The following is a 41,405-nucleotide window of genomic DNA, read 5'->3' on the forward strand; positions in this document are numbered from 1 at the left end:
AAGCAGGGCGAAAAACAGCGACGCCCCGGTGTTCCTTCCGTCCTATGGCTAGATCTTAGCTATTTCGGACCAATGACTCAGACGCTACTTGAGCAGACTATTCCTCTGGTTTCCGGCCACATCGGACTTACGTCCGGCGCGATTTGGCATGCCTTTTATGGTTGGAAGGGTGCGCCAGTTCTGGAGGAAGGCAATCCGAAAATCACAAACATGGGACACGACGGTAGGTTTCGTCTGAGTGGAAATTCCAAAAGCTACTACGCTGCTGCAATCGTATGTTTCGAGCAGGGGCTAGTTCTATTCGAGAACCCATGGGCCACTTTCCCGTTGCCAACGAAGTTCAGGAGGCGTTGCGAAAGGTTACCTTGGTTCAAGATTGGACATAGCATAGCTGATTGGACGCCAACTGAAGCACTTACCTCGGTCACATTTTCTGAAAGGCGCATCTGCGCCCTTTCGACCGACCATAACATGTGATTTCGCGAGCAACATTGCCGTCAGCCAATGCAAAACTGGCTGGTGCCTATCTCGACCTGAGTTCCCGTGACCACCCCGCTCTTTAAGGCCAATCCGTTGGCCGACCCCAAGCCTCCTTCAATCAACCCGTAAAGGGTTCGCTACGCTCTGCGTGCGGCCACTGCGGCTGCACCTTCGTGGTGATTGCGGCTTTGCGCCGTCTGTCCGGGGCCTGTCGAGCGGGGATGGTCCCTGCTCCGAGACAGGAGCTCGTACATGTCACTCACCATCGCACAGCGTCACGCCTGGAGCCTCTCCCGTACCCTGATGGTCTGCGTCACCCTGTTCCACGCCGGTAACGGCTACGCCGCCGTTCCAACGGCTGAATTCGACAGCGATGCCGACAGCGTGATTCACGAATATGACCCGTTCAATCCCTGACCGCGTCACATCGATTTGCGCCACTTGGCTGGATGCCCATCGGGTATTCCAGCCGATGCGCATATTTGCTATGGATTTCCTGCACATTGCGCTGCGGTGGAGGTGGAGAGCGCGTCCCTTGCCCTTGGTTCCAAGGAGGACGCCATGCTGATCGGCTTTGCCCTAATAATCGTTGCGGTATTCCTGTGCTGCGCGCTTCTGTTCCGCCTTTCGATCTACGCCCTTCCGCTACTTGTCGCGTTTGTTGCGGGTTCGGCGACTTATCGCACCGACAGCGGCATTCTTGCTGCGCTCGCCTCCGCAGCCATATCTGCGATCATCCTGCTTGCTGCTGCCCGGTTAGCACTGGCGTTCGCTAAGTCCGACCTGACACGTGCTGCGGTCGGCGTCGCTTTTGCCGCGCCCGCAGCTGTTGCGGGCTATCACGCAGTCCATGGCATTGCGGCGGCGACGATGCCGCCAAGCGCATGGCAAATCGCCTTATCACTGCTTGGCGCTGCGATAATCGCGGCTGCATCCTGGACGCAATGCAACCGCGCCCGCCCTTAGCTTTGACATTTTCCAAGCCCGCACGACAGGTGCCAGGCGGAGCTCTCACCGTCAATTCAGCCGATAGGAGGCAGGCGGTGTGATCAAGTGGCAGTTTCTGCCTGCCTTGTCTTGGGTCAGGTTGGTCTGGGCGTTTGCAGGGGCGGAGCGAGGCCGGGAATTCGCAGCCGGTTTTGAGCTGGCCAGTGGCGGGCCGATTGCGCTGATCTCAATCAGGCCCGGATTGGCGCATGGCCGTTGCCGATATCTGCGATTGCGGTGACGACTAGGCAGCACACCGGTGACGACACCTTTCTCATCGCATTTCGGTCTTGGAAGTCCGGGAAGTGCCATTTCCCCCGGTCAAGTATGACCCGAGCCCACTGCTGCCTCGTCAATGGCCGTGGTTGGCAGGGGATGGCTTCGCCGCTTGATCCCTTGCTGCAACGCCGTCTGCGCCAACTTTCTTCCCCTGGGCGTGCCGCCCATTCCTCGCGAGGCAAGAAAGCCGTCTGGCCGTCGTCCTCCACTGCGTTTCGGCCGTTCCGGTGCAGCGGGCTCAAGCCCCTGCCTTCAACCAGCCATCGAGACCGCGATGGGCGCGGGTTCGACCAACTTGAAGGAATGCATCATGGCCAACATCGGAACTTTCACCAAGACCGGCAACGAATACAAGGGCGAGATCGTCACCATGTCGGTGCAGCAGAAGAACGTCCGCATCGTCCCCGAAACCAGCGACAACGAAAATGCGCCGTCGCACCGGGTTTTTGTCGGCCGCGCGGAAATCGGCGCCGCCTGGACCAAGACCTCCAACGAAGGCCGCGAGTATCTCTCGGTCAAGCTCGACGATCCCAGCTTCACCGCTCCCATCTTTGCCAACCTCTTCGATGACGAAGACGGCAAGAGCTTCAATCTGATCTGGTCGCGCGCCCGCCGCACCAACGGCGACTGACCGCACAGCCAGCCCCGCCCGGCACCTGCCGGGCGGGGCATCGGCTTCCTTATTGGTCAAATCCAGCGGGGGGATCGGCGAGAAGGTCAGCTGGCTTTACATCAAGGGCCTGCGCAGTCTCATGGATCGAGAGGAGCGTGGCATTCTGACTGCCGCGTTCAATCATGCTGACATAGGCGCGATCAACACCCATCCGTTCGGCCACCGCTTCCTGGCTCAAGCCAGCGGCGATGCGATAGTAGCGCACATTGGCACCGAACAGTTTGCGGATGTCCATCCGCAGCTTAGAAACCGGTCGCGTATTCTCGTGCTACGTATTATAATACTCGGAGGGGTGCGGTGCTCGGGCCGAATTCGATTTCGACCCCTGTGAGAGCTTATCCTCACGAGCGCAGAACTCTCTCCGCATGAGGGGATAAGATTAGTTTTCGCCATTTTGGAGGGTCTTCATGCTAGGAGAGAGGGCATGCCGAAACGAGTCGAAACTGAAGGCTCGGACCATGACGATCGTTCCTTTTGAAGACCACCCGCCCCTCTCGGATACGGTAACGCCGTATGACGAACGCCATTTTGTCACGTATTTACGGCTACTTGACGCCGCAGACGAAGGTGCGGAATGGACCGAAGTTATGCAGATCGTCTTTGGGATCGATCCTGCCCTGGAGCCGGTCAGGGCGCGTCAGGTCCATGAGACCCACCTCGACCGAGCACGCTGGATGACGTCCCACGGCTACCGACATCTGCTTGAGAAACAACAAAAAGGCTGATTTCTCGGGCACAGATCGGACGCCTTGCCCTAAGCGCTCAGTCAAAATTTCTGCGCCTCCGGGCATAAGCATCCCCAGATTTTGTTACTTGCGGCTTACCGTTGGTTAACAAAGACTTGAAGCTTGGCCTTTTTGCCTGTGCTTTGCAGGGGTCTTTATGCCCGGTGGTTCGTCATGGCGGTCACCATCGACCGCGGATCAATATCGTGATTACGACTATGCGGACTTCGCGCAGGAATTCCTGCACCGTAATGCTGATTACCGCCGTGATTATGCCGAAACTGAAGAGCGCATTGCTCGCTTCCCATCGGTCGAAAACCATGAAAAGGAGGGCCTGTCCCGGCGATGGGGCCTGAGCTTTCCCCACCGATCCGCAAGCAAACCCGCGCCAGCGCCCGGCCCATTGGTCGCCCAGCGCATCGCCCGACGTGATCATCGTCGAAACTGCTAACCCGGCCCCCCCGCTGATGTGGCTGTCCAGCTGCAAGCCGCTGGCAGAGGTGTCGACATCCGACGGCAAGCATCTTGTTTACGCTAGGGACAGCTACAGACTGCGACTTTGCGTTCGTTACAGGTCCGCCCTGCCCGTTCCCGCCGTCTCGATACCCTGCGATGAGACATATGAATTGCGCATCGCGGCTGTCACCCGCATGCACCTGATAGCCCGCACTAATAGCGCCTTACCCCAGAGCGCTCACGTCATGACACGCAATCAACGGCTACGGTTGACCCGCTTCCTCGCCATCCACGATGCGCTCGAAGGAGGCGCCTCTTCGCGGGACCTCGCCTACGGCCTGATCTTTCCCAACCACCACCGACTTGTCGGTGCAACCTGGAAAGCCTCCAGTGAGCGGCGGCAGGTTCTTCGGCTGATCGCCCAAGCGCGCAGCCTCGTCTCCGGCGGATTTCGCGATATCCTCTTACACCGCTGACCGAGACATTCGGGGTGACAAATTACGGCACCCGCATTCGGTCACTCCCTGCCCATGCCAATCCTCCGCCAATGGTCGCGAACCCCAGCGACAGCCCGCTGCTGCTGCCAACCTTCGCCGGAGCCTTGCCATGGATGCCAGACCCACCCCCGTGACTGCACGATTTTTGCGGACGCCTGATGCTGCAGTACACCTCGGGCTTTCGGCTCGCACACTCGAAAAGCACCGCTGTTTCGGAACGGGGCCGGTCTATCGCAAGCTCGGTGGCAGGATCGTCTATGCCGTGAGCGATCTGGACGCGTGGGCGGAGCAAGGGCTGCGGCGGTCCACCAGCGATCCCGGCAAGGGCATCGTCCATCCAGCCAAGCGTCTTGATGGCTATACTCCGCCGGTCCGGCGCTGAGCCACGCAATGCGACGCCTGTCCGCCTTCCCATCCAAGCCTGCGCAGCTTGACCTGTTCGTGTCCCAGGGCCGAGATATTGCCGCGCGCGACGCGCAGGACCTGATGGCCTGGCCGTTCTTCAGCCTCGCCAAATCGAAGCGGGTCCGTCCGATCGATTTCCGAATGGGCGAGGTTTCGATCCTCGTCGAGGCGACTGCCGAGCATGGCATGGCGACCATCTGGGACGCTGATGTCCTCATTTGGGTAGCGAGCCAGATCGTCGAAGCGCGCGATGCCGGTCGGACTACGTCGCGATTGATCGCCGCGACCCCGCACGAGATCCTTGCCTTCACCCGGCGTGGCACTGGCAAGGCCAGCTACGAGCGATTGAAGGCCGGGCTGGATCGACTGCAATCGACCACCATCGCGACCTCTATCCGCCAGCATGATGCGCGGCGGCGGCACCGCTTTTCGTGGATCAATGAGTGGAAAGAGCGTCTCGACCATTCGGGACGCGCGCTCGGGATCGAGATGATCATTCCTGACTGGTTCTACGAAGGCGTGATCAATCAGTCGCTCGTGCNGTTAGCCGGCGCACCAAATTGCGTTGCCAAAAACCGGCTTAGCAATCACCTAGCTATCACGAGCCTTTCGAAAGCGCGGCTTTTACCCGCTTGCAGGCGGTGTTACGCTGACCGCATGACGGTTGATCCAACGGCTATTGTGAAGCCACTCGAAACATTGGCCTCGTCCCCAACACTTCGCGGTTCAGACTCTGAGGAACCCCGCTGGGAATATGCGGACCGGGAACGCCAATATCGCAAAAAGCACCCGGCTTGGTTCGCAGACGATAGTTATTCCGAACCGGATGAGCGACCAATCAGCGAGTTCTCGATCTCAGGCGTAGTCGCAAGCATCGCAAACGAGCCCGCCGTGCGCGAATTGAAAGAGCATATCATTCGGCTAGAGAAGACACAGCAGATCACTCTTTGGCTTGCCGGGATAACGCTTGTCGCGCTGCTATCGCTTGCATGGAGGTGACAGGATGATTCTCACTGCATTAGCCTTTACAGCCGTCTCCATGTTCGTGATCGGATGGTTGGTCATAATCGCCGACGCCGTTTCAGGGGGGCGTATCATTAGTCGTATCCCCAAGCGGGTGAGTGACGCGTTTGGTGCAGCCCACAATTGGGCTTGGATCGGACTTCTGATCGTCGGCGCATCGGGCTTTATCTGGCAACTAGCAACCAAATAGACATCAAAGACGCCCTCACGCATCGCTTCGCAATTCCTTGAGTAAGTGCCTTGCCATAGCCCGGAGTGCGACCGCTTCCAGTGTCTCGCCACCATGCTTGTAATTGCCGTTTCGTTCACCCCTTGGTCCGCCGCCTCTTGCCCCGTGGAAGCGGCACCGAGTCTTGCCCTTCTCGGCTGGGCCTTGGCAGGGATTGCCTGCACGGTTCTTCGCTCCACACCGCTTCGCCTTCCTCAATTGTTCGACCGGATCGCGTCGGATCATGGGGACGTCCGCCATTTTCTCCCCCTCCCCCATGGTGATGCACATGTTGATGCGTTTCCTTATGAACGTGGATTGATTGGCTGGCCGTGCGCGATTTGCCCTTGAGCGCCTGCATCGCCTCGCATTGCATGGTGAAGGTGCGGGCCAGCTTCGAGGCTAGCGCCGCATCCGCCTGATAGATCGAATGGCCCCGGTTCAGGGCCTGTGCGCTTAGCCGCATCATCATCATGTGCGTTGCGGCCATCTGCGCAGCGAGCGCCGCCTGTGCAGAGTTTTCTGGCCTGTGATCGGCGACTAGGGCAAGCAGCGCGTTCCATTCGGTTTCGTCAACTTTCCATGTGCGGGCGGTTTCGTCCCATGCCTGCGGGCAAAGCTTCGATAGCTGGACAAGGAAGGTATCGAGCAGGGCCCGCGACCGGGTGCCGAACGCCTGCACCAATTGCAGCGTCCACAATTCATCATCGTTGTGCGGAGCCACGACCAGAAAGCTACCGGGCCGTTCCTCAGCCATCACCCCCGGCATAAGTGGGAGCGTAAGCGGGTGTGAGACGCTGACAGAGGTTTCGACATCAACCGGAAAGCATTTCGTTTCCAGTCGGGGCAGTGTCAGGCTGCGACTTTGCGTTCGATACCGAGCCGCCCTGCCCGTTCCCGCCGTCTCGATACCGTGCGATGAGACCTATGAACTGCGCATCGCAGCTGTCACGCGTATGCATCTGATAACGCGTGCCTCCAGCTCCACATCCCAAGGCGCTAACGTCATCACGCACAATCAACGGCTGCGGTTGAGCCGCTTCCTTGCTATTCACGATGCGCTTGTGGCGGGTGCGTCTTCTCGTGACCTCGCCTACGGCCTGATCTTCCCCAACCACCGTCCTCTTATCGGAGCGACCTGGAAAGCCTCGAGTGAGCGGCGGCAGGTTCTTCGGCTGATCGCCCAAGCGCGCAGCCTCGTCTCCCGCGGATATCGCGATATTCTTTTACACCGCTGACCGAGACATTCGGGGGTGACATATTGCGTCACCTGCATTCGGTCACTCCCTGCCCATGCCAATCCTCCGCCAAAGCTTGCGAACCCCAGCGACAGCCCGCTGCTGCTGCCAAACTTCGCCGGAGCCTTGCCATGGATACCAGACCCACCCCCGTGACTGCACGATTTTTGCGGACGCCCGATGCTGCAGTGCACCTCGGGCTTTCGGCTCGCACACTCGAGAAGCACCGCTGTTTCGGAACGGGGCCAGTCTATCGCAAGCTCGGTGGCCGGATCGTCTATGCGGTGACAGATCTCGACGCATGATCGCCGCGACCCCGCACGAGATCCTTGCCTTCACCCGCCGGGGCACTGGCAAGGCCAGCTACGAGCGGCTGAAGGCCGGGCTGGATCGACTGCAATCGACCACCATCGCGACCTCTATCCGCCAGCATGACGCGCGGCGGCGGCACCGCTTTTCGTGGATCAATGAGTGGAAAGAGCGTCTCGATCATTCGGGTCGCGCGCTCGGGATCGAGATGATCATTCCTGACTGGTTCTACGAAGGCGTGATCAATCAGTCGCTCGTGCTCACCATTGATCCCGATTACTTCGCGCTGACCGGTGGTCTGGAGCGTTGGCTTTACCGTCTCGTGCGTAAGCATGGCGGCAAACAGCGCGGAGGCTGGAGCTTCGACTTCCAGCATCTGCACATGAAGTCAGGTGCGATCTCGCCGCCCAATCGTTTCGCATTCGAGCTGCGCGACATTGTCCGCCGCCAAGCGCTGCCGGGATACACGCTCACCATCGAACATGCACTCGGCCGCGAACGATTGAACTTTGTCGCTGTCCGGCCCGATCCGTTCGACGCCGCAATGCGCCGTCTCGGACTGCGCTCTAGCAACCATCACCCTGTGGAAATGTTATGATGCAGCACGGACTATCAGGAACCGCCCCGCTCGGACCATCAGGAACCGAAAGTTCGGACTATCAGGAACCGAAACGCCGTCCAACTCCCCGGAAAACTTCAGCAAATTGCGCCCTTAACTATCCTAACAAAGAATCCTTCGGATTCTTGCTAACGGCTACGCGCCTGTGGACAAATAGCGGCGCGCCGCCCGAGACGCCTGCCGATACGAGGATCGGTGATGACCCGCAGCTGACCCATGTGACGCTGGTCTGGCGCGAAGGCCAGCATGAGGACTGGATCAAATTCGGTAAGCCCGTTGCCGAACGGATCCTCAGCCGTAACGAGCGGATCGAAAGTTATATGGCGGGCCAGGTGTTCGCCTTGGTCCGCTGGGCGTCCAACGATTATGGCACCGTCCGTTCAACCTTGGACATCGTACAAGCTGTCAGCTTAGGCGAGCATTGCGCAACCGTGCCGCAGGTCGACCCCGGTGGCGCGCTGCTGCTTTCGATCCATGGCTGGCCCAAGGTCGCGCAAGTTTTCCGGCTGATCGATGCCATCGAAGCGTCTGGCATAGACCCCTGCGATGTTGCTCCGGAACATTGGCGACACATCCACAACAGGATGGCGGGCCGGCTCACCCCGCGTGACTACGCCCCCGCGCGGCACCAAGCCTGGCTCCAGCGCAAGGCACTTCTGCCATGAAACGCCGCAGCATGATATTTGCGGCCATCGTAGGTTGCACAACGCTCACGACATTGGCCGTGCCAGTCGCGCGCTTCGCCGTGTGGAATGCGACAGCCTCGGTCCCCACCGGGCTCTACGCCATCCGTGGCAAGGCTAGTCTGCATGTTGGCGAGCGGGTCGCCATTGAGCCGCCGCCCGAACTGCGCCGATTGCTCGCCGAGCGGCGTTACCTCCCGACAGGCGTCCCCCTGCTGAAGCGCATCGCCGCTGTACGCGGCCAGCGCGTTTGCCGAGATGCATTGAGCATCACGATCGACGGCCAATATGTCGGCGCAGCGCGTCCGCGGGACCGTCTGGGGCGCGCACTGCCGACCTGGGCCGGCTGCCATGTGCTTCTCACTGGCGAGCTATTCGTGATGAACCCGGCAGCGCCCGACAGTTTCGATGGGCGCTATTTCGGCGTGCTGCGTCTGACCCATGTCATTGGTCGCGCAACCCCAGTCTGGACCGATGAAGCGGGCAATGGCGACCATGTCTGGTTCGCCGACCCGCGCGCCTCCGACACTTCCTCACCCTCAACCCAAGGAGATTGAACCCATGCGTATCGGAACTTTTCGTGCGGCCGACGGCGGCTACAACGGGCAATTGCGGACGCTGTCGCTTAGCATTGAGATCTCACTCGTCCCGGCAGACCCATCGGACAGTGACAACGCTCCGGACTTCCGTGTGGTTGCTGGCGAAGATGCAGACGCGCGCGAAATCGGCGCAGGCTGGAAGCATGTCGGGGAGAAGGCGGGCGACTATGTCAGTTTGCAGATCGATGACCCCTCGTTCGTGCAACCGCTACGCGCCAACCTGTTCAAGGGCGATGACAATGGCCATGTTCTGGTTTGGTCGCGTCCCGCGCGGCGCGAAAAGGCCAACTGAGCCATGGAGCTCCGCTGCCTCAGCTTCGCCGCTTTGGCTGCGCTCGCTATGTTCGGAGCCGCGCCTGCCCTTGGGCAGGACACTGCCGAACCAGCAGCGCCGCGCACCGTCGATATTGCAGCGCACGTTGCTGAGGCTTCGCTGCGTTTCGGCATCCCGGAGCAATGGATCTATGCCGTCATGCGGGCCGAGAGCGCTGGCCGGATCACCGCAGTATCGTCGGCCGGAGCGATGGGTCTGATGCAGCTCATGCCCGGAACCTGGGCCCGCCAGCGCGCCCGTTTCCGTCTCGGCAGCGACCCGTTCGATCCGCGCGACAACATTTTGGCTGGGACCAGCTATCTTCGCGAAATGTATGACAGTTACGGCGCCTATGGCATGCTCGCCGCCTATAATGCAGGCCCAGGGCGCTATCAGGAGTGGCGCGATCGCGGCCGCCCGCTTCCTGCCGAAACCCGGGCCTATGTCGCAAAGATCGCACCGAAGCTGCAATCGGACAGCACGGCCACTGTCGTGGCCAGCACGTCGCCTGTGCAGCAAGTGCGCATTGCGTGGACTCAAAGCGGGCTGTTCGCGGCGCGAACTGCCGCGACCGAGGCAGCGCCCAGCGCAGGCATAAGCGAAGCAACGGCGGCTGCGCCGACTGCTTCGCTGCGTCCGCACGGCGGCTTGTTCATCCCCGTCTCGGGGAACCGCGACCAGTGACTGCCCCCCTCCCTATCTGGCGCGTCATGGCGTGGACTAGCGCAAAATTGTGCGGAAGCAGGGTTGCAGGAACGGATGGGTCAGGAGGATGGCAAGATGAAAGCGGAGCCCGCCGCCGGGGTGTGGGGCCGCAGAATCGCGGGATTTTGACAGCCAGCCGCCCTGCCCCATGGCTGGCTCCAGTCTCGATAACTNCCTCCCTATCTGGCGCGTCATGGCGTGGACTAGCGCAAAATTGTGCGGAAGCAGGGTTGCAGGAACGGATGGGTCAGGAGGATGGCAAGATGAAAGCGGAGCCCGCCGCCGGGGTGTGGGGCCGCAGAATCGCGGGATTTTGACAGCCAGCCGCCCTGCCCCATGGCTGGCTCCAGTCTCGATAACTGCCGCAATTCCGCCGTTCGATGAGCCAGCCGCTGTATCGCATCGCTTGACCTCATGAGTGATGACGATCTGGAAATCAGGCCCGGGCGCATTCGAGATCGCAGTTCCGGCCAAAGCAAAGCGCGCACACTCAAAGCCCAACTGCGGGCACTTGCCAACCGGTCAGGCCGCGGCGGCCGGGCGGGTGGTTCCGCATCGCGGCGTAGCACAGGTCGCCTTGCCCGAGGCCGCATCGCAAGCCTGCAGGCAAGCTCCCGCGCAAGTCAGCGACGTGTGATCGTCAAGGCGAGGATCGTGCGGCATCGCGGGGCTCGCTTCACTGCCGCGCCGCTGGCACAGCACCTGACCTATCTCAAACGCGATGGCGTGACCCGCGACGGGAAGGATGCGGCGCTGTTCGGTAGCGGCGACGAGACCGTCGACGGCGGAGCCTTCGCCGAGCGCTGCGCCGATGACCGCCACCATTTCCGCTTCATTGTTTCGCCCGAAGACACGGCTGAACTGGCCGATGTGCGGAGCTTTACCCGAAACCTGCTGACCCAGATGGAAAAGGATCTTGGCACAGGTCTCGACTGGGTCGCCGTTGACCATTGGAACACCGACAATCCCCACATCCACATTCTGGTACGCGGCAAGGCCGACGATGGCCGCGACCTAGTTATCGACCGCAGCTACATCAGCGAGGGCATGCGGGCTCGCGCCGCGCAGCTGGTGACCATGGAACTGGGCGCACGGACCCAGCAGGACATTGATCGAAGCTTGGCCCGCGAGGTGCAGGTCGATCGCTGGACCGGTCTTGATCGCCAGCTGCAAACGCTTGGTGACGGCCTCGGCGGCGTAGTCGACCTGCGCCCCGATCCGCAGCGGATCGCCAACCCGGCCAACCAGCATCTCATCGGCCGCGCCACAAAACTCGAACGCATGGGACTGGCAGAGAAGATTGCTCCTGGCTGCTGGCGGATAAAGCCAGCACTCGAGCCGACCTTGCGGGAGCTTGGCACCAGAGGTGATATCATCAAGACGATGCACCGCGCCATGACCGGGCACGGCCTTGCCGCGGAAGCGGGTCGATTTGCCCTTCATAATGAAAGGGCAAGCGAGCCTGTCATCGGGCGACTGGTCGAGCGTGGCCTGCACAATGAATTGACAGGTCAGGCCTATGCCGTCGTCGATGGCGTGGATGGCCGGGTCCATCATTGCAAATTCTCCGACATCGACATGACGGGTGATGCCGCACCGGGGGCAATCGTCGAGCTCCGCGTCTGGACTGACCGGCGCGGTCACGAGCAATCCTCGCTGCTGACCCATTCTGATCTCGATCTTGCCACTCAGGAGCGCAGCCGCGGAGCCACTTGGCTCGACAAGCAATTGATCGCTTCAGACCCGTTGGCGCTCAGTTCGGGGTTCGGCAGCGAAGTCGAGGCAGCGAAAACGCGCCGACTCGAATATCTGGAAGGCGAGGGCTTGGCTCAGCGCCGCAGTGACCGCTTCGCCCTGTCCCGCAATCTGCTTGGCACTTTGCGCGAGCGCGACCTTGCCGACGCCGGTGCCGCACTTTCGCGTGAGCACGACCTGCCCCACCGCCAAAGCCGATCATCCGGTGAGGTGTCTGGCGTTTATCGCCAGCGCATCCAACTCGCGTCGGGCCGGTTTGCGATGATCGATGATGGCCTTGGGTTTTCGCTTGTCCCCTGGTCAAAGCAACTCGATCGGCATCTTGGGCAATATGTGAGCGGCCAGCCTCGGCCTGGTGGTGGCATCGAATGGACACTGGGCCGAAGCCGTTCGATCGAGATATGACGGGGGCGACCGTCATTATCCCCAATCTTGACAATCGCACCATGTGATGCGTATATTCGCGTCAGGAGAAACGGCCATGGCAAGCACAGCACTCACCCATCAAGCGGCCCCGGCAGCAGCAGGCCTGCAGACCTTCTCGGGCGACGGCGACCGCAAGCGACTGACCGGCGCGGCCGTCAAGGCCGTGTTGCGGCTCGTCGATGCCTGGGGTGGCAGCAATGCCGAAGGCGCCGCGCTGCTTGGCGTGTCCGAGAGCACGTGGGACCGGATCAAGGCTGGCAAATGGGACGGCACCCTGAGCCAGGACCAGCTGACCCGCGCCTCGGCGCTAATCGGCGTGTTCAAGGGACTGCATCTGCTGTTCGCAGACGGAATGGCCGACCGCTGGCCGCGTCTGCCCAACCGGGCGCCAGTGTTCGGCGCAAAGTCGCCGGTCGAGGCGATGATCGAAGGAGGCATCCCTCGTATGCTTGAGACCCGGCAGTATATCGACGCGCTGCGTGGCGGGCTCTGAACCGCAGTTTGCGCTACCGCTGGTGCGTGAGGCCTTCCCGCGCACCATCAGGCTGGTCGCGAGCGCGCGGCTGCGCGAAGCCGTGCTCGCACCGTTGGCCGACGATCCCGACGAGTTGGCGCTGCTCGCCGAGATCGAAGGCGCGACCAGCGGGCGTTTGGTTGCCGAGGAGCGCGGGCTCGGTGCGCTCAGCCCCGAAGAACTGGTTCACGGCGTCCCCCATGCCCGTTTCATCAACGCCAGCTTCGCCTATGCCAAACCGCGTGAGCCGATGCGCTTTAGCCCTGCAGACCGAGGTGCCTGGTATGCGGCGCTGGCGGTTGAAACCTGTATTGCCGAAGTCGGGCACCACCTGACCAAGGCACTCGCTGACGCAGGTGACTTCAACGCGGTCGTTGAATATGGCGAAATGCTCGCGAGCATGGCAGGCGTGTTCGTCGACCTGCGCGACGCCGCGGATCATCCCGCGCTCGATTCCGACCCCGCGACCGGTTATGCCGCTGGCAATATCCTTGCCGCACAGGCACGCGTCGAGGGCCACAACGGCATCATCTACCCCTCGGTCCGCCACGCAGGCGGAACCTGCATCGCTGCGCTCTGGCCGAATGTCGTGCAATCGGTGGTGCAAGGCGCGATGGTTCGGCTGACCTGGTCGGGTACGCCCGATTATACTTGGGAGGCGATCTAACGATCTGCGCCAACGTTCCCGTTTTTACGCCAAGGCCTGCACACCCCAACTCCCCGCTTGCCAACTTCTCCAAAGCTCACCGACCTACGCGTGAACGAAGCGGAGTTGCGCCATGTCGGCTGCCAAAATCCTGTGGGGTCAAATCCTCGCGGTGTTGATCATCATTGTTGCGAGCGTCTGGTCCGCAACCCAATGGACAGCCTCGGTGCTTGGCTTCCAGCCAGAGCTCGGCGTGCCTTGGTTCCACTTGTTCGGCCACCCAGTCTACCGCCCCTATGACCTGTTCTGGTGGTGGTTCTCGTTCGACGCCTACGCTCCAAAGATTTTCGATACCGGGGGGATGATCGCCACCTCGGGCGGGTTCGTCGCAATCGTCGTTGCCATCGCTATGTCCGTCTGGCGCGGCCGCGAGAACCGCAACGCCAACACCTATGGCACTGCCCGGTGGGCGACCCGCGATGACATCCGCAAAGCCGGATTATTGGCCGACACCGGGGTTGTGCTCGGACAGTTCCAGAACAACTATCTTCGACACGACGGGGCTGAACATGTCCTGTGTTTTGCTCCGACACGCTCTGGCAAAGGCGTCGGCCTGGTGATCCCGACCCTGCTGACCTGGCCGGGCTCGGCGATTGTCCACGACATCAAGGGCGAGAACTGGGATGTCACTGCCGGTTTTCGCAGCACGTTCAGCCGCACCCTGCGTTTCGATCCCACCAGTCTTGAATCGTCCGCTTACAACCCGCTGCTCGAAGTGCGCCGCGGCCTCAACGAGGTGCGCGATGTGCAGAACATCGCCGATATTCTGGTCGACCCCGAAGGCAGTCTCGAGAAGCGCAATCACTGGGAAAAGACCAGCCACGCGCTGCTGGTCGGCGCAATCCTTCACGTGCTTTACGCCGGCGCCGACAAATCTCTCGCTGGGGTTGCGGCTTTCCTCTCCAATCCCGACGAGACCATTGAGAACACGCTCTATGCGATGATGGACACCCCGCATCTGGGCGAAGCGGGCCCACACCCGGTCGTTGCCAGCGCTGCGCGCGAACTGCTCAACAAGTCTGACAACGAGAGATCGGGCGTGCTGTCGACCGCAATGTCCTTTCTGGGCCTCTATCGCGATCCGGTTATCGCCAAGGTCACAAGTCGCTCGGATTGGCGCATTGCCGATATCGTCAGCGGCCGACCGACCTCGCTCTATCTGGTCGTGCCGCCGTCCGACATCAGCCGCACCAAGCCGCTGATCCGCCTGATCCTCAATCAGATCGGCCGCCGCCTCACCGAAGAATTCGATCCTGCTACCAAGCGTCAGCGCGTGCTGCTCATGCTTGATGAGTTCCCTGCCCTGGGCCGGCTCGATTTCTTCGAGAGCGCCCTCGCCTTCATGGCGGGCTACGGCCTCAAAGCCTTCCTGATCGCCCAGTCCCTGAACCAGATCGAGCGCGCCTACGGGCAGAACAACGCCATCCTCGACAATTGCCATGTTCGCGTTGCCTTTGCGACCAACGATGAACGGACAGCCAAGCGGGTCTCCGAAGCGCTGGGCACAACCACTGAGCAGCGCTCGATGAAGAATTATGCCGGGCACCGGCTGTCACCCTGGCTTGGCCACCTGATGATCTCGCGCTCTGAAACCGCCCGCGCACTCCTCACGCCCGGTGAGATTCTGCAACTGCCGCAGACCGACGAGGTTGTGCTCCTGTCAGGGGCGCCGCCGATCAAGGCCAAGAAGGCACGCTACTATGCCGACCGGAGGCTGCAATCTCGAGTGTTACCCGTGCCCGAGAGGTGCAGCCAACATGCAGAGGCGCGCGCCACTGATGACTGGAGCGCCCAGCCCCCGATCGAACCAGACCCCAAATCATCCGAAGACGGCGGTCGCAGGATCGATCCTGCCAATGGCGGCTTGCGGCGCGAGCCTGACCTGCCTCAGCATGTCGAAGTGGTTGCGCGGCCCAAGTCTGCTGCTGCGGAATTCAATTTTGCAGAAGCTGACAGCGCAGACGCTGACCAATCCGCCGCTACCAGCGAGCGCCTCCGGCGCACGATGGAGCGCAGCGCGCGTCAGGCCTCGCTCGACCTCGGCGACGGGATCGAACTATGAAGCTGAAGCGCACGTTTCGGCTGCCACCCGATGTGATCGACCAGCTTGCTGTATTCGCAATGCGCAGGCGCGTCGGTCAGCCCGATGTGGTGGAGGCAGCTCTCAGGTCATTCATGTCACCAGACAATCCTGAGCAGCTCGAAGCAGCGCTCAGCCGCCGCCTCGACCGCATCGACCGGCGGCTTGGACAGCTCGATCAGCAAACCGAGATCACCACCGAGGCGTTGGCATTGTTCGTGCGGTTCTGGCTAACTGCCAATCCGCCCCTGCCAGACAGTGGCCTTGCCGCAGCGCAAGCGCAGGGCAAAGAGCGGTATCAGGGGTTTGTCGAGGCACTCGCGCGAAGGTTGGAGGGCCGTGCCCGATTGGGCGATTTTCGACCGTAGAGTGCAGGATCAATTGCCAATATGGTTGCTTTTCAGTCTCCCGCTAAACTGTCCCAAAAGGCTGCCCTACATTCTAGCACCGGCTAGCGTCGGCTTGCTGCTGCTTGTCCGAAAGGGATCGCTCACCGGACACTTTTGAGGGAGCAGAGGTCAGACCCCCCTGCCCTCCGCAATTACGGCTTGCCTGCTTTCTCATTAAGGTGGTACGTGTTATTTTCTCATAGAGGGGCCTCATCCGTTACAAATGACCAACACTCTCATCGGATATGCCCGCTGCTCGACCGACAAGCAGGACCTCACCGCCCAGCGGCGCGCGCTGATCGAGCTCGGCGTGCCCGAAGACCGCATCTACACCGACCACGGCCTGACCGGTCGCAACCGCGATCGACCCGGCCTCGCCCAGGCACTCGCCGCGGTCCGCGCCGGCGAGACGCTGGTGGTGCCGAAGCTTGATCGCCTCGCCCGTTCGGTGCCCGACGCCCGCGCGATCGCCGATAAACTGGAGAAGCGCGGTGTGAGCCTCGCGCTGGGAAAGCAGGTCTACGACCCCAACGACCCGATGGGCCGGATGTTCTTCAACATCCTCGCCACCTTCGCCGAATTCGAGAGCGACCTCATCCGCCTGCGCACCCGCGAGGGCATGAAGATCGCCCGCGACAAGGGCAAGCTTCGCGGCAAGCCGCCGAAGCTGTCCGACCACCAGCAGCGCGAACTCCTCAAGATGCACGCCACCGGAGAATACTCGATCGGCGACCTCGGCAAGCTGTTTAAGGTCTCGCGGCCGACCGTGTATCGGACGATCCGGCGGGGCGAAGCGGCTTCATAGCAGTTGAATGATCGTGTTCAGACGGTCGGGCTAACCGACGAGATCGATCATCGCCATAATGGCTTCTCTTGCCAATCTTCCGGGAAACCCATCGCAGCGAGGTCGCCGGTCGGATGGGTCAGGATGTGCGCCATTCCAATTGAACGACTCCATCGATCCACGCCACCTCGAGCGAGCGCTGATTTCGTCGCTACGCGCCCGAGCCGAAGAGGGCGGATACCTGTTTACCGATCAGGATTTGAGGCGAACCATTCAGCGAGCGGTGATGCGCGAACCGGACGCTCTCATGTCTGCAATCAAGATGGAGCAAGGCAAGCGGGCAAAACTGGATGCCTCCATCCCAATCCCTGAGACGATCTTCGATTACCCGGACTTACCCGAAGCGCGGAAGGGTTCGCATGGAGTGTTCCCGAGCAAGATGAACAGGCCTGAGCGCGCCTTTGCTGAGATGCTCGACGCCGACACATCAGGCACGGTGCTGTGGTGGCTTCGAAATCCTGAGAACGAAATCTAGGCTACGCGGATGATACTACAGACCGGAACCCGGTTTTTCCGGGACTTCGTCGTTGGCATCAAGGGTCGGACGACCCGTGACGGTATCGCTTTGGTGGAGATTAAGGATGATGGCGAGGATGGCCGCCTGCACAGCGACAGAAACCGCCTAAAGGTTCAGGTGCAGCATCGCGAATACCGCAATGTTTTTTTGGCGTGCGAGACCGAGCGGGGACTAGTTCAATTGGGCTTCAATGAAGCCCTCAATCTCATTCAGCCTTTGCGGCCCTTTGAGATTGGCCGAATGGTATTTTTGCACAACTGACCTCAAGATCACCGTCCTTTTGGCCACGTCTCCGACGTAGGGCCCCGCTACACTGCCTTTCTAGCGGAATGGTTGAGGGCGTTACGAATCAAGTGGATTTTAGCTCAAATACCGTTGCACGTTCACCGCATGTTCCATACGCTTATGGCATGTCTGACCCCGATCTCATCACCATCCTCCACCTCAGCGATTTTCACTACGCCAATCGCAAGGCGAGGGAGCAGGGAATTGTCGTAGACGCGCTGATAGAAGACTTGAAAAAGCTCTGCATCGGGCATCGCAAGCCAGACCTAATCCTTTTCACCGGGGATCTCGTCCAGGCTGCGGGCGAGGACCCCCATGATGAGGCCTACGACTTTTTTATCTCACGAGTGTCCAAAGCCACGGGCACGAGCGACGACCGCATTTTCCTTACCCCTGGAAACCACGATCTTTCTCGGAAGGTCACAGAAGCCGCAGTCGAAACGCACCAGGCTTGGCGGAGTGACTTGGGTCAAAGCGATGAAATGGCCCGCCTCAATCGTCGTTTCGATGTTGACGAGTATGATGACCTCACCAAGGAGAAATTTGCAGCTTTCAATGACCTTGAGGCCTATCTGCGAGGCGATGACGTCAAGCACTGCCGCAAGGTCGATAACGCGTTCGTACGCGTTGATCGGGTTGACTCGCTCAACATCGATATCGTCACCTTCAACACAGCCGTCTTGTCCACTGGCGGCAGCAACAAGTTCGAGCGTGATGAACGCAATCTGGCGGTGCCGGAGTATGCGATAATCGAAGCGGTGAAGGCATTGACGCCGCATTCGCTTCGCATTTTCACAACGCACCATCCCTTGTCTTCGCTCAGCGAAGCCACGTCACGCTATCTCGAGAATCAGATAGCGCAGCATGCACACTATCACCTCTTCGGTCACATGCATGACCCCAAGCCAAGGAACGTGTCGGGCCTGCGTGGGGAGGTTTTTACCGATCAGGCAGGGGCAATCTTCACCACCCGGACTGAATACTACAACGGCTACTCTCTTATCACCATTGATAGGGCGACCGGTCACACTGAGCTGCTCTTCCGTTCCTACTACAAGGATCGTAACGAGTTCGACGAGGGCACGGACATCCAGGAGGGCGGCAAGTGGTATAAGGACAACGAGGCCCGTCAGCATTTCCGCAAGATCGCCGCGCCGGTTGATCTCGAAAAATTCCGGGCACACCTATGCGGCGATTTCAAAGCACGGCTGGACGAGGACGATGCAGCTCCTGGCGGTGATGCGGAACTGCATCAGCGGTTCATCGAGCCGCCGATGATGAAGACCTCGATCATCGAAGCCAAAACCACCGATGCTCCGGCGGAAGTCGAGATGCCGGTCTCGTTTCAGGATCTCGTGACCAGCGTCCGGAATGCTATCGTCTATGCTCGGCCCGAATATGGTCGCACCAGTCTTTTGCGCGAGTTGCGCCACCACATGGTTCGCAGTGTCGACAACATCGATTTTCCGCGCCTGCCCGTCATCATCGATTTTACGCAGATCGCTCAAAACGTGAATAAGGTGCTTGGTCTGGTTCGGGGTGCGGCCGCCCCCCTTCCCGACGGCCATGATGCTGAGAGCCTTCTCAAGCTGGGCCACATCTGCGTAATGATTGATGACGTCCATTTCGACGACAAGAAGCGCATGGGGCTTCTTCGGGAATTCGTAAGGACCTACCCCAAAGCCCGGTATGTATTCACGAGCAACTGGGACGCGGTCTACAGAATGGGCGCCAAGATCAACCCGGAGATGCCTGTGCGCTTCGATTTCATCGAGCTGCAGGAACTCAAGCGCCGGAACATGCGCCAGTTGATCAAGAAATTTGAACACTGCGACGATGTGGAAGGCTGGCTCGACCGCTTGCAGGATCAATTCCGTGAAATCAACCTGCCTTTCACGGCGGCAAACGGGACGATCCTCCTGGAGATTTTCGGGTCAAACGGGAAGTTTGCCCCGGTCAACCGGGCGGTTCTGATGGAGCAGTTCGTCGAAACGACACTCGAGAAAGCCGCCGAAAATCAGAGCTACCGCGCTACCTTCGACTTCAACAACAAGGCTAATCTGCTGTCCTATGTCGCGGCCTGGATGGCGCGCGAGAACCAGTATGTGCCGACCCGCGACGATGCGCGAGGCGCAATGAAGAAATGCCTCGACGAGATGGGTCTGGATGCCCCTCCGCTTGATGAGCTCATGGACGAATTCCTGTGCGCGAAGATCTTCGAGCGGCGTTCCGATAACCGCGTGGCATTTCGTTACCGCGGCGTGATGGAGTATTTCATCGCCTACCGGATGACCGTTGATCCAGACTTCAAGGACTGGGTCATGCACGAGGATCGTTACCTCACCTTCGTCAACGAGCTGCTCTACTATGCGGGCAAGACGAGGAACGACCCCGCCCTGATCGATCTGGTCCGAGACCGTCACCTTGAGATCTTCGAAAAGGCGACAAAGCATCTTCAGCCGATTGATCTGGGCTTTTTCGATAATTTTGCTCTCCCCAAGGACGATAAGGGTGAGAGTATGGAGGATGCTGCGGCCCGGATCGTGCAGCCACCCCTCACTCAGGAAGAAAAAGATGAAGAGTTTGATCTGGACATCATAGCCGATGAGGAGAACCGGCAGGAGGTTTACCGTCCCAAGATCACCGAGATCCATGAGGCGCTGACGTTCTCGCTCATGCTTTACTCGGGCCTTGTCCGAAATTTCGAGCACATGGCAGATGCGAAGAAGCGGGAGCACCTTGGGCACATCTGGCGCAGCTGGGCGACGATCATGCTCGACAACATCCGGTTCGCTCCTCGTTTGGCCGCCGAACGCAAGATACGTGTGAACGGCATCCTCTATGAGCTTCAGGCTCCCAAAGGGATGAGCGATGCAGCACTGCTCAAGCAAATGCTGCTTTCCCTACCACACGCGACAATCCGTCTGATTGCCACCACTATGGGCACGGAAAAGCTGCGTAAGCAATTGATCGAGCCCGATCTCGAAGAGGGTTTGGAGCCGAAGATCATCAAGATGTTTCGGGTCGGGCTGATTACGGAGTTGCGACTCGAGGAAACCCCCAGCGCGGTGAACGATTTGGTCGGCTCGCTGCGGGACAACATGTATCTGTTGTGGTCTTTGGTAGTTCACCTGGGGAATCTGCGACGCCATGACCGCATTCGCGAAGATCACCACAAGGCTCTGATCGCCCCTACAGCATCGGCAATCGCTGAGCTTGGCGGCGGATCAAGGCAGGATCGCGACAATCAACGAACCAAGCAGATCGCGCGCTTGGAACGTGAGCAGTTGTTGCTGAAGATGAAGCGCGACAAACCATAGGCCTTCTGCCCCAAGCAATTCGTAGACGCTCGCTCGCCGAAATCCTCCAACCCGAAGCACCAAGAAGTGATCAAGGGAAAGCGCCAAAGCTCCGGCGGCTTTGGTGCACCATATCGCGCAGTCGCTCGGGTTGGAGAACCTCGACTGCGGCGCCCCAGGCATAGAGATGCCAGCACATCTCGAGCAGTCCGGACGCCTTGAACCGTACCAGCAGAGAACCGTCCGGCTCATCCTCGACAGTTTGGGTCGGGTGAAAAACAAAGCGGCGGGCATGTGCCACCGCCTCCGGCGAAAAGCGCCAGACGACATCGCCATACTCAGCCGCATTCTCGAAAGAGCCGAAGCCCTTTTCGGCATGACAGCGGATATCGAAACCGTGATCGAACTCGAAGGATTCCTCCAGCACCTCGGCCGCCTCGATTTCCTCAACGCGGAAGTGTTGCAGCGGTGCGGATGGCGGCTTTGCGACGTCTCTCGCGACAAGGTAGCGGCGAACACCCAGCAAGAGACCGTGGGGCGCGACGATGCGCTCGATCGGCTTGGCTTGGCCACGCTTTCGATAAGGAAAGCGGAGCAGAAATGGCCCCTTCAGCGCTTCATAGATCGCCATATCGACGTCTCGATTGGCAACCGGTTTTGGCCCGGGACGAGCCGCGTGGCCCAGAGCCTCGAGCAGGGCTTCCTCATCGACTGCAAGGCGGGTGCCCTTCTCCGGCGGGACAAGTGCCCTCACCTTACGGTCGAGGCTTTTCGCAAGGGCTGCTTCGTGCAGCATACCGGCCTGTTCGAGTTGCGCGATCCCGTTTGATAGTGCGGCCAGCTCTTCTGGCGAAGGTGACAGGAGCGCTGCGACATGGCGAGAGGGCATCCGCCAACGCTTTTTCCGATCATCCCCCTCAGAGGTTTCCGTCTGCGGAAATGCCGCCTCAAGCGCCTCGGTCATTCTCTGCGCGGTGCGATAGACACAGCCGAATTCTTCCATGATCTCGTCGAGCGACACGCCGCTGCGGCGCGTCGCCATCATCGCGAGTTTCAACAGCTCCTGCGCTTTGGCAAATGACATCGAGAATCTCCATGACAGGTTTTGTCATGCTGAACGGGCATAGCTTATGGTAAGGAGCTATGCATGCGATTTATCGAAGGAAATTTCCGCTTCTCGGCCTCGGACCTGATGCGCTTCAAGGGGTGTCGCCATGCGACGTTTCTTGATCTGCGACTGATTGAGCAAGGGGACATCAGTCCCAAGGACGACAGCGCTGAAGCAATGCTCCTGCAACAGCAGGGCGATAAACATGAACTGGCCTTTCTGGAACAGCTTCGTGCAGAAGGTCGGACGATCACCGAGGTCCCCAAGAATGGGCTGTCCCTCGAACAATCAGTCGCGCTGACCCACGCAGCCATGGCGCAGGGCGCCGATATAATCTTCCAGGGGGCGCTGCTTGATGGTGCGTGGGGCGGCTACACCGACTTTCTGGAGCGGGTTGATCGACCCTCCGCGCTAGGCTCCTGGTCTTATGAAGTTGTCGATACCAAGCTGAAGCGCAAGCCAGACCCCAAGCATGTGCTGCAGCTGTGTCTTTACAGCGATCTCCTCGCGAAGGTGCAGGGGCTGGCGCCGAAGGAGGCGCATCTTCAGCTTGGCGACGGCAGCCGATACACGGTTCGTCTGGCCGATGTCTCTGCCTATGCACGGCATGCGCGCTCGATGCTTGAAGGGTTTGTCGCCGAACGCACTGCGACCCGCGCCGAGCCCAACGCCGCCTGTGGCCTTTGCCGGTGGAGCGATCATTGCAATGCTCAGTGGGAGCAGGACGACAGCCTGGCCCTTGTCGCAGGCATAACCCGCATCCAGCGCCAGAAACTCGAGGCAGCCGGGGTTACCACCATGGCGGCGCTTGCCGAGAGGGCTGAACGTGTCCCGAAAATGGCCGCCGAAACGCAGCGCAAGCTGGTGACGCAAGCCAGACTCCAGACGGCCCGGCGCGCGGGCGCAGGCCCGTCCTTCGAGTTGCGCGAACCGGAGCCGGGCAAGGGCTTCGGTCTTTTGCCTGAACCGGCGGACGGCGACGTGTTTTACGACATCGAAGGCGACCCATACTTTCCCGGAGGCCTCGAATATCTCCATGGCGTCTGGTTCATGGATGACGGCGAATGGCAATTCCGAGCCTTTTGGGCGCATGATCGCGAGGAAGAAGGGCGGGCGATGCGCGACCTTCTCGCCTTCCTAGTCGAACGCATGCGGCAATACCCGAAGGCCCATATCTATCACTATGCCAACTACGAGATCGCAGCGCTTCGGCGCCTGACCGCGGCGCATCGCACGGGCGAGGCAGCGATGGATCAGTTGCAGCGCGAGCGCAGGTTCGTCGACCTGTTCAAGGTCGTCGGTGGCGGCATTATCGCGTCCGAGAAGGGCTATTCGATCAAGGATCTCGAGGCCTTCTACATGGAAAAGCGCGCCGCAGACGTCGCGACGGCGGGGGCAAGCGTCGTTTTCTATGAACAATGGCGGCAGACCGGGGAGCAGCGGCTCCTCGATGAGATCCATGATTATAACCGGACAGATTGTATCTCGACGCAGCTGCTGCGGGACTGGTTGGTCCGAGATGTGCGGCCGGCGGGCATGCCATGGCCGACCTTGGCAGAAGCACCGGCCGGCGGCACGCTTTCAAACGTCGAGGCGGAGGATTCTGAACTGGAGGCCCTTCGCCAGCGCCTCGAGCCCGTGCGTGTGCGGCTTGGCGATCAGGTCGCCACCTTGCTGCTTGACCTGAGCCAGTTCCACAAGCGGGAAGACAAGCCTGCCTATTGGGCCATCTTCGACCGGCTCGCCCAGGAAAGCGAGGAACTGCTCGACGACCTGGACTGTCTCCAGGGGCTTGAGGCGATAGATGCCCCGGTTCAGGTGACCACCAGATCCTCGGAACGGACGTACCGCTTTCCGGAGCAGGAGACCAAGCTTCGGACGGGCAAAGCCCCCTGCATCAAGCCCGCTGCTATGCCGGAAGACGTGCAGCTTCAATCGATCAATCATGACGAGCGCACGCTGGTTCTGCGCCGCTCGCACGCGAAGGGTCCCCTCCCCGACAGGCTCGATCTACTCCCGCCCAAGCCAATCCGGAACGATGTACTTCGCAACTCACTGATGGCCGTCATCGAAGAGATGATCGCCAACACGGGACGCGTTCCGGCCCTTGAGCATCTTCTCACCCGGGCCTTTCCCGTGTTTAGCAATGGGCCGAGGCCGGACGGGATCGTCCGAGAATATGATGACCTTCCAGATGCTACGAGCTGCGCGATCGCAGCCATGGACAGGACGACCCTCGGCATCCAGGGCCCACCCGGGACGGGAAAGACCTATGTCAGCGGCCTGTCGATTGCCGACCTCGTGCAGTCGGGAAAGCGTGTCGCTGTCGCCTCAAACAGTCACAAGGCAATCGGGAATCTTCTCAAAGCGGTCGCGGAAAGGGCGGAAGACCAAGCGCTCACCTGTTCGATCGTACAGAAGGTCTCCGATGCCGAGGATGCTGACGACCATCCTGCGATCGTTGCCGTCACCGACAACGATGCGCCCGAGATCAGGTCCGCGCACGTCGTCGGTTCCACCGCCTGGCATTTCGCGCGCTATGACGCGCCTGCATTCGACTACCTCTTCGTCGATGAGGCCGGACAAGTCTCCCTGGCCAACATTCTCGCGATGGGCCGCTGCGCGCATAACATCGTCCTCGTCGGCGACCCGATGCAGCTTCCGCAGCCGCTTCAGGGAAGCCATCCCGGCGAGAGCGGGCTCTCCTGTCTCGATTACCTCATCAATGGTCACCGCGTCATTCCGCGTGAGCGCGGCATCTTCCTTCCTGAAAGCCGCCGCATGCATCCCGGGATCTGCCGGTTCATTTCGGAAGCCGTCTATGAAGGACGGCTCGAGAGTGATGAAGCTGCAGCGGCACAGACCCTTGTCTCCCCAAAGGGCACAAGCCTTCTGGGCGCACGCCTCGAACCAATTCAACACACCGGACGATCGCAGGTCTCACCCGAGGAAATCGCAGCCATTCGCGGGCAAATCGAGGCGATGGTGGGTTCGGTATACCGGGACCGGAAAGGCAAGCAACGCGTGGTCACCCACGACGATATTCTTGTCGTCGCCCCCTACAATGCGCAGGTCAACGCCCTCAGAGTGGCATTGCCACCTGACATCCGCGTCGGCACGGTCGACAAGTTCCAGGGTCAAGAGGCGCCAATCTGCCTCGTATCGATGACGACGTCCAGCGGCGAGGAGATGCCACGCGACCTCGCCTTCCTCTTCTCGCTTAACCGGATCAATGTCGCGGTCTCCCGCGCGCAGGCGGCAGCCATCGTCATGGCGAGCCCCCTGCTCCTCGAGACACCGTGCCGGACCGTCGAAGACATGGCCTTGGTGAATGTCCTGTGCCTTCTCAATGAACTTGGACATGACAGGTTTTGACGTGTTGGCCTGCGATACTCCTCTCATCGGAAGAAGGAGCATCGCAAATGGCTTACTGGGACCTTGGAATGAAGCACATCGTCGACGTTGACGGGCAGCTGCTCGCGATCGACGCCGATGTGATCGACACCACGCGCCTTCTGGAAAAGGCGAACCGGCCGACGGACAGTCACCTCGCCATGGTTCGGGCCGGCGAGCGCATCCTGCTCCAGCCCCGGCAGTTGATCCGGCTTCCTGCCGATCAAGTTCTCTTCTTTGAAACGCACGAGAATTCAGTGCACTATGGCGAGCATCGTCTCGCGGCATAGGGCGACGCGAAGGTGTCGGCAGTTATTGAGGAGGTGGTGTGATGCAGACTGACAGTGCTTCAGGGAAGAACATCATCATCTTCTCGGATGGGACCGGGCAGTATGGCGGCGTGCTGCCTGACCAGCGACTCTCCAACATCTACAAGATGTACCGTGCCATGCGCCCCGGCACCCAGACCGGCTTCGATCCTGCCGATCAGGTGGCCTATTATGATCCCGGTCTGGGGTCAGGGGAACTCGGAGGCAGGGTTCGGAACATCCTTGCCGCCGCGTTTGGCACCGGCATCAGCGAGAACATCATCGATTGCTATGAGGCCATCCTGCGTCACTACGAAGATGGCGACCGGATCTTCCTGTTTGGCTTCAGCCGAGGGGCCTACACCGCTCGGTGCGTTGCCAACGTGATGAACCTGTGCGGGATTCCGCGTCATGGCAAAGACGGAAAGCCGCTTCCGACAGGTGGCGTCGCCCTGCGCAAAATCGCCGAAGAAGCGGTATACCACGTCTATGAGCATGGCTCTGGCCGGGATCGCGGAAGGTATGAACCGGAGCGCGAGGAGCTAGCACGGCGCTTCAGGTTGAAATACGGTAGCGAAGGCCGGGGTGCCAATGGCGAGTCCCAGGGCAATGTCGCCCCGACATTTATCGGCGTGTTCGACACGGTCGCAGCTCTCGGCACGGTGATCGTCAAGCGGGTGCTCTTCGTTCTGGCGGTCCTCAGCGGCTTTTTGGGACTTGCCGCTTGGACGAGCGATCTGGGCCTGCCGTGGCAAATCCTCGCATCAATCCCCGCGACATTCTTCGCAGGAAGCTGGGTCTGGTCGGCAAAGAAGCAGTTCAAGTTCATTGAGAACCCGCCGCAGGGGGGAAAGATGAGCTGGCACTTCGCTGCCTGGAACCTCAAGCATTACGATCGCTTCCTCGACAGCAGCGTCGGCTACGCCAGGCACGCGCTCTCGATCGACGAAAACCGAGAGCGCTTCCCTCGGGTAGGCTGGGGGAACAGCGGCGATAATGCCGAGCAGGATCGGGGGCCCCTCAAGTGGCTGAAGCAGGAATGGTTCGCAGGCAATCACTCCGACATCGGCGGGAGCTATCCGGAAGACGAATCCCGCCTCTCCGACATCGCCTTGCGGTGGATGGTCGATGAGCTGAAATCGATCCCGACCCCTCCACTGATCGATGAGCGCTTCGTGCAGACCTTCCCCGATCCGCTCGGCATCCAGCATGACGAGGTCAGGGCCAGCCTGGAGCTCTGGCCACGCTTCTGGCCGAAATGGGCGCGGTTCGGTTGGTCTGCAGAGTCGAGGCAGATCAAGCCCGATGCTGCCCTGCATGAGAGCGTCCTTGTCCGCTTCGCCGCAGCGTCAGTGCCTCAATATGACCAGCGGGCTCCCTATCGGCCGGAAAACCTTCGGGGGCATGGCGGCGCGGCGGGCTACTACCCAGCATCCGATTGAAGCCATGTGAAAATTTGAGAGACTTTCCCCACCACTCCGCGCAACGTCATGCCGGGATATCGAAGGGACCAGAGCGATGAAATTGCTGCTAGCGAGCTTGGGATTAGCACTGGCCCTTTCTGCGGCGCCCGTTTTGGCGCAGCGGTTCGTATGTCGCGGGACGACGAATTCGCCATATCCGCAATTCGTCTCGACCTACCATGATCACCAGCGCGTCGCTCCGGCCGCAAGCGAGCTGTCGGATCAGTTCACCGCCTTTTCGGCTGTGTTCGACGATGCTGACGACGACGACGGCGACGGACAGCCCGATCTGCGCCTCAATCCCGAATACGTTGTGTATGAGCTGCGAGGCCTCGCTCCAGGGCGTAACGGCAATTTCGACGAACCACCCGTCTCAATTGACCGCCCGAACAAGTGGTATGCCTCCCCCGGGCTGGTACCGCTTGTCGAGGCGAAACAGGGTGTCACCAATCGCCGTCTCGACGACAGCTACAGCGGGGCTGGGACAGTGTGGAACCGCGGACATCTCGCGATGAGCGACCATGCCCAGCGCATCAGCCCCGAGGCAGGCTGCAACACCCATGTCTTCTGGAATGCCTCTCCGCAGGCAGCAGACCTAAACCAGGGGCCTTGGCTGCATCTCGAGAACTACTCCGCCGCCGCCTCGAACAAGTATCGCAGCATCTGGGTGATCGCCGGACCGATCTTCGATCCTGCCACACCAAAGCTCACAATCGGCGACCCAGGTGAGCTGAAGGTCGAGATTCCAGATGCATTCTTCAAGATCCTCATCCACGAAAGCCCATCGGGCATCGACACGCTGGCCTTTGTCTTCGAGCAGCCGAATGCGCTTGGTGCTGACGGAAAACCTGTGCCGACACAGACATGGGTCAATTGCAACAGGGCGAGCCAGGCCGGCCATGTCTACGATCACCGGCCCAACCTTGTTACGATCAGGGAAATCGAGCGAAGAACCGGGCTCCGGTTCTTCCCGGGCCATCCTGATCGGGAAGCTCTTCTGGGCAAGCGCCCACGTAAGCTTTGGCCGATCGAAACCCGTTTCTGGGATAGCAGCACGCCATGTGGCGGGCAGAGGAGCCACCCGTGATGGGCGCAAAGGCTTTAGCGATGGCAAGTCGTCTGCCGTACTCGGCCGGTTGGCCCGGACGCCCGACGTGTAGCTATTTCGTGGCAGATGACATGCCCCGCCAAATGAAGCTTCGCAAATGATTGACTTTTCTGAATTCATCCGTGAATTTTCGTTGTTCCTGATTGGGAGGGTTGCATGAAGAAGATGTTGATAGCGGCAGTGGCTGCGTCATTTTGATTCGGGCATGGGTGGTGGCGATCAAAATGATGCAGGTAGGTGAACTGAAGCCGCTTGGTCTCGGGAGTCCGCGTTGGCCATGAGGATCCTTTCTTACAATCCAGGCCACGACGGCTCGGTCGCCTATGTAAGGGATGGTCGGCTCATATTCTCTGTGGAGGCGGAGAAAGACTCGAACTGGCGGTACATGCCAACGTCTCCACAAGACCTGCTCGCTGCGTTCGGCCTGATCGACGAGATACCAGACGTTGTTTGCGTAGGAGGGTGGTGGCCCCGTGAGGCTCACTCTCCGGCATTGGCGCAGCACGTCGGCTATCGTGGGACCGACCCCTCAGGTATCTTGCTCAAAGACCGCCGCATGTTCGGCCAAGTCGTGCGGCACTTCTCCTCGTCCCATGAACGTTCACACCTGTTTTGCGCGTACGGTATGTCGGGCCTGCCTAAGGGCACCCCATGCTATGCGCTGGTGTGGGAGGGAGCGATCGGCGCTTTCTACGAGATTGATCGTAAAGCAAATATCACCCTACTTAGAGATGTCATGAGTCAACCGGGGAATCGCTATTCCTCGATCTACGGGCTGGCCGATCCCACCTTCCCTAAGGACGCACCGTTCTCCAGACTTTCGGACGCCGGAAAGCTCATGGCGCTTGCGTCATTCTCCACACGGACTGAGGCAACGTCAGCTGAGGAGAGCTTGATCGAGTTCCTTCTTTCATCTCCCGATGTGCGATTGGACATGTACGATGGGCTGACGACCTGCCCGTACCTCAATGTTGGTGTGGAACATCCCGATTTCCGTGACTTCGCTGGCATCTACAGCGACCGTATCTTTGAGGCATTTCACGCCTTTGCCCGCGCCAACTTACGTAAGAATCTTCCTTTGGTCATTGCCGGAGGGTGCGGGCTCAACTGCGACTGGAACACGAAGTGGGTCGAAACCGGCCTTTTCGAAACAGTGATCGTTCCGCCCGTGGCCAATGATTCCGGATCAGCCATTGGCACCGCGATCGACGCCCAGTTCTATTTCACGGGCAACGCGACAATCGAATGGGATGTGTACGCAGGTCTCGACTTCCAGACGGACTTGGCGTTCGATCTAAGTCGCTATGAAGTGTTCGCGGCAGATCCCAACCTTGTCGCAGACCTGCTCGCCAATGATCTCATCCTTGGATGGGTGAATGGGCGATGGGAAATAGGCCCAAGGGCACTCGGAAACCGCTCGATTCTTGCCGCGCCCTTTGCCGACGCGACGCGGGTAAGGTTGAATGAGATCAAGCAGCGGGAGCAGTTCCGACCTATCGCACCAGTGTGCCTTCGCCAAGATGCGGCACACTGGTTCGGCTGCGCAGGGAATAGTCCCTACATGCTGTTCACATTCCGCGCGACTACGAGCGCTCTCGCGGCCGTGACCCACGTCAACCGCACCGCACGCCTTCAGACCGTCACTGCGGAATCGAACGCCCCGCTGCACGATCTGCTCGTCGCTTTCAAGAAGCGCACCGGCTACGGCGTTCTGTGCAACACTTCGCTTAACTTCAAAGGCAAGGGCTTCATCAACAATATCGCCGATCTCGACGCATACGCCGTCGAGCACGCACTCGATGGTTTCGTTGTTCAAGGTCGCATCTATCTTCTAAAGTCTTCCGAACGATACCAAGCTTATGTCAACCAGGCGGATGCACGCCGAACCCTCGAGAGCGCACGTGAAGAAGCGTAGCCAATGTCGTAAGCGGCCTTGCGACGTCGCGGAAGGCAACGGCAAACTCGGTTCTCCTTATCGACCTGAAGAGGCCTTCCCACCCGGTTTCGAGGACGACGACGGCTTGCGATCCGACTTCATTCGGCGGCTTCTCATGCGCCAAGCTGAGCATGAAGAGGTAGCCACATACATGGTGACACCGATCCCGCGCACAGTGGTGCGCTACTGGCACGATCCGGACGACCTCCCAGACGATGTGCGAACCTGCCTCGACAGTTGGAACCGGCTGCGGAGCGACGGCTTCAAACTGTTCACTTTCGATGATGTGTCAGCGGCAACCTACATCCGAAAGCATTATACGTGCCGTGAGGCAAACGCGTTCGATCGTTGCCGACATCCTGCCATGCGGAGTGACTATCTGCGGATGTGCTTCATTCTCCGAGAGGGTGGTCTCTATGTCGACGCAGACGATGTGCTCATCGGAAATGACGTCGAGGAGCTCGTCGCCGACGGCATTCTGAAGCTCCAACCTCTTTGTTACGACTTGGAGGCGCAGTCGATGGCGCAGGACGGAGACGTATGGCGGAGGGATCTGCCGTCGAACAGCCGCATCTTTTATGTTAACAACGACCCGCTGGCAGCCGCTCCCGGTCACCCGATTCTCGCACGGGCATTGGCGCGCGCGACCAAATTGCTGCTCAGCGGCAGCTCGAACTTGGAGATACAATCCACCACGGGGCCGGGTAACCTAACAGCGACGCTCGCCGCTCATGCCTGGGAACTCGAGACCTCCGGCCGCCTCCCGGACTTTCGCTTCATCCGCAATTGGGATGCCATCGCCGAGACCCGCTGGGATCTTTCCTACCGCGGCGACTACAGGAATTGGCGCAATATGGACGTGGGCCAAGCATAGCGTTCGGATGCGAGTGACATGAATCTTCAGGAGGCTTCGGCTCCTCTTCGGCAGCTCGTATTTCGGTCTGCGCGACGTCTCGCGTGGTCATTGCCAGGCGGCAGGATCGATGCGTTCGGCCCGGGCGATGACAAGATCGGTTCAATCCTTGCCATCAACCTCGACCGGCAACCGGGACGGTGGCAAAGGCTGCTCCAGGAAGTGGGGCGTTTCAAAACCGGAGACGGCGCTCCGCTGTCCACGATCTTGGAGCGTCTCCCCGCGGTCGACGCGCGGGACGGACGGGCGGTGGCGGCTACGTCGGATGTAGACCCGGTGTATCGTATGGGCGATCAGCTCTTCGTGCAGCCGGATCCTAGGCTCGCGGAGTGCTTTGGCGTTGATCACCCAATCCGGATGACGCGTCAGGAAGTCGCTGTAGCGCGATCCCACATTGAGGCTTGGAAAAAGATCGCCCGCGGGCCGCACCAACACGTTCTAGTGCTCGAGGACGACGTCTGGTTTCGTCGCGGCGCAGCGGATGCCATTGAGCGGGGCTGGCGGGCAGCACTACGCCGGAGCGAAGACACCACGGGACCACACCTCCTCTACCTCTCGTACAACGACGCCGGCGGGATGGCCATAAGGACTGACGTATGTGGCTCGCTATTTAGGCCCGTCCGCGGGCTCTGGTATTTGTCTGGCTATGTTTTGTCACGTGATGGTGCTGCGGCGCTGCTCCGGGCGATGCCTGTCGTCGGCCCAGTCGACCTTTGGATGAATTATCGTTTTGCAGAGCTAGGCGCACTCGCTCTCACGCGTCCGGCGATATTGCAACGACAAGATGGTCCTTCGGACAATGCTTACTCAGTCCTTCCCTTTCTCGCCCGCGCTGGGACGATCGATGCCGGCGCACCTCCGGCGCGACCGGAGCGGTCGCCAAACGGCTTTACAGTCGCATGGACTATTGGTGAGAGCGAGGGTCTTGCCATGGCGCTGTCGATGCTAGGACTCCGGACGAGGGCCTTCACATATGGCGAGTCAAAACTCTCTGCCTCTGATCTTTTTGCGGTTGGAGAGATATTTGATGCCGTGGTTGACCCGCCGCTCGCTCAGGACGCGCTCCAAGCATTAATCGAGCGTCCAGATGTGAGATTCATAATCGAGGCCGGAGCAGTCGGTCATGAGGGCTCGTTGATGGAGAAGCTTCCGCCCGGCCGCACCGCCGTCGTAGAACCGTCTGTGCCGCTTTGGGATCCCATTTGCGAACTCTTGGATCTCACAAAACCGTCCGACACGTATCCCATTGGTACGCCGTCGGGCACTGGCATGTTCTGTGATGCTCGAGCCGCTCTTCCTCGGTCCATTGGACCAATCGAGGCGAAAGTCACCGTGCCGATGGACGACTCGCCATGGGTACTGCCAACGAGAGCACATTGGCAACCGCGGTGCGTCGATGCGCCGAACGAAGCCGGGCCGATTGAGGTGATAAGTTCGGGCCGGTCTTGTTCGCCCGAACTTGTCACCTTGATCGAAACCTTTCCGGGCAACATGGCTGTTTTCGCGCGCAATGGCGTTGTAGAAGCACCTCAAGGCAAACGGCTTGTCCTATCTGTCGCCGCAGCCAAAGGTGTCAGGCCCCTCCAGTCAGGCGCAATCGCGTCAGGCCAAGCGTTTCAACACGGGCGTTTTCAAGCCAAGATTAAAGCGGCTGCCGGGGCTGGTCTTGTCACAGGCTTCTTCCTTCACCGCGATACGCCGCGGCAAGAGATCGACATCGAGCTGACGGGAAAGAATCCGCGTCAGATGCTTGTAAACGTTTACTTCAACCCCGGAGATGAAGGTGCTGCGATCGGCTTCGGTTATCGCGGCTCGCCGTGCCTGATCGACCTCGGCTTCGATGCATCGGAAGACTTCCACACTTATACCGTCGACTGGTTGCCGGACCGGATCCTGTGGTCGGTAGATGGCGTGACAGTACACGAGCGCCGAAGTTGGGATCCAACTCCCATCCCTCACCTGCCAATGCGGCTCCATTGCAATCTTTGGGCGCCGCGATCCGTCGAGCTCGCCGGGCGGTTGGACCGGAACACACTACCGGCCACGGCGGAGTTTCGAGACGTATCAGTTCTGACTGTAGCGGGACAATAGGCCTCATTCCCGCCAACGTAATGCCCGGATTGATGGACGAAGGGCAGTTTTCGAGCTTCCGGTCGGGAGCCTCAACGACCGATTTGAGCGGAATGCGGCTGATTGGTTCACGCTGAGCAGATGGTAAGTTGTGTCAGCAGCAACCGATAGTACTCAACGCCTGCGCCGATCAGCGCATCGTGCTGAAGATGATGGACCTGACTGCCATCGGCCATTGATCGCGGGTGCATCCGGTCATGGGGACGTTTTCGGCCATTGGGACCTCCCTTTGGAGCCAACCTGGCTCTCTACATCAAGGGGGCACAGGAATGTGCCGGGGCATCGAGTCTCGTCCGCCCTCCAAGGATGCAAGCATGCGATTTAACTGCGGCTTCGGAATGCCCGACGAACGTCTCAGAACCCTCCAGATTTGGTCCGATTGTACCGGATCGCCTTCTCCGCTGAAGCGACTGCCCGGCTCAGCTAACCCATTCTTTGAACGCCGCCATTGTAACTAACAGCATCAATCAATTAACTGAATTATAGCGTGAATTAGGTGTGAGCGACCCTTCAAAGGAGGGGTTGCTGTAGGCGCACATCGCCGACTAAAACCGTTGGAAGACATTCCGGTCGATAGATCTGAGCACGCTGGCGGCCATGCCTGAAAGAGCAGCTCTAGTCGGCAAAAATCCTTGCTCGCACGGGCGTCGCGATCGATGCGCTGGACGCGGCCGAGTCGTAGGGACCATCATCCATCTGCGCCACGATTTCTGCCTTTTCGCTAGGCTACCATGACTGCAACAAGCTGTTGCATATAAGCATTCCAATGTCTCTTTGATCTGCCTCACGAGCGCAGCCGATGATCGGTTGCCTCGCCGACACGAGGCAATTCATGAGCGTCATCCCCATCCCGTCGCAAGCATCGTCGCGCGGAGCGCGTATGCTGCGCACTGCGCTCGGGCCAGAGATCGCCGTCTGGCTTGAAGATGCCTCGGTCATCGAGGTCATGCTCAATCCCGATGGACGGCTGTGGATCGACCGGCTCGGAGCCGGGATCGCCGATACGGGGAGCGGGATGTGCGCTGCTGACGGCGAGCGGATCATCCGCTTGGTGGCGCATCATGTCGGAGTCGAGGTTCACGCCAAGGCGCCGCGCGTTTCGGCCGAGCTCCCCGATACGGGCGAGCGTTTCGAGGGCCTTTTGCCGCCGGTGGTGGCTGCACCGAGTTTCGCGATCCGCAAGCCCGCCGTCGCGGTGTTCACGCTCGCAGATTATGTCGCGGCGCAGATCATGTCTGCATGGCAGGCCGACGCGCTGGTTCGCGCCGTCGCGGGCCGAAAGAACATTCTCGTCGCCGGCGGCACGTCGACCGGCAAGACCACCCTCACCAACGCGCTCTTGGCCGAAGTCGCCAAGACCGACGACCGCGTGGTCCTGATCGAGGACACCCGCGAACTGCAATGCGCCGCGCCAAACCTCGTCTCGCTGCGCACCAAGGACGGTGTGGTCACGCTCTCCGACCTGGTCCGCTCTGCCCTGCGCCTGCGGCCCGACCGCATCCCGATCGGCGAGGTGCGCGGGGCCGAAGCGCTCGACCTGCTAAAGGCCTGGGGCACCGGCCATCCCGGAGGCGTCGGCACGATCCATGCTGGATCCGCGCTTGGGGTCCTGCGCCGCATGGAGCAGCTGATCCAGGAAAGCGTCGTCACCGTGCCGCGCGCGCTGATCGCCGAGACCATTGATGTCATTGCCATCCTTGTCCGGGACGGGACCGGAAGGCGGCTCGCCGAACTCGCCGAGGTCACCGGCCTCGATGCCAATGGCGATTACACCATCCTTCCCATCACAGCCCCAGCCACAGGAGTTTCATTGTGATCCAGACCTTGTCGCGCGCCCGTGCCCGCCTCTCCGCTGCCGTGCTCGGCGGCCTTGTTGCTCTTTCCATCGCGGGGCCTGCTCATGGGGCAGGCTCGTCGATGCCTTGGGAAGCGCCGCTCCAGTCGATCCTCGAATCGATCCAGGGCCCGGTCGCCAAGATCGTGGCGGTCATGATCATCATCGCCACCGGCCTGGCACTGGCCTTCGGCGACACCTCGGGCGGCGCACGCCGGATGATCCAGATCGTGTTCGGCCTATCGATCGCCTTTGCCGCCTCGTCCTTCTTCCTGTCGTTCTTCTCGTTCGGCGGCGGGGCGCTGGTGTGATGAAGACTGGATCACCCGAAGCCGTGCCCGGCTTTGTCGTTCCGGTTCACCGCGCGCTGACCGAGCATATCCTGCTCGGCGGCGCGCCGCGTGGGCTGGCGATCGCCAATGCGACGCTGGCCGCCGCGATCGGGCTTGGCCTGCGCCTGTGGATCGCCGGCGTGGTGATCTTTGCGCTGGGCCAACTGGTCTCGGTCTGGGCGGCGCGGCGCGATCCGCAATTCGTCGATGTCGCGCGGCGCCATCTGCGCTTCCCCACTTTCCTGAGGGTCTGAGCCCATGCTCTCGCTTCGCGAATATCGGAACAAGGCCGAATGGCTTGCCGACTTCCTGCCCTGGGCCGCGCTGGTGGCGCCCGGCGTCGTGCTCAACAAGGACGGCAGCTTCCAGCGCTCGGCCCGCTTTCGCGGTCCCGATCTCGACAGCGCGACGCCTGCCGAGCTGATCGCCACGACCGCGCGCCTCAACAGCGCGCTGCGGCGACTGGGTTCAGGCTGGGCCATTTTCGTTGAGGCGGTGCGCCGCCCGGCGCCGGACTATCCCGACAGCGACTTTCCCGATCCGGCCTCGGCACTGGTCGAACGCGAACGCGCCGCGCAGTTTGCCGACGAAGGCGCACATTTCGAGAGCCGCTATTTCCTGAGCCTCTTGTGGATGCCGCCCGCCGAAGACGCCGCCCGCGCCGAAAGCTGGCTCTATGAGGGCAAGGCCGAAAAGGGCATCAATCCCAAGGAGCTGCTCGACCTCTTCGTCGACCGCACCGAGCGCCTGCTGCGTCTAATCGATGGCTTTGTCCCCGAGGTGGCGTGGCTCGACGACGGCGAGACGCTGACCTACCTGCACAGCTGCGTCTCCACCCGCAGTCACCGCGTCCGCGTTCCCGAGATCCCGATGCATCTGGACGCGCTGCTGGCCGATGAGCCGCTGACCGGCGGGCTCGAGCCGCGCCTCGGTCGCGCGCATCTGCGCACGCTGACCGTGGTCGGCTTTCCCAGCAGCACCTTCCCGGGTCTGCTCGACGAGCTCAACCGGCTCGCCTTCGCCTATCGCTGGTCGACCCGCGCAGTGATGCTCGACAAGACCGATGCCACCAAACTGACCGCCAAGATCCGGCGGCAATGGTTCGCCAAGCGCAAGTCGGTCGCAAGCATCCTCAAGGAGGTGATGACCAACGAGGCTTCGACGCTGCTCGACAGCGATGCCTCGAACAAGGCCGCCGATGCCGATGCTGCGCTGCAGGAGCTCGGATCGGATTTTGTCGGCCAAGCCTATGTCACCGCCACCGTCACCGTCTGGGACGAGGATCCGGCGCTGGCAGCGGAGAAGCTGCGTCTGGTCGAGAAGGTCATCCAGGGCCGCGACTTCACCGTGATCGTCGAAGGCATGAACGCGGTAGAGGCCTGGCTCGGATCGCTTCCCGGCCATGTCTACGCCAATGTCCGGACACCGCCGATCTCCACGCTCAACCTCGCCCACATGATCCCCCTGTCGGCTGTGTGGGCCGGGCCGGAACGGGACGAACACTTCAACGCCGCCCCATTATTCTATGCGCGGACCGAAGGCTCGACCCCGTTCCGGTTTTCGCTTCATGTCGGCGATGTCGGGCATACGCTGATCGTCGGGCCGACCGGGGCAGGCAAGTCGGTGCTACTCGCGCTGATGGCGCTGCAGCTTCAGCGTTATGATCGCGCCCAGGTCTTTGCCTTCGACTTCGGCGGATCGATCCGTGCAGCGGCGCTGGCCTGCGGTGGGGACTGGCAGGACCTCGGCAACTCGTTGACGGGTTCCGGCCTGGCTGAGGACAGCAATGGCACGGTGCTCTTGCAACCGCTGGCGCGGATCGACGAACCGGCAGAGCGCAACTGGGCGGCCGAATGGCTTCAGGCGATCCTCACTGCCGAAGGCGTGACTATCGATCCCGCGACCAAGGAGCATCTCTGGTCGGCGCTGACTTCCCTCGCCACCGCTCCGATTGCCGAGCGCACGCTTACCGGGCTCGCTGTGCTCCTGCAGTCACAAGCATTGAAACAGGCCCTGACACCCTATTGCATTGGCGGGCCGTTCGGACGGCTGCTTGATGCCGAGAGCGAACATCTGGGGGAAGCCAGCTTTCAGGCCTTCGAGACCGAAGGGCTGACCGGCTCGGCCGCAGCCCCTGCCGTGCTCTCCTACCTGTTCCACCGCATCGAAGGCCGGCTCGACGGCTCGCCGACAATGATCATCATCGACGAGGGCTGGCTTGTCCTCGACAGCCCCGCCTTTGCCGCACAACTGCGCGAATGGCTCAAAACGCTGCGCAAGAAGAATGCGAGCGTGGTGTTTGCAACCCAGAGCCTCGCCGACATCGAAAGCTCGGCGATCGCTCCTGCCATCATCGAGAGCTGCCCTACCCGCATCTTCCTCCCCAACGAACGCGCGATTGAGCCGCAGATATTGGCAATCTATCGCCGCTTTGGCCTCAACGACCGGCAGATTGAGATCATCGCGCGGGCGGCGCCCAAGCGCGATTATTACTGCCAGTCGGCGCGCGGCAACCGATTGTTCGAACTTGGCCTTGGCGAGGTCGCGCTCGCCTTCACCGCCACCTCATCAAAGGCCGACCAGCTCGCGATCGATGCGATCACGGGCGTGCACGGCTGCGCTGACTTTGCTGCGCGCTGGCTGCGCCATCGCGGCCTCGCCTGGGCAGCCGAGCTGCTGCCCGCCCCCTCGCCCCTTCTCAAGCCCGGTCCGCGGTCGGACCAATCCCAGGAGTAGTGCCCATGAAAGCCCGTAAATTCGTCTCGATGCTTGCTGCCAGTGCCGCGGTTCTCTCGGTCAGCGTCGGCGCCATGCTGCCGACCGCTGCCAGGGCACAGATTGGCGGCGTGGTGTTCGACCCGCGCAACTATGCCCAGAACATCCTGACCGCCGCGCGCACGCTCGAGCAGATCAACAACCAGATCCGGCAGCTCCAGAACCAGGCGACCTCGCTCGTCAACGAAGCGCGCAACCTGCAATCGCTGCCACTGACCGTGCTCGAACCGCTGCAAGCGCAGATCCGGCAGACCCAGGCCTTGCTCGGACAGGCGCAGCGCGTGGCTTATGATGTTCGTCAGATCGAACGCGAGTTCCAGAACAACTATCGCGCGGGCGCGATGACGGGGCCGCAGCGCATGCTGGTCCAGGGCGCCGAAGCCCGGTGGCAGAACAGCCTCGGCGCCTTCGAGGATGCCCTACGGGTTCAGGCCGGCGTGGTCGGCAATATCGACGGCACGCGCGGCGCCATCGACAGCCTCGTTGGCTCAAGCCAGTCGGCAACCGGCGCGCTTCAGGCCGCGCAGGCTGGCAATCAGCTGCTGGCGGTGCAGGCGCAGCAGCTCGTGGACCTGACCGCTACGGTCGCCTCGCTCGCGCGGGCACAATCGCTCGACGCCGCTGCACAAGCGGCCGCCAAGGCGCAGGCCCGCGAACAGCTTCGCCGCTTCCTCGGCGATCGCCGGCCCTATGTCCCGGGCAATGCCCGGCTGTTCGGGAACTGAGGCGATGGACAGCAAGCTCTTTGCGCGGATTGGGGCCGGCGCCTTCGTCGCCATTGCCATCACCATGGCCGTGCTCGAACTGCGCGAAGAGCCTGCGCCGCCGCCACGCGATGTCATCGCTGCGGCACATGAAGCCGGAGACGATGCAAAGGCCACCCTCGCCTATTGCGCAGCGCTCGGCCTTGAGGCGGCATCGGTCGATATCTGCACCGCAGCCTGGGCAGCCGAACGCCGCCGGTTCCTGGGGCAGGCCGAGCGTGATGCGGCGGTCGTGCCCCCTGTGACTGACAACAGCGGGGATGCCGCCCTCGATATGACGGGGGATCGCTAACATGGGTGGCACCGCCGTCGTCGACCGCTTCCTCGACATCTTCTCGCGCTACATCGACAGCGGGTTCGGCCTTTTGGGCGGCGAGGTCGCCTTCATCGCAACCACGCTCATCGTCATTGATGTCACACTGGCAGCGCTGTTCTGGTCATGGGGCGAGCAGGGCGACATTCTTGCCCGCCTGGTCAAGAAGACGCTCTTTGTCGGCATCTTTGCCTACATCATCGGCAACTGGAACAGCCTCGCGCGCATCGTGTTCGAAAGTTTCGCCGGGCTTGGCCTCAAGGCCAGTGGCACCGGGTTTACAGCGGCCGAACTGCTGCAGCCGGGCCGGGTCGCGCAAGTGGGGCTCGATGCCGCCTATCCTTTGCTGGAGTCGATCTCCGAACTGCTCGGCTTTGTCAGCTTCTTCGAGAATTTCCTGCAGATCGTGATCCTGCTGGTCGCTTGGGCGATCGTCATCATCGCCTTCTTCATCCTGTCGATCCAGCTGTTCATCACCCTCATCGAGTTCAAGCTGGCAACGCTCTGCGGCTTCGTGCTGATCCCGTTCGGGCTGTTCGGCAAGACCGCCTTCATGGCCGAGCGCGTGCTTGGCCATGTCGTCTCGTCGGGCATCAAGGTGCTGGTGCTTGCGGTGATCGTTGGCATCGGCTCGACCATCTTTTCCGAGTTCACTACCGCTATCGCGGGCGAACCCACGATTGAAGACGCGCTGTCGATCGTGCTGGCAAGCTTGGCGCTGCTCGGCCTCGGCATTTTTGGCCCCGGGATCGCTAATGGCATCGTCTCGGGCGGGCCGCAGCTTGGCGCAGGCGCCGCAGCCGGCACCGCGCTGCTCGCGGGCGGCGCTGCCGCCGGTGCCGTTGCCGGAGCAAAACTGGCGGGCGGCGCGGTGGCCAGTGCTGCCTCCAATGTCGCGCAAGGCACGTCGCGCGCTGCAGGCGGCGCGACCATGGCCTACGCTCTCGGCTCTGCAGGCAAGTCGGGCGGCGCAGCGGTCGCAGGCGGCGCGCGTGCCGTCGGCGAATATGCTGCCAGCGCTGCAACATCGCCGCTGCGCAAGGCCGGTGACGGCGTGAAGCAATCCTTCCGCGAAGGCAGCCGCGACGCCATCACCAAGACCGGCGGCAGCATCACACCCGGACCTAACACGCCGCCGCCATCGCCGCCTCCAGCTGCCGAGCAGGGCCAGCCCGCCTGGGCCAAGGCGATGAAGGACCGGCAGGCGATCTCACACGGCGCGAGTATCGCCGCGCACACGCTCAAATCGGGCGACAGCCACGGCGGCGGCGCCTCGGTCGACACTTCAGAAAAGGACTGACACACATGTTCCGACGCCCTTCGATCCGCTACGGCAAGACCCCCGAACCGGAAACGCCCTACCAGCGTGCCGCCCAAGTCTGGGACGAGCGCATCGGCTCGGCGCGGGTGCAGGCGCGAAGCTGGCGCTATGCCTTTTTCGGCGCGCTTGGTCTGTCCGCCTGTCTCACTGCGGGGATCGTCTGGCAGGGTTCGCAGGGCTCGATCATTCCCTGGGTGGTGCAGGTCGACAAGCTTGGCGAAGCCCAGACCGTCGCCCCTGCGGTCAGCGACTTTGACCCGAGCGACCCGCAGATCGCATTCCACCTGGCGCGATTCATCGAGCAGGTGCGCAGCATTCCCGACGATCCGATCATCGTCCGCCAGAACTGGCTGCGCGCCTATGATTTTGTCACCGATCGCGGCGCATTGGTGCTCAACGATTATGCCCGGACCAACGATCCCTTCGCGGCTGTAGGCCGCGAACAGGTCGGGATCGATGTCACCAGCGTCATCCGCGCCTCGCCGACCAGCTTCCGCGTTGCCTGGGTCGAACGGCGCTACCGCGATGGCAGCCTGGCCGAGACCAGTCGCTGGACCGCGATCCTGACGATCACTGTCCAGACCCCGCGCACGCCCGATGCCCTGCGCAAGAACCCGCTCGGAATCTTCGTCAATGCCATCAACTGGTCAAAGGAACTTGGCTCATGATCTCGCCCATTCCCGGTCGCCTTGC

The 41,405-nt window shown here is 61.1% G+C and carries 41 protein-coding genes and 3 pseudogenes (1 of these 44 running past the window's edge); 41 read left to right on the plus strand and 3 right to left on the minus strand.

The genetic code is table 11. The features are described 5' to 3' along the window. The 4 genes from AC2TC0_RS10395 to AC2TC0_RS10410 form a co-directional block, all read left to right on the plus strand. Window positions 1-477: the final stretch of a hypothetical protein gene (locus AC2TC0_RS10395; RefSeq protein WP_484717421.1), read on the plus strand. The gene continues 582 nt to the left of window position 1, outside the view; only the last 477 of its 1,059 coding nucleotides appear in the window; its start codon lies off the left edge, out of view; it ends in the stop codon at window positions 475-477. 255 nt (window positions 478-732) lie between these two features. Beyond that, window positions 733-897, plus strand: a complete 165-nt coding sequence (locus tag AC2TC0_RS10400; RefSeq protein ID WP_484717422.1) for a hypothetical protein — start codon at window positions 733-735, stop codon at window positions 895-897. Window positions 898-999: 102 nt separating this feature from the next. After that, window positions 1,000-1,446, plus strand: coding sequence for a hypothetical protein (locus tag AC2TC0_RS10405; RefSeq protein WP_484717423.1), 447 nt, complete (start codon window positions 1,000-1,002; stop codon window positions 1,444-1,446). Between the two features lie 610 nt (window positions 1,447-2,056). Further along, window positions 2,057-2,377, plus strand: coding sequence for a DUF736 domain-containing protein (locus tag AC2TC0_RS10410; protein WP_127692126.1), 321 nt, complete (start codon window positions 2,057-2,059; stop codon window positions 2,375-2,377). A gap of 49 nt (window positions 2,378-2,426) precedes the next feature. Here AC2TC0_RS10410 and AC2TC0_RS10415 read toward each other — a convergent pair whose 3' ends face one another. After that, entirely contained in the window at window positions 2,427-2,654 is a 228-nt protein-coding gene (locus tag AC2TC0_RS10415) for a helix-turn-helix domain-containing protein (protein WP_484717424.1), read from the minus strand. A 223-nt stretch (window positions 2,655-2,877) separates the two neighbouring features. Here AC2TC0_RS10415 and AC2TC0_RS10420 point away from each other — a divergent pair, with 223 nt between their 5' ends. The 6 genes and pseudogenes from AC2TC0_RS10420 (at window position 2,878) to AC2TC0_RS10445 (ending at window position 5,715) form a co-directional block, all read left to right on the plus strand. Further along, a complete protein-coding gene (locus AC2TC0_RS10420) occupies window positions 2,878-3,144 on the plus strand; it encodes a DNA -binding domain-containing protein (protein WP_484717425.1) in 267 nt (88 codons plus the stop codon). Between the two features lie 157 nt (window positions 3,145-3,301). Further along, window positions 3,302-3,595, plus strand: coding sequence for a transcriptional regulator domain-containing protein (locus AC2TC0_RS10425; RefSeq protein ID WP_484717426.1), 294 nt, complete (start codon window positions 3,302-3,304; stop codon window positions 3,593-3,595). Window positions 3,596-3,611: 16 nt separating this feature from the next. Beyond that, on the plus strand, window positions 3,612-4,076 hold the full coding sequence (locus tag AC2TC0_RS10430) for a DUF2285 domain-containing protein (RefSeq protein ID WP_484717499.1): 465 nt from the start codon (window positions 3,612-3,614) through the stop codon (window positions 4,074-4,076). A gap of 130 nt (window positions 4,077-4,206) precedes the next feature. Further along, window positions 4,207-4,479 carry a helix-turn-helix transcriptional regulator gene (locus AC2TC0_RS10435; protein WP_066531890.1) on the plus strand — a complete coding sequence of 91 codons (273 nt, stop codon included), beginning with the start codon at window positions 4,207-4,209 and terminating at the stop codon, window positions 4,477-4,479. 8 nt (window positions 4,480-4,487) lie between these two features. After that, window positions 4,488-5,042, plus strand: a pseudogene (locus tag AC2TC0_RS10440) (replication initiator protein A); the annotation flags it as partial. Window positions 5,043-5,505: 463 nt separating this feature from the next. After that, entirely contained in the window at window positions 5,506-5,715 is a 210-nt protein-coding gene (locus AC2TC0_RS10445; RefSeq protein WP_484717427.1) for a hypothetical protein, read from the plus strand. Window positions 5,716-5,730: 15 nt separating this feature from the next. Here AC2TC0_RS10445 and AC2TC0_RS10450 read toward each other — a convergent pair whose 3' ends face one another. Further along, a complete protein-coding gene (locus AC2TC0_RS10450; RefSeq protein WP_484717428.1) occupies window positions 5,731-6,024 on the minus strand; it encodes an HGGxSTG domain-containing protein in 294 nt (97 codons plus the stop codon). Window positions 6,025-6,398: 374 nt separating this feature from the next. On the opposite strand from AC2TC0_RS10450, the gene AC2TC0_RS10455 reads away from it, so the two are divergent. From AC2TC0_RS10455 to AC2TC0_RS10530, 16 genes and pseudogenes are all read left to right on the plus strand, one after another. After that, window positions 6,399-6,971 (plus strand): DUF2285 domain-containing protein, encoded by a 573-nt coding sequence (locus tag AC2TC0_RS10455; RefSeq protein ID WP_484717429.1) that lies wholly within the window; start codon window positions 6,399-6,401, stop codon window positions 6,969-6,971. Between the two features lie 131 nt (window positions 6,972-7,102). Next, a pseudogene (locus AC2TC0_RS10460) lies at window positions 7,103-7,273 on the plus strand (helix-turn-helix transcriptional regulator); the annotation flags it as partial. Between the two features lie 5 nt (window positions 7,274-7,278). Then, a pseudogene (locus AC2TC0_RS10465) lies at window positions 7,279-7,878 on the plus strand (replication initiator protein A); the annotation flags it as partial. Between the two features lie 146 nt (window positions 7,879-8,024). Beyond that, window positions 8,025-8,564 (plus strand): DUF2840 domain-containing protein, encoded by a 540-nt coding sequence (locus AC2TC0_RS10470; protein WP_484717430.1) that lies wholly within the window; start codon window positions 8,025-8,027, stop codon window positions 8,562-8,564. Beyond that, window positions 8,561-9,139, plus strand: a complete 579-nt coding sequence (locus tag AC2TC0_RS10475) for a S26 family signal peptidase (protein ID WP_484717431.1) — start codon at window positions 8,561-8,563, stop codon at window positions 9,137-9,139. The genes AC2TC0_RS10470 and AC2TC0_RS10475 overlap by 4 nt, the downstream gene beginning before the upstream one ends. Before the next feature lie 4 nt (window positions 9,140-9,143). Continuing rightward, window positions 9,144-9,473, plus strand: a complete 330-nt coding sequence (locus AC2TC0_RS10480; protein ID WP_484717432.1) for a DUF736 domain-containing protein — start codon at window positions 9,144-9,146, stop codon at window positions 9,471-9,473. Between the two features lie 3 nt (window positions 9,474-9,476). Continuing rightward, window positions 9,477-10,178: a lytic transglycosylase domain-containing protein gene (locus AC2TC0_RS10485; RefSeq protein ID WP_484717433.1), complete on the plus strand. Its 702-nt coding sequence runs from the start codon at window positions 9,477-9,479 to the stop codon at window positions 10,176-10,178. A gap of 435 nt (window positions 10,179-10,613) precedes the next feature. Then, complete coding sequence (locus AC2TC0_RS10490) at window positions 10,614-12,359, plus strand: relaxase/mobilization nuclease domain-containing protein (protein WP_484717434.1); 1,746 nt, start codon at window positions 10,614-10,616, stop codon at window positions 12,357-12,359. A gap of 76 nt (window positions 12,360-12,435) precedes the next feature. After that, window positions 12,436-12,873: an antitoxin Xre-like helix-turn-helix domain-containing protein gene (locus tag AC2TC0_RS10495; RefSeq protein WP_484717435.1), complete on the plus strand. Its 438-nt coding sequence runs from the start codon at window positions 12,436-12,438 to the stop codon at window positions 12,871-12,873. Next, on the plus strand, window positions 12,860-13,561 hold the full coding sequence (locus AC2TC0_RS10500) for an RES family NAD+ phosphorylase (protein WP_484717436.1): 702 nt from the start codon (window positions 12,860-12,862) through the stop codon (window positions 13,559-13,561). The genes AC2TC0_RS10495 and AC2TC0_RS10500 overlap by 14 nt, the downstream gene beginning before the upstream one ends. 112 nt (window positions 13,562-13,673) lie before the next feature. Next, on the plus strand, window positions 13,674-15,662 hold the full coding sequence (locus tag AC2TC0_RS10505; RefSeq protein WP_484717437.1) for a conjugal transfer protein TraG: 1,989 nt from the start codon (window positions 13,674-13,676) through the stop codon (window positions 15,660-15,662). Continuing rightward, complete coding sequence (locus tag AC2TC0_RS10510; RefSeq protein ID WP_484717438.1) at window positions 15,659-16,048, plus strand: CopG family transcriptional regulator; 390 nt, start codon at window positions 15,659-15,661, stop codon at window positions 16,046-16,048. Before AC2TC0_RS10505 ends, AC2TC0_RS10510 begins: the two co-directional genes overlap by 4 nt. Window positions 16,049-16,292: 244 nt before the next feature. Next, window positions 16,293-16,874, plus strand: a complete 582-nt coding sequence (locus AC2TC0_RS10515; RefSeq protein ID WP_484717439.1) for a recombinase family protein — start codon at window positions 16,293-16,295, stop codon at window positions 16,872-16,874. Window positions 16,875-17,013: 139 nt separating this feature from the next. After that, window positions 17,014-17,388: a hypothetical protein gene (locus AC2TC0_RS10520; protein ID WP_484717440.1), complete on the plus strand. Its 375-nt coding sequence runs from the start codon at window positions 17,014-17,016 to the stop codon at window positions 17,386-17,388. A 9-nt stretch (window positions 17,389-17,397) separates the two neighbouring features. Continuing rightward, complete coding sequence (locus AC2TC0_RS10525; RefSeq protein WP_484717441.1) at window positions 17,398-17,691, plus strand: hypothetical protein; 294 nt, start codon at window positions 17,398-17,400, stop codon at window positions 17,689-17,691. Window positions 17,692-17,840: 149 nt separating this feature from the next. Then, entirely contained in the window at window positions 17,841-21,035 is a 3,195-nt protein-coding gene (locus AC2TC0_RS10530; RefSeq protein ID WP_484717442.1) for a metallophosphoesterase, read from the plus strand. A gap of 70 nt (window positions 21,036-21,105) precedes the next feature. Here AC2TC0_RS10530 and AC2TC0_RS10535 read toward each other — a convergent pair whose 3' ends face one another. Beyond that, window positions 21,106-22,098 (minus strand): helix-turn-helix transcriptional regulator, encoded by a 993-nt coding sequence (locus tag AC2TC0_RS10535; protein WP_484717443.1) that lies wholly within the window; start codon window positions 22,096-22,098, stop codon window positions 21,106-21,108. 63 nt (window positions 22,099-22,161) lie between these two features. On the opposite strand from AC2TC0_RS10535, the gene AC2TC0_RS10540 reads away from it, so the two are divergent. From AC2TC0_RS10540 to trbF, 15 genes are all read left to right on the plus strand, one after another. Further along, window positions 22,162-25,497, plus strand: a complete 3,336-nt coding sequence (locus tag AC2TC0_RS10540; protein ID WP_484717444.1) for a TM0106 family RecB-like putative nuclease — start codon at window positions 22,162-22,164, stop codon at window positions 25,495-25,497. A 47-nt stretch (window positions 25,498-25,544) separates the two neighbouring features. After that, window positions 25,545-25,805: a hypothetical protein gene (locus AC2TC0_RS10545; RefSeq protein ID WP_484717445.1), complete on the plus strand. Its 261-nt coding sequence runs from the start codon at window positions 25,545-25,547 to the stop codon at window positions 25,803-25,805. Between the two features lie 41 nt (window positions 25,806-25,846). Further along, window positions 25,847-27,265 (plus strand): DUF2235 domain-containing protein, encoded by a 1,419-nt coding sequence (locus AC2TC0_RS10550; protein WP_484717446.1) that lies wholly within the window; start codon window positions 25,847-25,849, stop codon window positions 27,263-27,265. 76 nt (window positions 27,266-27,341) lie between these two features. After that, window positions 27,342-28,373: a DNA/RNA non-specific endonuclease gene (locus tag AC2TC0_RS10555; RefSeq protein WP_484717447.1), complete on the plus strand. Its 1,032-nt coding sequence runs from the start codon at window positions 27,342-27,344 to the stop codon at window positions 28,371-28,373. A gap of 298 nt (window positions 28,374-28,671) precedes the next feature. After that, a complete protein-coding gene (locus tag AC2TC0_RS10560; RefSeq protein WP_484717448.1) occupies window positions 28,672-30,309 on the plus strand; it encodes a carbamoyltransferase C-terminal domain-containing protein in 1,638 nt (545 codons plus the stop codon). Next, the gene (locus tag AC2TC0_RS10565) at window positions 30,296-31,204 is read left to right on the plus strand and encodes a glycosyltransferase family 32 protein (protein WP_484717449.1); all 909 of its coding nucleotides are present in this window, start codon (window positions 30,296-30,298) and stop codon (window positions 31,202-31,204) included. The genes AC2TC0_RS10560 and AC2TC0_RS10565 overlap by 14 nt, the downstream gene beginning before the upstream one ends. 18 nt (window positions 31,205-31,222) lie before the next feature. Continuing rightward, window positions 31,223-33,334: a family 16 glycosylhydrolase gene (locus tag AC2TC0_RS10570; protein WP_484717450.1), complete on the plus strand. Its 2,112-nt coding sequence runs from the start codon at window positions 31,223-31,225 to the stop codon at window positions 33,332-33,334. Window positions 33,335-34,205: 871 nt separating this feature from the next. Next, complete coding sequence (trbB, locus tag AC2TC0_RS10575) at window positions 34,206-35,189, plus strand: P-type conjugative transfer ATPase TrbB (RefSeq protein WP_484717451.1); 984 nt, start codon at window positions 34,206-34,208, stop codon at window positions 35,187-35,189. Next, complete coding sequence (locus AC2TC0_RS10580; RefSeq protein ID WP_484717500.1) at window positions 35,189-35,518, plus strand: TrbC/VirB2 family type IV secretion system protein; 330 nt, start codon at window positions 35,189-35,191, stop codon at window positions 35,516-35,518. Before trbB ends, AC2TC0_RS10580 begins: the two co-directional genes overlap by 1 nt. After that, window positions 35,518-35,793, plus strand: a complete 276-nt coding sequence (locus AC2TC0_RS10585) for a VirB3 family type IV secretion system protein (protein ID WP_484717452.1) — start codon at window positions 35,518-35,520, stop codon at window positions 35,791-35,793. Before AC2TC0_RS10580 ends, AC2TC0_RS10585 begins: the two co-directional genes overlap by 1 nt. Before the next feature lie 4 nt (window positions 35,794-35,797). Continuing rightward, on the plus strand, window positions 35,798-38,275 hold the full coding sequence (trbE, locus tag AC2TC0_RS10590) for a conjugal transfer protein TrbE (protein WP_484717453.1): 2,478 nt from the start codon (window positions 35,798-35,800) through the stop codon (window positions 38,273-38,275). Between the two features lie 5 nt (window positions 38,276-38,280). After that, window positions 38,281-39,039: a P-type conjugative transfer protein TrbJ gene (gene trbJ / locus AC2TC0_RS10595; protein ID WP_143146568.1), complete on the plus strand. Its 759-nt coding sequence runs from the start codon at window positions 38,281-38,283 to the stop codon at window positions 39,037-39,039. Window positions 39,040-39,043: 4 nt separating this feature from the next. Continuing rightward, window positions 39,044-39,370, plus strand: a complete 327-nt coding sequence (trbK-alt, locus tag AC2TC0_RS10600; RefSeq protein ID WP_066528285.1) for a putative entry exclusion protein TrbK-alt — start codon at window positions 39,044-39,046, stop codon at window positions 39,368-39,370. 1 nt (window position 39,371) lies between these two features. Then, entirely contained in the window at window positions 39,372-40,691 is a 1,320-nt protein-coding gene (gene trbL, locus AC2TC0_RS10605) for a P-type conjugative transfer protein TrbL (protein ID WP_484717454.1), read from the plus strand. 5 nt (window positions 40,692-40,696) lie between these two features. Continuing rightward, window positions 40,697-41,380 (plus strand): conjugal transfer protein TrbF, encoded by a 684-nt coding sequence (gene trbF / locus AC2TC0_RS10610; protein ID WP_484717455.1) that lies wholly within the window; start codon window positions 40,697-40,699, stop codon window positions 41,378-41,380. Window positions 41,381-41,405: the final 25 nt, after the last annotated feature.

The organism is Sphingopyxis sp. sgz302558, assembly GCF_057220455.1.

Excerpts from the sequence above, each read along its gene's own strand:
- AC2TC0_RS10400 (WP_484717422.1), top strand. The coding sequence starts at position 733 with ATGTCACTCACCATCGCACAGCGTCACGCCTGGAGCCTCTCCCGTACC.
- AC2TC0_RS10410 (WP_127692126.1), top strand. The coding sequence starts at position 2,057 with ATGGCCAACATCGGAACTTTCACCAAGACCGGCAACGAATACAAGGGC.
- AC2TC0_RS10415 (WP_484717424.1), bottom strand. The coding sequence starts at position 2,654 with ATGGACATCCGCAAACTGTTCGGTGCCAATGTGCGCTACTATCGCATC.
- AC2TC0_RS10420 (WP_484717425.1), top strand. The coding sequence starts at position 2,878 with ATGACGATCGTTCCTTTTGAAGACCACCCGCCCCTCTCGGATACGGTA.
- AC2TC0_RS10425 (WP_484717426.1), top strand. The coding sequence starts at position 3,302 with ATGCCCGGTGGTTCGTCATGGCGGTCACCATCGACCGCGGATCAATAT.
- AC2TC0_RS10430 (WP_484717499.1), top strand. The coding sequence starts at position 3,612 with ATGTGGCTGTCCAGCTGCAAGCCGCTGGCAGAGGTGTCGACATCCGAC.
- AC2TC0_RS10435 (WP_066531890.1), top strand. The coding sequence starts at position 4,207 with ATGGATGCCAGACCCACCCCCGTGACTGCACGATTTTTGCGGACGCCT.
- AC2TC0_RS10445 (WP_484717427.1), top strand. The coding sequence starts at position 5,506 with ATGATTCTCACTGCATTAGCCTTTACAGCCGTCTCCATGTTCGTGATC.
- AC2TC0_RS10450 (WP_484717428.1), bottom strand. The coding sequence starts at position 6,024 with ATGTGCATCACCATGGGGGAGGGGGAGAAAATGGCGGACGTCCCCATG.
- AC2TC0_RS10475 (WP_484717431.1), top strand. The coding sequence starts at position 8,561 with ATGAAACGCCGCAGCATGATATTTGCGGCCATCGTAGGTTGCACAACG.
- AC2TC0_RS10480 (WP_484717432.1), top strand. The coding sequence starts at position 9,144 with ATGCGTATCGGAACTTTTCGTGCGGCCGACGGCGGCTACAACGGGCAA.
- AC2TC0_RS10485 (WP_484717433.1), top strand. The coding sequence starts at position 9,477 with ATGGAGCTCCGCTGCCTCAGCTTCGCCGCTTTGGCTGCGCTCGCTATG.
- AC2TC0_RS10490 (WP_484717434.1), top strand. The coding sequence starts at position 10,614 with ATGAGTGATGACGATCTGGAAATCAGGCCCGGGCGCATTCGAGATCGC.
- AC2TC0_RS10495 (WP_484717435.1), top strand. The coding sequence starts at position 12,436 with ATGGCAAGCACAGCACTCACCCATCAAGCGGCCCCGGCAGCAGCAGGC.
- AC2TC0_RS10505 (WP_484717437.1), top strand. The coding sequence starts at position 13,674 with ATGTCGGCTGCCAAAATCCTGTGGGGTCAAATCCTCGCGGTGTTGATC.
- AC2TC0_RS10510 (WP_484717438.1), top strand. The coding sequence starts at position 15,659 with ATGAAGCTGAAGCGCACGTTTCGGCTGCCACCCGATGTGATCGACCAG.
- AC2TC0_RS10515 (WP_484717439.1), top strand. The coding sequence starts at position 16,293 with ATGACCAACACTCTCATCGGATATGCCCGCTGCTCGACCGACAAGCAG.
- AC2TC0_RS10525 (WP_484717441.1), top strand. The coding sequence starts at position 17,398 with ATGATACTACAGACCGGAACCCGGTTTTTCCGGGACTTCGTCGTTGGC.
- AC2TC0_RS10530 (WP_484717442.1), top strand. The coding sequence starts at position 17,841 with ATGTCTGACCCCGATCTCATCACCATCCTCCACCTCAGCGATTTTCAC.
- AC2TC0_RS10535 (WP_484717443.1), bottom strand. The coding sequence starts at position 22,098 with ATGTCATTTGCCAAAGCGCAGGAGCTGTTGAAACTCGCGATGATGGCG.
- AC2TC0_RS10540 (WP_484717444.1), top strand. The coding sequence starts at position 22,162 with ATGCGATTTATCGAAGGAAATTTCCGCTTCTCGGCCTCGGACCTGATG.
- AC2TC0_RS10545 (WP_484717445.1), top strand. The coding sequence starts at position 25,545 with ATGGCTTACTGGGACCTTGGAATGAAGCACATCGTCGACGTTGACGGG.
- AC2TC0_RS10550 (WP_484717446.1), top strand. The coding sequence starts at position 25,847 with ATGCAGACTGACAGTGCTTCAGGGAAGAACATCATCATCTTCTCGGAT.
- AC2TC0_RS10555 (WP_484717447.1), top strand. The coding sequence starts at position 27,342 with ATGAAATTGCTGCTAGCGAGCTTGGGATTAGCACTGGCCCTTTCTGCG.
- AC2TC0_RS10560 (WP_484717448.1), top strand. The coding sequence starts at position 28,672 with ATGAGGATCCTTTCTTACAATCCAGGCCACGACGGCTCGGTCGCCTAT.
- AC2TC0_RS10570 (WP_484717450.1), top strand. The coding sequence starts at position 31,223 with ATGAATCTTCAGGAGGCTTCGGCTCCTCTTCGGCAGCTCGTATTTCGG.
- trbB (WP_484717451.1), top strand. The coding sequence starts at position 34,206 with ATGAGCGTCATCCCCATCCCGTCGCAAGCATCGTCGCGCGGAGCGCGT.
- AC2TC0_RS10585 (WP_484717452.1), top strand. The coding sequence starts at position 35,518 with ATGAAGACTGGATCACCCGAAGCCGTGCCCGGCTTTGTCGTTCCGGTT.
- trbE (WP_484717453.1), top strand. The coding sequence starts at position 35,798 with ATGCTCTCGCTTCGCGAATATCGGAACAAGGCCGAATGGCTTGCCGAC.
- trbJ (WP_143146568.1), top strand. The coding sequence starts at position 38,281 with ATGAAAGCCCGTAAATTCGTCTCGATGCTTGCTGCCAGTGCCGCGGTT.
- trbK-alt (WP_066528285.1), top strand. The coding sequence starts at position 39,044 with ATGGACAGCAAGCTCTTTGCGCGGATTGGGGCCGGCGCCTTCGTCGCC.
- trbL (WP_484717454.1), top strand. The coding sequence starts at position 39,372 with ATGGGTGGCACCGCCGTCGTCGACCGCTTCCTCGACATCTTCTCGCGC.
- trbF (WP_484717455.1), top strand. The coding sequence starts at position 40,697 with ATGTTCCGACGCCCTTCGATCCGCTACGGCAAGACCCCCGAACCGGAA.